This window comes from Bacillus sp. WC2503, assembly GCF_052682895.1.
The window spans coordinates 5,250,172-5,307,842 of the sequence record NZ_JBQYMD010000001.1; the positions used below are offsets into that span (position 1 = coordinate 5,250,172).

At 35.0% G+C, this 57,671-nt stretch carries 49 protein-coding genes (1 of these 49 running past the window's edge); 31 read left to right on the forward strand and 18 right to left on the reverse strand.

The annotated features are described in order from the left end of the window. Window positions 1-13 precede the first annotated feature (13 nt). The gene (locus ACUN26_RS27020; RefSeq protein WP_000238942.1) at window positions 14-685 is read right to left on the reverse strand and encodes a response regulator transcription factor; all 672 of its coding nucleotides are present in this window, start codon (window positions 683-685) and stop codon (window positions 14-16) included. A gap of 329 nt (window positions 686-1,014) precedes the next feature. On the opposite strand from ACUN26_RS27020, the gene ACUN26_RS27025 reads away from it, so the two are divergent. Continuing rightward, complete coding sequence (locus tag ACUN26_RS27025) at window positions 1,015-1,137, forward strand: hypothetical protein (RefSeq protein WP_001068390.1); 123 nt, start codon at window positions 1,015-1,017, stop codon at window positions 1,135-1,137. Window positions 1,138-1,592: 455 nt separating this feature from the next. Here the strand turns inward: ACUN26_RS27025 and ACUN26_RS27030 are convergent, their stop codons facing one another. Next, a complete protein-coding gene (locus ACUN26_RS27030) occupies window positions 1,593-2,099 on the reverse strand; it encodes a GNAT family N-acetyltransferase (protein ID WP_000405887.1) in 507 nt (168 codons plus the stop codon). A gap of 226 nt (window positions 2,100-2,325) precedes the next feature. Further along, window positions 2,326-3,132 carry a formate dehydrogenase accessory sulfurtransferase FdhD gene (fdhD, locus tag ACUN26_RS27035; RefSeq protein WP_000397290.1) on the reverse strand — a complete coding sequence of 269 codons (807 nt, stop codon included), beginning with the start codon at window positions 3,130-3,132 and terminating at the stop codon, window positions 2,326-2,328. Between the two features lie 301 nt (window positions 3,133-3,433). Here fdhD and fdhF point away from each other — a divergent pair, with 301 nt between their 5' ends. The 8 genes from fdhF (at window position 3,434) to ACUN26_RS27075 (ending at window position 15,647) form a co-directional block, all read left to right on the forward strand. Beyond that, window positions 3,434-6,370 carry a formate dehydrogenase subunit alpha gene (gene fdhF, locus ACUN26_RS27040; RefSeq protein WP_000840632.1) on the forward strand — a complete coding sequence of 979 codons (2,937 nt, stop codon included), beginning with the start codon at window positions 3,434-3,436 and terminating at the stop codon, window positions 6,368-6,370. Window positions 6,371-6,382: 12 nt separating this feature from the next. Beyond that, window positions 6,383-6,865: a DUF1641 domain-containing protein gene (locus ACUN26_RS27045; RefSeq protein ID WP_001040512.1), complete on the forward strand. Its 483-nt coding sequence runs from the start codon at window positions 6,383-6,385 to the stop codon at window positions 6,863-6,865. 155 nt (window positions 6,866-7,020) lie between these two features. Further along, the gene (locus ACUN26_RS27050; protein WP_001164746.1) at window positions 7,021-8,892 is read left to right on the forward strand and encodes a glycerophosphoryl diester phosphodiesterase membrane domain-containing protein; all 1,872 of its coding nucleotides are present in this window, start codon (window positions 7,021-7,023) and stop codon (window positions 8,890-8,892) included. Window positions 8,893-9,260: 368 nt separating this feature from the next. Next, a complete protein-coding gene (ald, locus tag ACUN26_RS27055) occupies window positions 9,261-10,394 on the forward strand; it encodes an alanine dehydrogenase (RefSeq protein WP_001219740.1) in 1,134 nt (377 codons plus the stop codon). Window positions 10,395-10,497: 103 nt separating this feature from the next. Further along, entirely contained in the window at window positions 10,498-11,913 is a 1,416-nt protein-coding gene (locus ACUN26_RS27060; protein WP_001284896.1) for an amino acid permease, read from the forward strand. A 129-nt stretch (window positions 11,914-12,042) separates the two neighbouring features. Continuing rightward, a complete protein-coding gene (locus ACUN26_RS27065) occupies window positions 12,043-12,591 on the forward strand; it encodes a class I SAM-dependent methyltransferase (RefSeq protein WP_000894487.1) in 549 nt (182 codons plus the stop codon). 291 nt (window positions 12,592-12,882) lie between these two features. After that, on the forward strand, window positions 12,883-13,260 hold the full coding sequence (locus ACUN26_RS27070) for an ArsR/SmtB family transcription factor (protein ID WP_000829682.1): 378 nt from the start codon (window positions 12,883-12,885) through the stop codon (window positions 13,258-13,260). Between the two features lie 20 nt (window positions 13,261-13,280). After that, complete coding sequence (locus tag ACUN26_RS27075; protein WP_000796581.1) at window positions 13,281-15,647, forward strand: heavy metal translocating P-type ATPase; 2,367 nt, start codon at window positions 13,281-13,283, stop codon at window positions 15,645-15,647. A gap of 202 nt (window positions 15,648-15,849) precedes the next feature. Here the strand turns inward: ACUN26_RS27075 and ACUN26_RS27080 are convergent, their stop codons facing one another. Continuing rightward, window positions 15,850-17,313, reverse strand: a complete 1,464-nt coding sequence (locus ACUN26_RS27080; RefSeq protein ID WP_001110357.1) for a nicotinate phosphoribosyltransferase — start codon at window positions 17,311-17,313, stop codon at window positions 15,850-15,852. A gap of 199 nt (window positions 17,314-17,512) precedes the next feature. Here ACUN26_RS27080 and ACUN26_RS27085 point away from each other — a divergent pair, with 199 nt between their 5' ends. The 3 genes from ACUN26_RS27085 to ACUN26_RS27095 all read left to right on the forward strand — a co-directional run bounded on the left by ACUN26_RS27085 (window position 17,513) and on the right by ACUN26_RS27095 (window position 20,781). Then, the gene (locus tag ACUN26_RS27085; protein ID WP_001187940.1) at window positions 17,513-18,772 is read left to right on the forward strand and encodes a helix-turn-helix transcriptional regulator; all 1,260 of its coding nucleotides are present in this window, start codon (window positions 17,513-17,515) and stop codon (window positions 18,770-18,772) included. Between the two features lie 14 nt (window positions 18,773-18,786). Next, window positions 18,787-18,915 (forward strand): NprX family peptide pheromone, encoded by a 129-nt coding sequence (locus ACUN26_RS27090; RefSeq protein WP_000733136.1) that lies wholly within the window; start codon window positions 18,787-18,789, stop codon window positions 18,913-18,915. Window positions 18,916-19,080: 165 nt separating this feature from the next. Further along, on the forward strand, window positions 19,081-20,781 hold the full coding sequence (locus tag ACUN26_RS27095) for a M4 family metallopeptidase (RefSeq protein WP_000730354.1): 1,701 nt from the start codon (window positions 19,081-19,083) through the stop codon (window positions 20,779-20,781). 63 nt (window positions 20,782-20,844) lie between these two features. On the opposite strand, the gene ACUN26_RS27100 is transcribed toward ACUN26_RS27095, so the two are convergent. Beyond that, window positions 20,845-21,393 (reverse strand): TVP38/TMEM64 family protein, encoded by a 549-nt coding sequence (locus ACUN26_RS27100; RefSeq protein ID WP_000852217.1) that lies wholly within the window; start codon window positions 21,391-21,393, stop codon window positions 20,845-20,847. A gap of 399 nt (window positions 21,394-21,792) precedes the next feature. On the opposite strand from ACUN26_RS27100, the gene ACUN26_RS27105 reads away from it, so the two are divergent. Both ACUN26_RS27105 and ACUN26_RS27110 read left to right on the forward strand, forming a co-directional pair. Continuing rightward, complete coding sequence (locus tag ACUN26_RS27105) at window positions 21,793-22,311, forward strand: RNase A-like domain-containing lipoprotein (protein ID WP_000822696.1); 519 nt, start codon at window positions 21,793-21,795, stop codon at window positions 22,309-22,311. Between the two features lie 15 nt (window positions 22,312-22,326). Further along, window positions 22,327-22,599: a hypothetical protein gene (locus ACUN26_RS27110; RefSeq protein WP_000288801.1), complete on the forward strand. Its 273-nt coding sequence runs from the start codon at window positions 22,327-22,329 to the stop codon at window positions 22,597-22,599. Window positions 22,600-22,653: 54 nt separating this feature from the next. On the opposite strand, the gene ACUN26_RS27115 is transcribed toward ACUN26_RS27110, so the two are convergent. The 3 genes from ACUN26_RS27115 to ACUN26_RS27125 form a co-directional block, all read right to left on the reverse strand. Beyond that, the gene (locus ACUN26_RS27115; protein ID WP_000777338.1) at window positions 22,654-23,916 is read right to left on the reverse strand and encodes a VanW family protein; all 1,263 of its coding nucleotides are present in this window, start codon (window positions 23,914-23,916) and stop codon (window positions 22,654-22,656) included. A gap of 234 nt (window positions 23,917-24,150) precedes the next feature. Beyond that, the gene (locus tag ACUN26_RS27120) at window positions 24,151-25,167 is read right to left on the reverse strand and encodes an LCP family protein (protein ID WP_002093839.1); all 1,017 of its coding nucleotides are present in this window, start codon (window positions 25,165-25,167) and stop codon (window positions 24,151-24,153) included. A gap of 330 nt (window positions 25,168-25,497) precedes the next feature. Further along, window positions 25,498-26,676 carry a NupC/NupG family nucleoside CNT transporter gene (locus ACUN26_RS27125; protein WP_000668851.1) on the reverse strand — a complete coding sequence of 393 codons (1,179 nt, stop codon included), beginning with the start codon at window positions 26,674-26,676 and terminating at the stop codon, window positions 25,498-25,500. A gap of 91 nt (window positions 26,677-26,767) precedes the next feature. Here ACUN26_RS27125 and gloA2 point away from each other — a divergent pair, with 91 nt between their 5' ends. The 3 genes from gloA2 (at window position 26,768) to aspA (ending at window position 30,168) form a co-directional block, all read left to right on the forward strand. Continuing rightward, the gene (gene gloA2 / locus ACUN26_RS27130; RefSeq protein ID WP_001017658.1) at window positions 26,768-27,154 is read left to right on the forward strand and encodes an SMU1112c/YaeR family gloxylase I-like metalloprotein; all 387 of its coding nucleotides are present in this window, start codon (window positions 26,768-26,770) and stop codon (window positions 27,152-27,154) included. 108 nt (window positions 27,155-27,262) lie between these two features. Next, a complete protein-coding gene (locus ACUN26_RS27135; RefSeq protein ID WP_000353290.1) occupies window positions 27,263-28,561 on the forward strand; it encodes a hemolysin family protein in 1,299 nt (432 codons plus the stop codon). 173 nt (window positions 28,562-28,734) lie between these two features. After that, window positions 28,735-30,168: an aspartate ammonia-lyase gene (gene aspA / locus ACUN26_RS27140; RefSeq protein WP_000562163.1), complete on the forward strand. Its 1,434-nt coding sequence runs from the start codon at window positions 28,735-28,737 to the stop codon at window positions 30,166-30,168. A 40-nt stretch (window positions 30,169-30,208) separates the two neighbouring features. Here the strand turns inward: aspA and ACUN26_RS27145 are convergent, their stop codons facing one another. Continuing rightward, window positions 30,209-31,828: an L-lactate permease gene (locus ACUN26_RS27145; RefSeq protein WP_000109129.1), complete on the reverse strand. Its 1,620-nt coding sequence runs from the start codon at window positions 31,826-31,828 to the stop codon at window positions 30,209-30,211. A gap of 810 nt (window positions 31,829-32,638) precedes the next feature. Between ACUN26_RS27145 and ACUN26_RS27150 the strand changes: the two genes are divergently transcribed. Together ACUN26_RS27150 and ACUN26_RS27155 are read left to right on the forward strand one after the other, a co-directional pair. Continuing rightward, entirely contained in the window at window positions 32,639-32,926 is a 288-nt protein-coding gene (locus ACUN26_RS27150) for an ArsR/SmtB family transcription factor (protein ID WP_000081428.1), read from the forward strand. Between the two features lie 191 nt (window positions 32,927-33,117). After that, window positions 33,118-33,297, forward strand: a complete 180-nt coding sequence (locus ACUN26_RS27155; protein ID WP_000383122.1) for an acid-soluble spore protein H — start codon at window positions 33,118-33,120, stop codon at window positions 33,295-33,297. Between the two features lie 37 nt (window positions 33,298-33,334). Here the strand turns inward: ACUN26_RS27155 and ACUN26_RS27160 are convergent, their stop codons facing one another. After that, window positions 33,335-34,684 carry a peptide MFS transporter gene (locus tag ACUN26_RS27160; RefSeq protein WP_000338301.1) on the reverse strand — a complete coding sequence of 450 codons (1,350 nt, stop codon included), beginning with the start codon at window positions 34,682-34,684 and terminating at the stop codon, window positions 33,335-33,337. 380 nt (window positions 34,685-35,064) lie between these two features. Continuing rightward, window positions 35,065-36,033 carry an ABC transporter substrate-binding protein gene (locus ACUN26_RS27165; protein ID WP_001010250.1) on the reverse strand — a complete coding sequence of 323 codons (969 nt, stop codon included), beginning with the start codon at window positions 36,031-36,033 and terminating at the stop codon, window positions 35,065-35,067. A 172-nt stretch (window positions 36,034-36,205) separates the two neighbouring features. Between ACUN26_RS27165 and ACUN26_RS27170 the strand changes: the two genes are divergently transcribed. The 3 genes from ACUN26_RS27170 to ACUN26_RS27180 are packed head-to-tail and all read left to right on the forward strand — an operon-like array spanning window position 36,206 to window position 39,099. Then, window positions 36,206-37,210 (forward strand): FecCD family ABC transporter permease, encoded by a 1,005-nt coding sequence (locus tag ACUN26_RS27170; protein ID WP_000925227.1) that lies wholly within the window; start codon window positions 36,206-36,208, stop codon window positions 37,208-37,210. Next, window positions 37,207-38,265, forward strand: a complete 1,059-nt coding sequence (locus ACUN26_RS27175) for a FecCD family ABC transporter permease (RefSeq protein WP_000760042.1) — start codon at window positions 37,207-37,209, stop codon at window positions 38,263-38,265. Before ACUN26_RS27170 ends, ACUN26_RS27175 begins: the two co-directional genes overlap by 4 nt. Window positions 38,266-38,277: 12 nt before the next feature. Then, on the forward strand, window positions 38,278-39,099 hold the full coding sequence (locus ACUN26_RS27180; RefSeq protein ID WP_001167946.1) for an ABC transporter ATP-binding protein: 822 nt from the start codon (window positions 38,278-38,280) through the stop codon (window positions 39,097-39,099). A gap of 31 nt (window positions 39,100-39,130) precedes the next feature. Here ACUN26_RS27180 and ACUN26_RS27185 read toward each other — a convergent pair whose 3' ends face one another. Beyond that, the gene (locus ACUN26_RS27185) at window positions 39,131-39,862 is read right to left on the reverse strand and encodes a class I SAM-dependent methyltransferase (RefSeq protein WP_000885937.1); all 732 of its coding nucleotides are present in this window, start codon (window positions 39,860-39,862) and stop codon (window positions 39,131-39,133) included. A gap of 213 nt (window positions 39,863-40,075) precedes the next feature. Between ACUN26_RS27185 and ACUN26_RS27190 the strand changes: the two genes are divergently transcribed. Genes ACUN26_RS27190 through ACUN26_RS27200 form a run of 3 tightly spaced genes read left to right on the forward strand, consistent with a single transcriptional unit; the run spans window position 40,076 to window position 42,758 of the window. Then, entirely contained in the window at window positions 40,076-41,266 is a 1,191-nt protein-coding gene (locus ACUN26_RS27190; protein ID WP_000095899.1) for a glycine C-acetyltransferase, read from the forward strand. Between the two features lie 44 nt (window positions 41,267-41,310). Beyond that, window positions 41,311-42,276 carry an L-threonine 3-dehydrogenase gene (locus ACUN26_RS27195; RefSeq protein WP_000723133.1) on the forward strand — a complete coding sequence of 322 codons (966 nt, stop codon included), beginning with the start codon at window positions 41,311-41,313 and terminating at the stop codon, window positions 42,274-42,276. Between the two features lie 59 nt (window positions 42,277-42,335). Beyond that, window positions 42,336-42,758 (forward strand): NUDIX hydrolase, encoded by a 423-nt coding sequence (locus ACUN26_RS27200; RefSeq protein WP_001189950.1) that lies wholly within the window; start codon window positions 42,336-42,338, stop codon window positions 42,756-42,758. A gap of 36 nt (window positions 42,759-42,794) precedes the next feature. On the opposite strand, the gene ACUN26_RS27205 is transcribed toward ACUN26_RS27200, so the two are convergent. The 3 genes from ACUN26_RS27205 to ACUN26_RS27215 all read right to left on the reverse strand — a co-directional run bounded on the left by ACUN26_RS27205 (window position 42,795) and on the right by ACUN26_RS27215 (window position 47,232). Continuing rightward, the gene (locus tag ACUN26_RS27205; RefSeq protein ID WP_001248838.1) at window positions 42,795-44,678 is read right to left on the reverse strand and encodes a vWA domain-containing protein; all 1,884 of its coding nucleotides are present in this window, start codon (window positions 44,676-44,678) and stop codon (window positions 42,795-42,797) included. 3 nt (window positions 44,679-44,681) lie between these two features. Then, a complete protein-coding gene (locus tag ACUN26_RS27210; RefSeq protein WP_000892990.1) occupies window positions 44,682-45,575 on the reverse strand; it encodes an ATP-binding protein in 894 nt (297 codons plus the stop codon). 127 nt (window positions 45,576-45,702) lie between these two features. After that, window positions 45,703-47,232: a cardiolipin synthase gene (locus ACUN26_RS27215; RefSeq protein ID WP_000743022.1), complete on the reverse strand. Its 1,530-nt coding sequence runs from the start codon at window positions 47,230-47,232 to the stop codon at window positions 45,703-45,705. Window positions 47,233-47,560: 328 nt separating this feature from the next. Here ACUN26_RS27215 and ACUN26_RS27220 point away from each other — a divergent pair, with 328 nt between their 5' ends. The 3 genes from ACUN26_RS27220 (at window position 47,561) to ACUN26_RS27230 (ending at window position 50,228) form a co-directional block, all read left to right on the forward strand. Beyond that, on the forward strand, window positions 47,561-47,701 hold the full coding sequence (locus ACUN26_RS27220) for a hypothetical protein (RefSeq protein ID WP_002037950.1): 141 nt from the start codon (window positions 47,561-47,563) through the stop codon (window positions 47,699-47,701). Then, window positions 47,701-48,048: a hypothetical protein gene (locus ACUN26_RS27225; protein ID WP_001106415.1), complete on the forward strand. Its 348-nt coding sequence runs from the start codon at window positions 47,701-47,703 to the stop codon at window positions 48,046-48,048. The genes ACUN26_RS27220 and ACUN26_RS27225 overlap by 1 nt, the downstream gene beginning before the upstream one ends. A 476-nt stretch (window positions 48,049-48,524) precedes the next feature. Beyond that, on the forward strand, window positions 48,525-50,228 hold the full coding sequence (locus ACUN26_RS27230; RefSeq protein ID WP_000893352.1) for a putative bifunctional diguanylate cyclase/phosphodiesterase: 1,704 nt from the start codon (window positions 48,525-48,527) through the stop codon (window positions 50,226-50,228). Window positions 50,229-50,259: 31 nt separating this feature from the next. Here the strand turns inward: ACUN26_RS27230 and ACUN26_RS27235 are convergent, their stop codons facing one another. After that, window positions 50,260-51,657: an amino acid permease gene (locus tag ACUN26_RS27235; protein WP_000448439.1), complete on the reverse strand. Its 1,398-nt coding sequence runs from the start codon at window positions 51,655-51,657 to the stop codon at window positions 50,260-50,262. 450 nt (window positions 51,658-52,107) lie between these two features. Between ACUN26_RS27235 and treR the strand changes: the two genes are divergently transcribed. The 3 genes from treR (at window position 52,108) to treC (ending at window position 56,061) form a co-directional block, all read left to right on the forward strand. After that, on the forward strand, window positions 52,108-52,818 hold the full coding sequence (gene treR / locus ACUN26_RS27240; RefSeq protein ID WP_000987223.1) for a trehalose operon repressor: 711 nt from the start codon (window positions 52,108-52,110) through the stop codon (window positions 52,816-52,818). Between the two features lie 140 nt (window positions 52,819-52,958). Then, window positions 52,959-54,386 carry a PTS system trehalose-specific EIIBC component gene (gene treP / locus ACUN26_RS27245; RefSeq protein WP_000513927.1) on the forward strand — a complete coding sequence of 476 codons (1,428 nt, stop codon included), beginning with the start codon at window positions 52,959-52,961 and terminating at the stop codon, window positions 54,384-54,386. A gap of 13 nt (window positions 54,387-54,399) precedes the next feature. Next, window positions 54,400-56,061, forward strand: a complete 1,662-nt coding sequence (gene treC / locus ACUN26_RS27250) for an alpha,alpha-phosphotrehalase (RefSeq protein ID WP_000656133.1) — start codon at window positions 54,400-54,402, stop codon at window positions 56,059-56,061. A 31-nt stretch (window positions 56,062-56,092) separates the two neighbouring features. Here the strand turns inward: treC and gerKC are convergent, their stop codons facing one another. Together gerKC and ACUN26_RS27260 are read right to left on the reverse strand one after the other, a co-directional pair. Continuing rightward, window positions 56,093-57,217, reverse strand: a complete 1,125-nt coding sequence (gerKC, locus tag ACUN26_RS27255) for a spore germination protein GerKC (RefSeq protein WP_000474023.1) — start codon at window positions 57,215-57,217, stop codon at window positions 56,093-56,095. Further along, on the reverse strand, window positions 57,198-57,671 hold the 3' end of the coding sequence (locus ACUN26_RS27260; RefSeq protein ID WP_000185800.1) for a GerAB/ArcD/ProY family transporter. The gene runs 633 nt beyond the window's last position; 474 of the gene's 1,107 nt are visible here — the last part of the coding sequence; the start codon falls outside the window, past its right edge; the stop codon is at window positions 57,198-57,200. Before ACUN26_RS27260 ends, gerKC begins: the two co-directional genes overlap by 20 nt.

Genomic DNA, 57,671 nt, shown 5'->3' on the forward strand with positions numbered 1-57,671 from the left:
CTGACCTAAATAATTATTCACTTTTCCATTTATATCCGACTTTATAAACGGTTTCTAAATAATCCTCGACTGGAAATCCTTTTTTACGTAATTTATCACGGATATTGCGAATATGCGAATCAATCGTTCTATATTCGATGTCTGTTTCATAGCCCCAAATTTTTTCGATTAAATCATCTCGGCTGTAAGCACGGTTTGTATTTTGTAAAAACAGTCCAAGTAATGAAAATTCGATAGGAGTTAGTGAGATTTTTTCGTCATACACTGTGACAGTATGTTTCGTTTTGTCCCACTCAATACCATTGAAGCTAACAAAGCCATCTTTCTTTGTCCGGCGTAATATAGCTTCAATTCGTGCGACTAATACATGCTCATCAAATGGTTTTGTGATATAGTCGTCTGCTCCCATAGTAAGGCCTTTAACCATATCGTAATTTTGATTACGAGCTGTTAGCATAATGATTGGAACGTTGGAAATTTGACGGATTTGATAGCAAGTATCCCATCCATCCATATTTGGCATCATAACATCTAATAAAATAATATCGAATTTTTTTTGCTGGATTAATTCCAGCGCTTCAAGGCCAGATTTAGCTTTCATACAAAAATAGCCGCGAGGGCTTAAGAAAAGATCTAGCAATCGTAACATACGTTCTTCATCGTCTACTAATAAAATTTTTACCATAATCTTGTGCACCCCAAACTATTCATTCTACTTGTATAGTTTACATGAAAATAATAAAAAACTCTTTTTATGTGATTGAATGGATGGCTGATTTTTTCGCTCAGGGCAATTGACATAAAAAATGCACTAGTTTTGCACAACTATTATTTATAATAGAAAACGTAGCGACACAAATACCCTATGTTGCGACATAACGTCATGTCATTTTATTTATAAAATGACAATTCCATTCTATTGTGTATGTGAGATAGAGAGGGTTTTCGTATTCACCTCGCATCGGATAAGAAAAATTTCCTATCTCACACTTTTTTTAAAAGGAGATAATACACATGAATCCAAAAGAAGAAATTTCAAAAAAAGAAAAGCAAGATCGTAATACGGTTGTAATGTGTGTTGCCGTATCTATGATTATTATTATAAGTTGCGTAAATAAAATTTTGGGGATTTTATAATATATAAAAGCTGATTACTTGTTAACAAGCAATCAGCTTTTTTTATTTTATCCGATTGGTGTGGAGTAATAACTAGTGGGGGAATGACTTCCTGGATTAAAGTTCTACTTTATCAAGAGGCATATTTTTATATAATAAACCAAGGTAAAATTGCTAATCCAGAAGTTACCATTGCTGTAGCACATATTAAAAAGATAGCTCGTTTTTTTTGTTTCATGTCACATTCTCCTCTACATATCAATTGAATGCTGTTCGTTCATTTTATATTTTTAGTATAATGAATGGAAAGGATTGGTACGATCGATAAAGGTGACATGAAGATTACATTGTTGTAATGAAAAAAGCATCTTTCTTAATAAGAAGATGCTTTGGGAAAACTATCCCGCTATTTGTGGATTAATAATCAGTGGGGATAGACACCCCCACCAATTAAAGTTTCACTTTATATTGAAGTATTAATCATTTAAGAATAAAACCATATGTTCTTCGTCCCAATATTGACCGTTGTGCTTTAATGAACGTTCTTGCACGCCGTAAGTTTGGAAACCTAATGACTCATATAGTTTTTTTGCGGCATCGTTACCAACTACAACATCGAGCATAAGTTGTTCTACATGTAATTTATCGGCATTTTCAATAATTGCTTTAATTAGAGCTCGTCCTGCCCCAAGGCCACGTGCTTTTGGGGAAACAAAAACGGAGCCGATTTTTGCTTTATGTTCTTGTTTAATGAATGGTTTTGTTTCTAAAGTAGCAATACCAATCAAATCGTTATCGTTGAAGACACCTAGAGTATACTTATCGGGATTGCTTAATCTTTTTGCCATAGCAGCTACAGGATTTTCATGTTTAAGAACATCTTCATAAGAAGAGCTAAAAGCTTCCGGGTTCTTCGTTAAACCTTCCATACAAACTTTTAAATATATTTCTGCGTCCTCTGTTGTTAATAAGCGAATTTCCATAGTTGTAACCTCCTTGGTGGATTTCAAATAAATCCATTACTTTTATAAGATTGAGTATGCGTTTTTTAGCAGTCTCTTTTAATTTGTAAAAGAATGAAAAGATATATGCTACAATGTTTTGATTTAATTGTGTAATGAAATTATATATTAACTTTATTAACTATTCAAGTCCTTAATATATTACATTTTTATAACTAAAATAACTCCTCGATCGAGGAGTTATTTTTTAAACATTCAATTGATAGCCATCAATTCGTTTTGGATGTGTGTAAATATTACAAGAGTCATTTCTAATAAATCCTACGACTGTAATGCCTAAGTCATGAGCAAGTTGCAAGGCTAGTTTTGTTGGAGCGGATTTGGATAGAACAATTTCACAGCCGATTTTTGAAACTTTGAGTAAAATTTCAGATGAAATACGTCCGCTAAATGCGATAATTTTTCCTTTAACAGATATATCATTACGTAAACAATAGCCGTATATTTTATCTAATGCGTTATGTCTTCCGATATCCATTCTTGATATAAGGATATTGTTTCGATCACATAGCGCAGTATTGTGAACACCGCCGGTTTGGCGAAATGTAGTGGAAGATTGTTGTAAGGCATTCATTAAGTAAAAGCATTCTTCAGGAGTAATTTTTACATGTATATCATGTAAATCTTTTGCTTTTGCGGCGTCGTTTACGAAAATAAAACCTTGTCTACCTTTTCCGCAGCAAGAAGTGATGTATCGTTTATTATATAAAGTTTGATAGAGTGGATTCACTTTTGATGATTTTACATGGACAATTCCGTTCGCTTTTTGAACCCATATTTCTTCAACATCTTTATAGGAAGAAATAATTCCTTCAGAAATTAAAAAACCAACTACCATATCTTCAATGTAATTTGGTGTGCATACAACTGTTACGTATTCTTCACCATTTAATTTAATAGTAATAGGAGATTCTGTAACAATCTCATCAACTTGTTTTGAAAATGAGCCAGATTGATAGCGTACAATCGTATATGTCTCTTGCGTAAACTCCATATTAAATTCCCCTTTTATATGTATTTTTCTCCCACATTTATCATAAAACATTGAAAAAATAAAAACACCTATTAGCAGGGAAATCACAGATTATTTTGGTTATTATTGTATATGTACGATATAATAGAACTGTAGAATAGTGACATTTTCAAGCTTTCGTAGTTATACCTTATAACATCAAGAATCGACTTCATAAGAAAAGGATTTCAGCAGAGCGTTTCAAAAATATGTACAGTAACTTGTTTTTTGAAAACGGATTCATAAACGTGTTGTACAGTTGGTTGTAAGGAGTGGGGAAACTATGGCAGAACAGACAGTCCGTGTAACCGTTGATGGTAAAGAATTTGCTGCATCAGGTGAAAAGACGATACTACAATTATTTAACGAGAGTAACTTGGAACATCCTCAAATTTGTCATGTACCAGAAGTAGATCCAATTCAAACTTGTGATACATGTATTGTAGAAGTAGATGGGAAGTTAATGCGTGCTTGTTCAACGCAAATAGAGAACGGTATGCATATTGAAAGACAGTCGCAGCGCGCAAAAGAGGCGCAGACTGAGGCGATGGATCGAATATTAGAGAACCATTTATTGTATTGTACTGTTTGTGATAACAATAATGGTAACTGTAAAGTGCATAATACAGTGCATATGATGGAAATTGAAGAACAGAAATACCCGTATGAACCGAAAGTAAGTGCGTGTGAAGTGGACATGTCACATCCGTTTTACCGGTATGATCCCAATCAATGTATTGCTTGTGGACAGTGTGTAGAAGTATGTCAAAACCTACAAGTCAATGAAACTATATCGATTGATTGGAATTTAGACCGCCCGCGTGTTATTTGGGACAATGGTGTAAGTATAAATGACTCGTCTTGTGTGAGTTGTGGGCAATGTGTAACAGTTTGTCCATGTAATGCGTTAATGGAAAAAACAATGCTAGGTGAAGCTGGGTTTATGACAGGATTAAAACCAGATGTGTTAGATCCGATGATTGATTTTGTAAAAGATGTAGAGCCAGGATATAGCAGTATTTTAGCAGTTTCAGAAGTGGAATCTGCGATGCGCAAGACGAAGGTTAAAAAGACGAAAACAGTTTGTACATTTTGCGGTGTAGGTTGCTCGTTTGAAGTGTGGACGAAAGACCGTCATATTTTAAAAGTACAACCTGTTTCAGATGCACCGGTTAATGGTATCTCTACATGTGTAAAAGGCAAATTTGGATGGGACTTTGTAAATAGTGAAGATCGCATTACAAAGCCATTAATTCGCCAAGGAGATATGTTTGTTGAAGCTTCTTGGGAAGAAGCTCTTGAAGTTGTTGCATCTAACATGCAGCATATTAAATCAGAATACGGCAGCGATGCATTTGGGTTTATTTCTTCTTCGAAAGTAACGAATGAAGAGAATTATCTTATGCAAAAACTAGCTCGTCAAATATATGGAACAAATAATGTAGATAACTGTTCCCGTTATTGTCAATCTCCAGCAACAGACGGCTTATTTAAAACTGTCGGTATGGGTGGGGATGCTGGAACAGTGAAAGATATCGCTGAAGCAGGTCTTGTTATTATCGTTGGTGCGAATCCGACAGAGGGACATCCTGTACTTGCGACGCGTGTGAAACGTGCTCATAAATTACACGAACAAAAATTAATTGTAGCAGACCTTCGTAAACATGAAATGGCTGAGCGTGCGGATATATTTGTTCATCCGAGTCAAGGAACTGATTATGTATGGCTTGCTGGTATTACGAAATATATTATCGATCAAGATTGGCATGATAAAAAGTTCTTAGCTGAAAATGTAAAGAACTTTGATGAATATAGCAAAATGTTAGAAAAGTATTCGCTTGATTACACAGAAGAAATTACGGGGATTTCTAAAGAGAACCTGAAAGAAATGGCTCGTATGGTATATGAAGCAGACGGTACTTGTGTACTTTGGGGAATGGGTGTAACTCAAAATACAGGTGGTAGTACAACTTCAGCTGCAATTTCAAATTTATTACTTGTTACGGGTAACTACCGTCGTCCTGGTGCAGGTGCATACCCATTAAGAGGACATAATAACGTACAAGGCGCTTGTGATATGGCGACCTTACCGAATTGGCTTCCAGGTTATCAAGCGGTATCTGATGATACGCTCCGTGCTAAATTTGAAAAAGCGTACGGTACGACGATTCCGAAAGAGCCAGGATTAAATAATATTGCAATGTTACTTGCGGCGGAAGAAGGAAAACTGCGCGGTATGTATGTTATGGGTGAAGAAATGGCTTTAGTAGATTCAAATGCGAACCATGTGCAACATATTTTAGAGAATTTAGATTTCCTTGTTGTTCAAGATATGTTCTTATCAAAAACAGCTCGTTTTGCTGATGTTATTTTACCGGCAGCACCGAGCTTAGAAAAAGAAGGGACGTTTACGAATACAGAACGTCGTATTCAAAGATTATATGAAGTATTGAAGCCGCTTGGTGATTCAAAACCAGACTGGTGGATTTTACAAAAAGTAGCTCGTGCACTAGGCGGAGATTGGAATTATGAAAACCCAAGTGAGATTATGGATGAAATAGCATCGCTTGCACCGTTATATTCTCAGGCAACATATGATCGTTTAGAAGGATGGAATAGTTTATGTTGGGGTAGCCATGATGGTAGCGATACACCGCTATTATATGTAGATGGATTTAACTTCCCAGATAAACTTGCTCGTTTATCATTAGATGAATGGGTACCACCAGTTGTGGCGCCGGATGAGTATGATTTACTATTAAATAATGGTCGTATGCTAGAGCATTTCCATGAAGGGAATATGACGAATAAGTCGGCTGGTATTTTATCTAAAGTATCTGAAGTATTCGTTGAAATTTCACCTGAACTTGCTAAAGAGCGTAATGTGAAAGATGGTGGTCTTGTAGAATTATCATCGCCGTTCGGAAAGATTAAAGTACAAGCACTTGTTACAGACCGTGTAACGGGAAATGAGTTATATTTACCAATGCATGCGACAGTAAATGAAGAGGCTATTAATATTTTAACAGGAACAGCGACAGACATTTATACGTGTACACCAGCTTATAAACAAACGATGGTGAAACTGCGCGTATTACGTGAAAAAGGAAATCGTCCATTACCATCTTCAAACCCGCGAGATAAAAAACGCCATCCACAAAATGGTGTTGAAATTCAGCAAAAGTGGCAAAGAAAACAATACGTATCACTTGTGGACTAGGGGGCGGAGATAGTGGCAAAAGAAATTACGTTAATTAAAAAGAAAGTTGTAACAGAAGAAGAGAAGAAACAGCAATTAGCAGAGGAACTGTTCACGGAGTTAGCGAATAACCGTGAAGCAGTCGAGGAAACGATGCAATTACTAGCGCAATTACAGAAAGCTGGTATTTTAGATGCGGCAATTAGTTTACTTGCTGCGAAAGAAGATGTTTCGAAAATTGCTGTTGAGCAATTAAATCGTGAACCAGTGAAAAATGCACTGAACAATATGATGGGGGCAGGAGAGGCTTTATCTTCAGTTGACCCAGAGGTAACAAAACAAATCACATCGAGTTTAGTTACTGGATTGCAATTTGCAACAGATGAATTAAATAGTGGTAAAAAAACAAAAGTGATGGATTTCTTTAAAGTATTAAAAGATCCAGATATCAATAGAGCAATTACATTCGGTTTTAGCTTTTTGAAAGCATTTGGGCAAGGATTAGAGAAAAAATAGAGTAGATGAAAAAGTGATGGGAAATAGCCATCACTTTTTTCATTGTATGTATAAGAGTGTTCATGTTAAGCGGAATATATTATTATTAAAAAGATGGATTAGAAATGGAAATGTGGAATCCATCTCAAATATCGTTTTAGAATGTGGAGGAATATATGCAACACCGTAAAAGACTATCTATACCAGGAGTAATGAGCCATTCCTTTCAAACAGTAAAATTTGCTTTTTGGAATGTATTAACCTTTCAACTTGCTTATAAATTGTTAGCAGCGATTGTGTTTGTTCCACTGTTTGGGATCATTTTTAATAAATTATTGTATTTTGGTGGTTACGCAAATGCGACAAATGATGAATTATTAGCATTTTTGAAAACACCATACGGCATTTTGGCAATCGTAATTTTATCCTTGTTAGCACTGTTTCTTATCTTTACGGAATTTGCGGTGCTTATTATTATTTCGTATTTCGCTCATAAAAGACAAAAGGTGAAATTACGCCCGATTTTATATAAAACCGTAACGTACTTACCTACGCTTTTCACATATTGCTTACCAGGATTTATTTTATATGCTGTCGTATTATTACCTCTTTTAAATATGGGATATGAAACGGCATTAATTCCGCAAATCCAAATTCCTAACTTTATTACAGGAGAACTGTTTAAAACGACGATGGGACAAGTAGGCTATTACACGTTCTTTGCCGTAGTTGCGTATTTGAACCTTCGCTGGATTTTCGTTCTACCTATTGTCGTTTTAGAACAAAAGCCGTTTCGCACAGCAGCGCGTAAAAGTGCAGCTTTAGTAAAAGAAAGCTTTTTTAAAGTACTATTCTTTTTAGTAGGATTTTTCATTTCAATAGGGATTGTTTATATTTTGTTTTTTGGAATATATTTATTGTGCCTATGGGGTGTGTATGAATTTACAAACCCGGAAGGAACATTTGCGTTATTAGCCGAATCAACGATTTCTGTATTCCTAACAAGTACATTGTATTTATTTAGCTTTATTGTGACACCATTTTATATTATGGCTATAACAAGATTGTACTTACAAAAGGTTCCGGTTGAAGATGTGTTATTAGAAGAAGGATTAGATTATTCGAAAACGAAAGCAGATAAATGTTTCTTTCAAAAACATCGCTGGAAATTTATTAGTGTATATATTGTAGGGATTATTACGGCCGGAATGGTCGTTGCCTTCATTGTAACGTTTATTTCAAATTCGTATAAAGAACCGATTATTATGGCGCACCGCGGATATATATCAAAAGGGGTAGAAAATACGAAAGAAGCTGTGCAAGGTGCTATTGATGCAAAAGCAGACTACGCTGAAATAGATGTATTACAAACGAAAGACGGTGAGCTAGCGGTTATACATGACTTGAAGTTAAAACGTCTTGCAAATGCCAATGTGCATGTGTCAGATTTAACGATGGATGAATTAAGACAGCTTACTCTTAGTCAAGATGGATTTTCAGGACAAATAAGTACACTTGATGAAATCATTAAGCTTGCAAAGGGGAAAATCAAACTCAATATTGAAGTGAAGCTTCATGGGGGCGAAAAAGACTTTGTAAATAAAGTATTAAAAGCGATTAAAGATAATGAATTTGAGAAGCAATGTGTAATTCAAACGTTACACTATCCACTCATTAAAGAGTTTAAGCGTGCAAATTCAGATATAAAAGTAGGATATATACTGTATGCAAGTAGAGCTAACTTAAAGAATGTAAAAGCTGACTTTTATGTAGCAGAAGAATACATGTTAAATAAGAAATTAGTAAAAGAAGCAAGGAAGTTAAATAAGCCAATTTACGTATGGACAGTAAATGATATGGAGAGTTTAAAGGCATATTATAAGTTAAACGTAGATGGTATCATTACCGATTATCCTGAAGATGCACGTGAAACAATTAAGGAGTTAAAAGAGCAAGAAGCGGAAGAAAGTGATCTGTTTGATAAAATTACTGAAACAACAGATGATTTGTTTTCAAAGTTATTTATAAGTTATCCAGCTGCTGGCTAAATGCCAGCAGCTGTTTTTTGTAAAAAGAATATATTTCTAAAATATTGTGTAAAGTAATAACTGTATATGTATACGTCTTCATTTGGAGTTTTTACATTGTTATATTATTGTCAAATAATAAATGATTACTGCTTATTTTGAAGGGATATAATAAAAATAGAGTAATAGATAATGAAATAGAACGAACTTCCTAATAGAATCAATGTTTTATATATTTACACTATTCTAAATATATAAACTTTAGAAAAATGATATGTTAGCGTTTTCATAACTTTTAAGTTATGCTAGAATAAGGACATAAGTTATTAATTATTACAAAAAGAAAAAAGACTTTCTTTTTTCTGTTAATTATAAGGGGGCATTTCATTATGCGTATTGGGGTACCAGCAGAAATTAAAAACAACGAAAACCGTGTGGCAATGACACCAGCTGGTGTTGTACATTTAATTCGTAACAATCACGAAGTATTTATTCAAAAGGGTGCAGGTTTAGGATCTGGTTTCACAGATGCTCAGTATGTTGAAGCTGGAGCAAAAATTGTTGATACAGCTGAAGAAGCTTGGAACATGGAAATGGTTATGAAAGTTAAGGAACCAATTGAAAGCGAATACAAACACTTCAGTGAAGGTTTAATCTTATTCACATACTTACACTTAGCTCCAGAACCAGAATTAACAAAAGCTTTAATCGAGAAGAAAGTAGTAGCTATTGCGTACGAAACAGTACAATTAGAAAACCGTTCATTACCATTACTTGCACCTATGAGTGAAGTAGCTGGTCGTATGGCTGCACAAATTGGTGCACAGTTCCTTGAGAAAAACAAAGGCGGTAAAGGTATCTTACTTGCAGGTGTTCCAGGGGTTAAACGTGGTAAAGTAACAATTATCGGTGGTGGACAAGCTGGTACAAATGCTGCTAAAATTGCAGTTGGACTAGGTGCGGATGTAACAATCATCGACTTAAGTGCAGAACGTCTTCGTCAATTAGATGACATTTTCGGAAACCAAGTAAAAACTTTAATGTCTAATCCTTACAATATTGCAGAAGCTGTAAAAGAGTCTGATCTTGTAATTGGTGCAGTATTAATCCCAGGTGCAAAAGCGCCAAAACTTGTAACAGAAGAAATGATTAAGTCAATGGAACCGGGTTCTGTTGTTGTAGATATCGCGATTGACCAAGGTGGTATTTTCGAAACAACTGACCGTATTACAACTCATGATAACCCAACTTACGAAAAACACGGTGTTGTTCATTATGCAGTTGCAAACATGCCAGGTGCGGTTCCACGTACATCAACTCTTGCATTAACAAACGTAACAGTACCATATGCAGTACAAATTGCTAACAAAGGCTACAAAGCTGCTTGCCTAGGCAACACTGCATTATTAAAAGGTATTAACACATTAGATGGCTATGTAACATTTGAAGCTGTTGCAGAAGCTCACGGTGTAGAGTACAAAGGTGCTAAAGAATTATTAGAAGCAGAAACAGTATCTTGCTAATAGAAGCATTATACAAAACAAAATCGAACAATATATAAAACAACATGATAAGAGCTAAGAGATAATACCTCTTAGCTCTTCTTGGCAAAAGGGGGCATTCATCGTGGCCAACCTATTTAAAAAGAAATCCGTTACGCAATTGTTAGGGGAAAGTAAAAGTAAAACTTTAACGAAAACGCTAGGGGCATTCGACCTAACAATGCTAGGAATTGGTGCGATAATTGGTACAGGAGTTCTAGTATTAACTGGATTAGTAGCAGCAAGAGATGCTGGTCCAGCAGTTATTTTTTCATTTATGATTGCAGCAATTGTTTGTGGATTTGCAGCTTTATGTTATGCGGAAGTTGCATCTACACTCCCTGTTTCAGGTAGTGTGTACACATATTCGTATGCAACAATTGGTGAGTTTGTTGCTCATTTAATGGGATGGACATTGTTATCCGTATATGTCGTAACGACTGCCGCAGTAGCTGGCGGATGGACGGGTTATTTCAATAATTTAGTGAGTGGATTGGGACTTGAAATCCCAAAAGCATTGCTAACGATTCCAGCGCAAGGTGGTATGGTAAACTTACCGGCAGTTATCGTTACGTTAGTGATAACTTGGTTATTATCACGAGGTACAAAAGAAAGTAAGCGTGTGAATAACATAATGGTATTAATTAAAATTGGTATTGTTGTTTTATTCATTGCAGTTGGTGTATTCTACGTGAAACCAGAAAACTGGATACCATTTGCACCTTACGGTTTAAGTGGAGTGTTCGCAGGGGGAGCAGCAGTATTCTTTGCTTTCTTAGGATTTGATGCATTAGCAACTTCTGCTGAAGAAGTAAAAAATCCGCAACGTGATCTACCAATTGGTATTATTGCCTCGTTAGTTATTTGTACAATCATTTATGTTGTAGTTTGTCTCGTTATGACAGGTATGGTTTCTTATAAGGAATTAGATGTACCTGAAGCTATGGCATATGTGTTAGAAGTTGTAGGACAAGATAAAGTGGCTGGTGTAATTGCTATTGGAGCTGTAATCGGTATTATGGCTGTAATTTTCGCTTACATTTATGCGACAACACGTGTATTCTTCGCAATGAGCCGTGACGGTTTATTACCAAAATCTTTTGCGAAAATTAACAAGAAGACTGAAGCGCCAACATTTTCAGTTTGGTTAACAGGAATTGGTAGTGCTTTAATTGCTGGATTTATCGATTTAAAAGAATTGTCGAATTTAGCGAATATTGGAGCGTTATTAACATTCGCCATGGTTGGTGTAACTGTTATCATTCTTCGTAAAACGCATCCGAAATTACAACGTGGATTTATGGTACCACTTGTACCGATCTTACCGATTATTTCAATTGCATGTTGTCTATTCTTAATGGTAAATTTACCATTAACAACATGGATATACTTCGGTATTTGGTTAGCAATTGGAGTAGTTGTATACTTTGTTTATTCGAAAAAACATAGTCATTTAAAAGACGATGGAAGTTCGCAGGATAATTTAGATCAAGCTAATTAAAGGGATATAAAATAGTAAGCCTTGTGCGTCTAGGGAGCGCACAAGGCTTTTTCTTTTGGATAAGGAAGGAAATAAATGTTAAATTGTCGAATTTTTATGTCGGAATATGAAAAAAGGGGAGGAAGAGGAATGCTAGAAACGAAAGTGGTTGTTGGAGCAGAGGAGTATAATAATAACCCTGGTTGGTTACATACGAATGAAGAAGAATTAAATTTATTGCGAAGAGAAACTTGGCTTGATAAATTTCAACCTAATTCTTTATCAGCAATTTTAGCGGAACATGTATGGGAGCATTTATCGTACGAAGAAGGAATCGAAGCTGCAAAAATTTGTTATGAGTTTTTAACGGAGGGTGGATATATTCGTTGTGCAGTGCCAGATGCATTTTTCCCAGATGAAGAATATCAGCAAGGTGTACAAGTAGGTGGACCAGGGCCATTAGATCATCCAGCAGCAAGTCATAAAATCGTTCATAACTATAAAACAATCACGTCCATGTTTGAATCGGCAGGTTTTCAAGTTAGGACTTTAGAATACTGTGATGAGAATGGTAAGTTTCATTATAATGATTGGAATGAGAAAGATGGTTTTATTTATCGCTCGAAACGTTTTGATCATAGAAATCAAGATGGTACATTAGAATTTGCTTCGTTAATTGTGGATGCAGTGAAACTTTAATCAGTGGGGGTTCTTTATCTCCTGCTGATTATTAGCCTTCAACAATCGGGCTTTTACGGGTAGCTAATGTAGGGGAAATAAGAGAAGGATGCACGATAGTTTTCGTGCATCCTTTTTGTATGAAGAGTATGATAGGTGCGGAGAATATTGATATGTATATGTTGAAATGTGAATGGAATTGTCAAAAAAATCTTTCGGATTTTATTGACACATATGAGTAGGCGCTCATATAATAAAAGTATAAGATATATGAACAGTTGTTCATATGTTCAATTAAAGAGGTGAGCTATAATGGCTGAAAATAAAGTAGAAACACCGCAGGAAACTTGTTCTCAAACGGTAATTCATGAGGAAGTCGTGAATCAAGTGAAGCAAACAATTCCGACTGATGAAAGTTTAAGTAAAGTAGCAGAACTATTTAAAGTATTAGGTGACCGTACGCGTACGAGAATATTACATGCATTATTTGAAGCTGAAATGTGCGTTTGTGATTTAGCTTATTTATTAGGAATGACACAATCGTCTATTTCACATCAGCTACGTGTGTTAAAGCAAGCGAAACTTGTAAAGAATCGTAAAGAAGGAAAGGTCGTTTATTATTCGTTAGCTGACCAGCACGTAATTCATATCTTCGAGCAAGCGTTTGAACACGTAAACGAGGAAGAATAAAAACGCGAGGAGGGAGAACGATGGCAGAAGCATTAGTGAAAAAGAAACTGATGTTAGAAGGTTTAGATTGTGCGAACTGTGCAATGAAAATTGAAAAAGGCGTTGGGAATATAGAAGGAGTAAATTCTTGCTCTGTAAACTTTGCAACAAAGACGATGGTTTTAGAAACAGCACAAAATAAAGAAAATGAAGTTGTGACAGAAGCAAAACAGCTTGTTACAAAGTTAGAACCACATATTAAAGTGCAAGAAGAGCAAAAAAATAAAGCTGCAAAAGAAGTTTTTATATTAGAAGGTTTAGATTGCGCGAACTGTGCAATGAAGATTGAAAATAAAGTTAAGGAAATGCCGACAGTTTCAGAAGCAACTGTTGATTTCGTATCAAAGAAATTACGAGTAGAAGTTGCGAATAAAAGAGAGTTAGAATCGACTGTAGAAGATATAAAGAATGTCGTTCAAAAGTTAGAACCAGATGTGAAAGTTGTTCGTGAAGAAAAGAGCGGCCATGACCACGGACATAGTCACGACCATGGTGAAGCAAATGTGAAAAAGATGATAGGGCGATTAGTAGTCGGTGGAATTTTGACAGGAATTGCTGCCTTAGCTGATTTACCACAAATGATAACAATTCCATTATTCGTCCTTGCGTATTTATTAATAGGTGGAGATATCGTTTGGAGAGCGGTAAGAAACATAACTCGCGGCCAAGTATTCGATGAAAACTTTTTAATGGCAATTGCAACTGTAGGAGCTTTTGCAATTCAACAATATTCAGAAGCTGTTGCGGTAATGCTATTTTATCAAGTAGGGGAACTATTCCAAAGTATTGCAGTAAATCGCTCTCGAAAATCAATTACTTCATTAATGGATATTCGCCCTGATTATGCGAATGTAAAGGTTGGAAATGAAACGAAACAAGTATCACCGGAAGATGTACAAATCGGCGATTATATTATCGTAAAACCGGGTGAGAAAGTACCATTAGACGGAAAAGTAGTCGAGGGAACATCAATGATGGATACTTCAGCACTTACAGGTGAATCTGTACCGCGTGAAGTAGAAGTTGGTAATGACGTATTAAGTGGTTTTGTAAACCAAAATGGTGTATTAACAATTGAAGTTACAAAAGAATTTGGTGAATCTACTGTATCAAAAATTTTAGATTTAGTTCAAAATGCAAGTAGTAAAAAAGCACCGACAGAAAACTTTATTACGAAATTTGCGCGCTACTATACTCCTGTTGTAGTTATTACAGCAGCGATCATGGCGTTTATTCCACCGCTTATTTTAGAAGGTGCTACATTCTCCGAGTGGATTTATAGAGCGTTAGTATTCTTAGTTATCTCTTGTCCATGTGCGTTAGTCGTATCCATTCCTCTTGGATTCTTTGGAGGTATCGGTGGTGCATCCAAAAGTGGGATTTTAGTAAAAGGAAGTAACTATTTAGAAGCATTGAATGATGTGAAATATATCGTCTTTGATAAAACAGGTACATTAACAAAAGGTGTCTTTAAAGTTACAAAAATGGAGCCAAGTGAAGGTACTACTAGTGAAGGACTGTTAGAGTATGCAGCGTTTGCAGAAGTATATTCAAATCATCCAATTGCACAATCTATTCGAAATGCATATGGAAAATCAATCGATGAAAATGCTATTGAAGACTATAGTGAAATTTCTGGTCATGGTACAGTTGTAAAAGTACAAGGAAAAGAAATTTTTGCAGGTAATGCTAAATTAATGAGAAAAGAAAATATTGAATTTAAGCAACCAGAAACAGTAGGTACATTAGTTCACGTTGCTGTAGATGGTAAATACGCAGGTTATATTGTTATCTCAGATGAGGTAAAAGAGGATTCAAAACAAGCGATTCAAAAGTTAAAAGAACTAGGTATCAAGAAGACAGTGATGTTAACTGGGGATGCAAAAGCAGTTGGTGAAGCTGTTGGAAAAGAATTAGGTTTAGATGAAGTTCACGCAGAACTACTACCACAACAAAAAGTAGAAGAGATTGAAAAAATTGATGCGGCTAAGCGTGGAAAAGAAAAAGTTGCTTTCGTTGGTGATGGTATTAACGACACGCCAGTATTAGCACGAGCGGACGTTGGTATTGCTATGGGTGGCTTAGGATCGGATGCAGCGATTGAAGCTGCAGATATCGTTATAATGACTGATGAACCTTCAAAAATTGCAACAGCTGTTAAAATTGCAAAACGCACAAGAAGTATTGTATGGCAAAATATTATATTTGCATTAGGTGTAAAAGGATTAGTTTTATTACTTGGTGCTTTTGGTATAGCGACAATGTGGGAAGCTGTTTTCTCAGATGTGGGTGTGACGTTAATTGCAGTATTAAATGCAATGCGTGTACTACGAGTGAAAGATTTATAAAAAGAGGGCGCAATTGCGTCCTCTTTTTTATCGGTTATTTTGTTGAAAGTGACTCAATAAAATAATATCAAATATTATTTTAGTTTTTAATAACGTAATATTAAATTTTACAAATAAAAAATATTCACCTTGTTATTTTAATATATTTTTTACAAATATTCATATAGTATTGAAAAAACAGAGAAGGAGGAAACTTCTCTGTTTATTTTTGTATGTTTTTTTCAACTTGTTCACGAACAGTTTGAATATAATTCATTTTATGATCCCAGCATTCTTGGCTTAAATCGACAGGATACTCTTCGGGGTTTAAAGTTCGCATGTATTCTTCCCAAAATAGAGCGAGACTCTGTTCGTTATACTTTTGAATATCTAATATACTTGGTAGTTCGTATGTTCTTTCACCGTTAACGAAAATGTCTTTATGCAGTTCACGTGCTTCAAAGTTTGTTACGAATTTACTTATGTATGTGTGAACAGGGTGGAACATTTTTAAGCGTTCTTCTTTTTCAGGCTCTTCAGAATCTAACGCAATATAATCGCCTTCAGCATGATTATTAACCCTGTTGACTATACGATAAATTCGTTTAAGCCCTGGAGTTGTAATCTTTTCAGGGTTAGATGAAATTTTAATCGTGTCATTTAATTTCCCGTCAGTATCTTCAATCGCAACTAGTTTGTAAACAGCCCCTAATGCTGGTTGCTCAAAGGATGTAATTAATTTTGTTCCAACACCCCATACATCAATTTTTGCTCCTTGAGATTTAAGGTGCATAATTGTGTATTCATCTAAATCGCTAGAAGCGATAATTTTTGTATTTGTAAACCCAGCTTCATCTAGTAATATTCTTGCTTTTTTAGACAAATAAGCCATATCACCACTATCAAGACGAATGCCATAGAAATCAATACGATCTCCAAATTCTTTTGCAACACGAATCGCATTTGGAACACCAGATTTTAATGTGTCATATGTATCGACGAGAAAAACACATTTTTTGTGAGTTTCAGCGTATTTTTTAAACGCGACATATTCATCGCGATACGCTTGAACGAAAGAGTGAGCATGTGTGCCGGCTACAGGTATCCCGAAGCGTTTTCCAGCACGAACGTTGCTTGTAGATGAGAAACCGCCAATAAAGGCAGCACGTGTTCCCCAAAGGGCAGCATCAAATTCATGAGCACGTCTTGTGCCAAACTCTAAAAGTTCATCGTTATTTGCAGCATGCTTCATACGAGCAGCTTTTGTTGCAATTAATGTTTGGTAATTCACAATGTTTAAAAGGGCAGTTTCAATAATTTGTGCTTCACCGAGTGGTGCATCAACACGTAATAAAGGCTCGTTATTGAATACAACTTCACCTTCTTGCATACTACGAATGACCCCAGTGAATTTCATATTTTGTAAATAATGAAGGAATTCTTCTTCAAATTGTAATTCTGCTAAATAAGCGATATCGCTCTCGGTAAAACTGAAATTTTCTATGTACTCTACAATTTTTTCAAGACCAGCAAAAACAGCGTAGCCATTCTCAAATGGAAGCTTTCGAAAATATAAATCAAAAACAGAACGGCGATTATGAATACCATCTTTCCAATATGTATAAGCCATGTTGATTTGATATAAATCTGTATGTAAGGCATAACTATCGTCTTTATAATAATTCATTGCGAAAACACCTCCGTAATTTGGTTATAGTATACCAATTTTACGACGTTCGTAGCAAAGAAGAGATATTGATGTGAAGTCAAGAGAGAAAAAAATGAAATAATGCATATTTTTTAGAAAATTAACATTTATCAATTTATATTTCTTTAAATTTTATGTATTATTAGAGTAATGGGGGTAATGAGAATGGAGGAGGACAATGCAACAAACATTAGAAAAAATAGGCAAACAAGTCTTTTATAAACGGCTACAGCAAAAAATGACACAAGAAGAATTATGTCAGGGCATTTGTTCTGTCTCATACTTAAGTAAGATCGAAAATGGAAAGATCGAAGCATCAGAAGAAATTCTACAATTGCTCTGCGCAAGATTAGAGATTGCTGTAACGGATTTAAGAGATGTAGAAGAAGATGTGAAGGGGAAGCTGGATGAATGGTTGAATGCACTAGTTCATTTGGATAAGCAACAAGTAGAACGCATATATGAAGAGTTGCAAGGTGAAATGAAGCATGTTTTGGATTTTGAAATTATAAATTATTATAAACTGCTGTATACACGTTATTTAATGATGAAGCGGGATCTCCCTGCTGTTGAAGAAGAATTGGACGGATTGAAGAAAGTGTATAAGAAATACTCGCCTTTTCAGAAGATGTTATATACGTATAATAAGGCATTATTATATTCTGTGCAGTACAAATATACGCAAGCGTTAGAGTATTTGTTAAAAACAGAATCGATGGCGAAAGAGTTAGGATATTATGAAACAGGAATATATTATAATTTAGCATTGACATATAGTCAGATGGAAATAGATCATATGACATTATACTTTGCTAATGTGGCATTAGAAGGTTTTAAAAGCGAATATAAATTTAGAAATATAATTAATTGTAAGTTTTTAATTGCGTTTAGTTATACTAGAAAAAAACAATATAATGAAGCTATGGAAATCTATAATCATATCATAAGAGAAGCAACTTCTTTTGCTGATAAAGATAATATTCTTTCTATTGCTTTAAATAATATTGGTTATCTGTACTACCGACAAAAAAATTATGCCAAGGCGAAAGAGTATTATATAGAATGCTTAAAATATAAAAAAGAAGAGGATATGAATTATATTGATGCCATGTATGAGCTCTCGTTGCAGTGTATTCAATTAGGAGAACTTGAGGAAGCGGCTGAATGGATTGAAAAAGGTATCCTTGCTGCAAGGAAAGATGAGAGATACAAAGGGATGTTATATTTATTGTTAAATTTAAGATATAAATATTTTGAAGAAAGAGACCTCTATAAAAAATTTCTAGAAACAGAAGTAGTTCCTTTCTTTAAAACAGAGGAAAATATAAAAGATTTAAAGAAAGTATACTTAGAACTAGCTGAATACTTAGAAGAATGCTCAGATTTTAAAGAAAGTAATCGCTATTATAAATTAGCAATTACTTTATTAGAAGAATAAAGAGGAGGGATAGTATGAAAAAGTTAATTGCAGGAACATTTGTGGTTATGGCAATTGCAGCTGTAGTATTGGATATTCAGTATGCTTGGAAGCCGGATACTCTAGGGCAAGAAGCTAAAACAGTTGAACAAATTAATTTATAAAAAAAACCCTTTCCTAACGGAAAGGGTTTTTTCAATATTTGTTCCTCAAAATTCTACAAAACTTGAGAAAATAATTATTTGAATTTTTAGTATATTAATAGTGGAAACATAATGCTAATATGAAACTACTCTTTTTCAAAAAAATTTTTATTAGGGGGAAGGTTCATGAAAAAGAAAAGTTTAGCGTTAGTGTTAGCGGCAGGAATGGCAGTTACTACATTTGGAGGGACAGGCTCTGCGTTTGCAGATTCAAAAAATGTGCTCTCTACGAAGAAGTACAATGAGACAGTGAAGTCGCCTGAGTTTATTTCTGGTGATCTAACTGGAGCAACTGGCAAGAAAGCGGAATCTGTTGTGTTTGATTATTTAAATGCAGCAAAAGGTGATTATAAGCTAGGGGAAAAGAGTGCGCAAGATTCTTTCAAAGTGAAACAAGTGAAAAAAGATGCTGTAACTGATTCAACAGTAGTACGTATGCAACAAGTTTACGAAGGAGTACCTGTATGGGGTTCTACTCAAGTAGCTCACGTAAGTAAAGATGGTTCTTTAAAAGTATTGTCTGGAACAGTTGCACCTGATTTAGACAAGAAAGAAAAGTTGAAAAATAAAAATAAGATTGAAGGCGCAAAAGCGATTGCAATCGCGCAGCAAGATTTAGGTGTAACACCGAAATATGAGGTAGAACCAAAAGCGGACTTATATGTATATCAAAACGGTGAAGAAACAACATATGCATACGTTGTAAATCTAAACTTCTTAGATCCAAGCCCAGGAAACTACTACTATTTCATTGAAGCAGACAGCGGCAAAGTGTTAAATAAATATAATAAACTTGATCATGTAACAAATGAAGATAAGTCACCAGTTAAGCAAGATGCTCCTAAACAGGAAGCAAAAGCTGCTGCAAAGCCAGTAACAGGAACGAATAAAGTGGGAACTGGTAAAGGTGTATTAGGAGATACGAAATCGCTTAATACAACGTTATCTGGGTCATCTTACTACTTGCAAGATAATACGCGCGGGGCAACAATTTTCACATATGATGCGAAAAACCGTTCAACATTACCGGGAACATTATGGGCAGATGCAGATAATGTTTTCAATGCAGCGTATGATGCAGCAGCAGTAGATGCTCATTTCTATGCTGGTAGAACATATGATTATTATAAAGCTACATTTAATAGAAACTCTATTAATGATGCAGGAGCACCATTAAAATCAACAGTTCATTACGGAAGTAAGTATAATAATGCATTCTGGAACGGTTCACAAATGGTATACGGAGATGGTGATGGTGTAACATTCACTTCATTATCTGGTGGAATTGATGTAATTGGTCACGAATTAACGCATGCTGTTACGGAAAATAGCTCGGATTTAATTTATCAAAATGAATCAGGAGCGCTAAATGAAGCAATTTCTGATATCTTTGGTACTTTAGTAGAATACTATGATAATCGTAATCCAGATTGGGAAATTGGTGAAGATATTTACACGCCTGGTAAAGCAGGAGATGCACTTCGCTCTATGAGTGATCCAGCGAAATATGGTGACCCAGACCATTATTCTAAGCGTTACACTGGTACTAGTGATAACGGTGGGGTTCATACGAACAGTGGTATTATTAACAAGCAAGCTTATTTATTAGCAAATGGCGGTACGCATTCTGGTGTAACTGTAACTGGTATTGGTAAAGATAAATTAGGTGCGATTTACTACCGTGCAAATACACAGTATTTCACGCAATCTACTACATTTAGTCAAGCTCGTGCTGGTGCAGTACAAGCTGCAGCGGATTTATATGGTGCTAGCTCTGCAGAAGTAAATGCAGTGAAGCAATCATTTAGTGCTGTTGGTGTAAACTAAGGATTTAAGGGATAGATATTAATAAAATACTTCAAAAATAAAGAAGGAGCATAGGCTCCTTCTTTATTTTTTTCTCCATTTTTTCCACAAATAGAACAATCCAATGCAACCTGCGATTGTTACAATCCACTTCGCTTCATTTGTTCCGTTCATAACATGATATGCCGAATATACTTCAATCAATAAGGCCGGTATTTTACCTATTGTACTGGCAATACTGAAGGAGAGTAATGACATTTTCCCTAGAGCTGCAAATAAAGTCACGATAATTGATGGGATGAAAGGTATAAATCGAAACGATAGAACGAGTAGAAAGGCCTCTCTACCTTCTACATAAAGAAGACGCTCTACCTTTGGATACTTATTTACTTTATCGTGAGTGAACTTTTGAAGGCCTATGCGATAAATATAAAACGAGATAATAGCGCCTAATGCTTCGCCTGCGATCGAAATGAGTGTGCCATTTGTAACGCCAAATAGCTGTATATTAATGGCGGTTAAAAAGATGCTAGGGATAAAACCTAAAAGACTGATGATGATATTGATTAAGATACTAAGTGGAATTGCGATTGAATAGTATTCTGTTAGGAAATTTTGAATCGTTTCTGCCATATTATAAAATCCTTTATCTTTTTTTGCATTACACCATATTTCGAATGGATAGGCAAGGAGAAATTTACATAATGTAGAAAACGTTGACAGAACGGCATTTGTATACGGTATATAGGTATTGGGTATACAAAAAAGGGGGTATATTTTAATTTGTTGAAAAACACTACATAAACCTTGTTTTTAAAGGGTTTATGTAGTGTTTTAAATGGTATTTTAATTCGGGAAATAATTAGAAAATCACAGGGGTATATTTTAAAGTAGGTGAAAAATAGTGGTTTGATGAAGATAGAGTGGTAAACATAGCAAAATAGCTGAAGGGTTTAAAAAATGTATGTGTTTTTTCGTTGTGAAATTGACTTTTAGTGAAGTTACGATAATAATCATGGAAGAGGTGATATGATGAAACGAATAAGTAGTCTTTTCTTCAGTAGTTTACTGGCATTGATGCTGATCTTAAGTGGATGTGCAGGAAAAGAACAAAAAACTGAGAAACAAACAGGGAATCAAGGTACGTCAGTAGAAAAAATTAGTGATAATATTTTAGATGAAATGGAAGGGCCGCCTAAAAATGGTCATACGATTGAAAGGCATGTAGGTAAATCAGAAGAGGATTTGAAGAATCGTTTGAAGACAGATAAAGTATCAGCGGCAAGTACATATTATGATAAAGAAACAGCGACGAAAGCTGTAAAAGATAGTTTGAAGCAACATGATAAAGAAATTCAAGATTGGTTAAAAAATTCTAAAGAGGCTCGTCTCGTATTAAATACAACTCATTCATTCCCGGTCGGGAAAACGGTAATAAAGAAAAATATGAATGTAAAAGATAAGTTAGTAAAAACTGTTACTGTTTTAGCGAGAGATAAGTCAGGAGATTTAGGATATAAGATTATTACTTCTTATCCATCTGACAAATAAGAAGGGGGAGTACATATGTATACGACATTACAATACTTTCTTAAATCATACTGTACGTTAAGTATTCATGAGGATGAAATAGTAAGCGTGATGGCAGAGTTTATAGAGCAAGAAGATGAAGAAATTGTTTTGAAATTACGCGATGAATTAGTATATATGAAGAACAAGAACGCGTGGGAAGAAGCGTGCGTACTGGCTGCGAAGCAAGGGAATCGTATATGGTCTTTAGAAGAAACGAAGGATCATCTTGAAACTTTTTTACTATTACTGCAAAAGAAAAAGGCGTGAGTAGATCACGCCTTTTTCTTTATGCTTTTTGAAATTTGTCCGTTTGATAGTATCTCATTGTTTTGGGGCACTTTTATATACGCTTTTTGAAATTTGTCCATTTGATAGTACTTCGCCGTTTTGTGTTACTTTTTTATACGTAACCGCTGTTATTTTATCATTAGTTCTACTAATTACTTGAGAAGAAACTTCAACATTTTTACCAGTATTTGTACCGAAAATGCGTGTAGTAATACTCCCTCCATTTGAAAATGCTTGAATATAAATATGATTACCTGTATTGTTTTTAAATTTTAAATCCGGACCATAGTCTGCCACTGCTGCATCTTGCCCAAGTGGTAAATAATTTACGGGCATAGAATGATTACTTCGAGAAACAATTCCTAAATCTGCCCTTAAAGCTGCGCTATATAAAGTACTACTGACTTGGCAAACGCCTCCGCCTGCACTTTGTATAACTTTACCTTGTGAATATACTGCGGCAGATTTATAACCATGTGCAGCATCAGTTACACCAACACGGCCATTAAAACTAAACGTTTCATCAGGTGCTACAATAACTCCACTTAAAGTATTAGCTGATTTATTTACGTTAAAGGATTGATTACCATTACGGCCAGCCATTGGAGTAGAGTACTCAGCAATGACTTCTTTAATTCCCATTTTCTGTATATCTTCTGTAGAACGTTCTGGTTTTATTAATGTAACCGGTAATGTAACATCTGATTTACCAGTAGTAATAGCTTCGTTTGTTAAATCGCGTAGTTTGCCTTTATCAATTTTTTCTCCGTTTTGACTTTGGCTAACATTTACAGTAGAGCCTTCAATACTTAATTCTGCATTAACAGGATTTTTTAATGTTTCATTATATTTATCTTTTATAAAGGTTTCATAAGCTGTTGTATTTAATTGTGGTGTTAATTTATAGTCACGTTTTAATTCATCGTTTTCAGCTTGCTTCCGCATTTTGTAACGACTCATTACGTTTCCTTCTTGTTCTTTAAAGATTTTGTTTACAATATCTTTCTCTTTATAATTTATACCTAAATCTTTCCATATGTAAGTTTGTTTATCATCTTGGAATATGTAGGTAAGAGATTTTTGATCTAATTCATTTATTTTTTGATTAATAATTGCTTGAATATCTGCTTTATTTTTTCCAGCAAGAGAAATACCTTCAAACGTAGTATTTGGTAATGCGGTGTTATTTAATTGATTATTTAATTTGGATACATATTGATATCCACCAATACCGCCTACACAAAGTAATATGCCCCCTGCAATTGCAGAACCGATCAGTATTTTACTTAGCTTCATTTATTTCCCCCCAGAAATTTGTGTATAAATATATGTATTACATTTTTTGTATAAAAATGATGAAAATAACAGTATGTAAGTTCTAGTATACTATTATTTCCACTGTGTGTGTAATGTTTTTATAAAAAATGTTACACTGTTGTAATAATTGTCTCTTTTTGTCACAATATGCATGAAAAATTTGTTGAAAATTATAATAAAAAGGCTGTCTAGAAAAATCTAGCAGCCTTTTTATTATAATTTTTTATGCTCATTTTTATTCGTAACACCGAGATGTTCTTGAAGTGTTGTCGATATATTATTGACGCTTTTTTCGTTTGGAACGTAATAATAAATACCATCTATATATTTATCTGTACCTTCCACTTGAAATTTGTCCATTTTTAAACTTGAATCCATTGAATTTTTTGCAATTGTCATCATATCATCAAAAGTTAAATTTGTTTTTAAATCATTATCGACAGCATCTAGTAGGCCACCGATTTTATTAATGGAATTAAGAGATAGTGCTTTTTCGGCAATAGCTTCTAAAACAAGTTGTTGTCGTTGACCACGCATATAATCGCTATCGATGTGACGAGTTCTAGCTAGTGCAAGTGCCTCTTCTCCGTTTAAATGTTGACGTCCTTTTTTAAGATGAATTGCATTTGCTTCGTCTTTACTATTTTGTTCTGTAAACTCAACAGGAACATCGACAGTAATACCGCCAAGGGAATCAACGATTTTGATAAAGGATTTAAAGTTAAATTTTACGTAGTAGTCAACAGGAACGTCTAAAAAGTTCTCTACTGTATCAATCGTGCTGTCTACACCGCCGAATACGTGTGCATGTGTAATTTTATCGTATTTATCACGTGACTTAATGTAGACGCGTGAGTCACGTGGAATGCTTACAAGTTTAACGGATTTATCGTTTTTATTAATTGTTGCAAGTAATAGCGCATCCGTACGAGTTGCTTTTCCATAATTTTTTTCTCTAATATCACTTTCATCAACACCCATAATAAGTACGGAAATGTTATCAGTCATAGGTTTAACTGCTTTTTCACGTTTGTTGGATTTATCTCCTCGACCTAGTTCAGAATAAGCGTTATTTAAAATGGATTTTGCTTTACTGTATATATGGAAGGAGTAACCTCCTGCTCCAAGTGCTACAATTAGTAATGGAATAAGAAGGAACCAAAGTAGGCGTTTTTTCTTTGAGCGTCCTGTTTTGGCTCGCATATTGTTGTTTGTGTCGGATTTCATCATTTTTTCTCCTTTAAAACTATCAAAGTGTATACATCTAGGTGTATTAAAACACATAAAAAATATTTTACGCTAAATAAAAGCGATTGTACATGTATAAAAAATAGATGTCTTGATTATTTATCCCGCATTAACGGGCAGTAAAACTCCCACCTCAAAGTCCAGCGAATGCAAGGAAGTTAGGTGGGAGTTAACTGCCCGTAAAAGCCCGATTGGTGAAGGCTAATACTCAGAGGGGGATAGTCCCCTCTGAGTAAAGTTTCACTTTATAAGACACCTATTCGTTATTGTATACAAAAGATAGGGATAAGAAAATGATAAAATTTTACCTAATTACAACATAATACTTACGATAATTGCAGATAAAATACTAACGAGAGTAGCTCCATATAGTAATTTAAGCCCAAACCTTGCCACAACATTTCCTTGGTCTTCGTTTAACCCTTTTACTGCACCGGAAATAATTCCAATAGAAGAAAAGTTGGCAAAAGAAACGAGGAAAACAGAAATGATACCAACTGTACGGGGAGAAAGGCTATTGGAAATTTTACTAAGATCCATCATTGCTACAAATTCATTCGTTACAAGCTTCGTTGCCATAATGCTACCAGCTGCGACAATTTCAGAACTTGGTACACCGATAAGAAATGCAATAGGTGCAAATACGTAGCCGATTAATTGCTGAAAAGTGATGCCGAATATAATGAGGAATAGGTCATTAATGCAGCTAATCAATGCTACGAATCCGATGAGCATGGCGCCAACGACAATGGCTACTCGGAAACCATCAAGAATATATTCGCCAAGCATTTCAAAGAAACTTTGCTTTTCACCTTTTATTTCCAAAATATCTTCTTCATCTTTAACGTCGTAAGGGTTAATGATGAGTATGATAATAAAGCCGCTAAATAAATTGAGAACGAGTGCGGTTACTACATATTTAGGTTCAATCATCGTCATATAGGCACCTACGATAGACATAGATACTGTTGACATGGCTGATGCACAAAGTGTATAAAGACGGTGTTTTGGAATTTGTGCTAATTGCTTTTTTACCGTAATAAACACTTCTGATTGGCCGACAATAGCGGAAGCGATGGCATTGTAAGATTCTAATTTCCCAAGACCATTTATCTTGCTAAGAAAGAAACCAATCCAATGAATAAAAAATGGTAGTATTTTGAAATGTTGTAATATACCAATTAAGACGGAAATAAAGACAATCGGTAATAATACAGTAAGGAAAAATGACATCTCACCTTTATTTGCAAGACCGCCAAACACAAAGTTTATACCATCAGCAGCATACTCGAGTAGCTTTGTGAAAAGGCTGGAAATGAACCGAATAAGTATGAGACCAATTTCTGTATTTAATAATAAATAGGTTAAAATTAACTGTATAATAAGCATGATGAAAATAGGTTTGAATTTAATGTGTTTCTTATTATTGCTAGCAATATAAGCAAGGAAGAAAACGACGATAAGTCCGACAAAAAAAGTGATAAATTTCATAGTAAGCCCCCTAAAAGAGATGTTCTGCTATATATGTTTTTCATTTCAAGGGAGAATATGCATCTTTGGTAAAGAAAGGAATAGAGAAATCATGAATATATGTAAAGTGCATCACGTTGCAATTATTTGTTCGAATTATGAAGTGTCAAAGGATTTTTATACTATAATATTAGGTTTTAAAGTGATAAATGAAGTATATAGAAAGGAACGCGATTCTTATAAGTTGGATTTATGTGTAGGAGAAGAGTATCAAATAGAATTATTTTCATTTCCAAGTCCGCCTGAGCGCCCAAGTTTTCCAGAAGCAACTGGTCTTAGACATTTAGCATTTGCAGTTATAAATATAGAAGAAGCTGTGACGCATTTAAATCAATGTGGTGTTGAGACGGAATCGATACGTATTGATGAAATAACGGGGAAGAAATTCGTCTTTTTCCAAGATCCTGACGGTTTACCTTTAGAATTATATGAGGTTTAAAAATTGGTGAATTTTATATAGGGTTGCTTTCTAATAATTGAAGAAACTAAAGTGAAACTTCTTTTTAAAAGGAGGTGTAACTTTAGCTAAGAAAGCTAAAGGGCATATGTGGATATTTTAAAATTATTGATGGTAGCCATTCTTATTGCATTAACAGCTTTTTTTGTGGCTGTTGAGTTTGCAATTATTAAGGTGCGTAGCAGTCGCATTGATCAACTCGTTACTGAAAAACGACGAGGTGCATTGGCTGCTAAAAAAGTAACTGCAAATTTAGATGAGTATTTATCAGCATGTCAGTTAGGTATTACGATTACTGCGTTAGGGCTCGGGTGGTTAGGAGAGCCAACTATAAAACATTTACTCGAGCCATTGTTCTTAAAGTTACAATTATCTCCTGCCATTGCTAGTACAATTTCATTTATTATTGCCTTTGCAGTGATTACATTTTTACATGTTGTTATTGGGGAACTTGCCCCAAAAACATTAGCTATACAAAGGTCAGAGCAAGTTAGCTTATTATTATCAAAGCCACTTATTTATTTTTACCGAGTTATGTATCCGTTTATTTGGGCTTTAAATGGTTCAGCAAGGCTTGTAACAGGTTTATTTGGATTACATCCAGCTTCTGAACATGAAGTAGCTCATTCAGAAGAAGAATTAAGGTTAATCTTATCGGAGAGCTATGAGAGCGGAGAGATTAATCAAAGGGAATTTAAATACGTAAATAATATTTTTGAATTCGATAATAGAGTAGCAAAGGAAATTATGGTACCTCGTACGGAAGTTGTAGGATTATATGAGGACGAGCCGTTTGAAACACATATTACAGTAATTGCGCAAGAAAAATATACGAGATATCCTGTATTTGGTGAAGATAAAGATGAGATTATCGGAATGGTTAATGTAAAAGATTTATTTATTCGTTATATGGATGGTAATCGAGAGGAAGAGTGCTCGATTACACCATATACAAGGCCAGTTATTGAAGTATTAGAAAATATCCCAATTCATGATTTGCTATTACAAATGCAAAGAAGGCGAATTCCGTTAGCTGTATTATATGATGAATATGGTGGTACAGCAGGCATTGTCACGCTAGAAGATATTTTAGAAGAAATTGTTGGAGAAATTCGAGATGAATACGATGAAGATGAACACCCGCCTATCGAACACATAAGCGAAGGATGTAAAATTGTAGAGGGAAAAGTGCTTATTAGTGAAGTAAATGATTTATTTGGCATACATTTGGTTGCTGATGATGTAGATACAATTGGTGGTTGGATCATGGTACAAAAACAAGTCGTTGCTGAAGGGGATGTTATTGAGAAACATGGTTTTTATTTTAAAGTCCTTGAAAAGGATATGCATCAAATTAAACGAGTTGAGATAAAGAAAGTAGAAGAATGATTTTCTATAAACTTTAATAAAAAGGATATATAGAAAATTAAATGTTTGCGCTTTCAAAAAAGGTGCTATATAGTGAAGGTGGATACTGAAAAATTCTTCTGAATAATACTCGTATTTTGAGATGGCGGATTTTTTAGATAAGGATTTAGAATGAAAAAGTATAGGTGATGCAAATGATAGCAACGAAGGATATACGTATAGAAAAAGATTTTTTAGGTGAAAAGGAAGTACCAAGTGTAGCTTATTATGGTGTACAAACATTACGTGCCGTAGAAAACTTTCCAATTACAGGATATCGCATTCATCCGTCACTCATTACGGCAATGGCAATTGTGAAAAAGGCGGCGGCACTTGCGAATATGGATACCGGTTATTTAGCTAAAGATATTGGGCAAGAAATTGCGGAAGCAGCACAAGAAATTGTTGATGGAAAGTTCCATGATCAATTTATTGTGGATCCAATTCAAGGCGGTGCTGGAACTTCCATTAATATGAATACAAATGAAGTAATTGCGAATAGAGCATTAGAACGTATGGGATACGAAAAAGGTGAGTATGCGAAAATTAGCCCAAACACGCATGTGAACATGGCTCAGTCAACAAATGATGCGTTTCCAACGGGAATTCATATTGCAACTCTTATGATGTTAGAAGAGCTTCTTATTACAATGGAAGAACTTCATGCTGCTTTCCGTACAAAGGCAAAAGAGTTCGATCACGTCATTAAAATGGGACGTACACATTTACAAGATGCAGTGCCAATTCGCCTTGGACAAGAATTTGAAGCGTATAGCCGCGTGCTTGCGCGTGATATAAAAAGAATTAAACAGTCTCGTCAACATTTATATGAAGTGAATATGGGGGCGACAGCTGTTGGTACGGGATTAAATGCAAATCCTACGTACATTGAACATGTGGTAAAACATTTACGAACATTTAGCGGATTCCCACTTGTCGGCGCAGAGCATTTAGTTGATGCAACGCAAAACACAGACGCATACACAGAAGTATCTGCAGCATTAAAAGTATGTATGATGAATATGTCTAAAATTGCAAACGATCTTCGTATTATGGCGTCTGGGCCACGTGTCGGATTAGCAGAGATTCAATTGCCTGCACGCCAACCAGGTTCATCTATTATGCCAGGTAAAGTAAATCCAGTTATGGCAGAAGTAATTAATCAAGTTGCTTTCCAAGTAATTGGTAATGATCATACAATTTGCTTGGCTTCAGAAGCAGGACAATTAGAATTAAACGTAATGGAGCCTGTGCTTGTATTTAATTTAATTCAATCTATTAGTATTATGAATAACGGATTCCGTGTATTCCGAGAATACTGTATTAAAGGAATTACAGCAAATGAAGAATTGCTGAAGCAATATGTTGAGAAAAGTGTTGGAATTATTACAGCAGTTAACCCTCACATTGGTTATGAAGCAGCATCTCGCATTGCTCGCGAAGCGATTGAAACAGGGAAATCTGTTAGGGAGTTATGCTTAGAACATGGTGTACTGACAGAAGAAGAATTGGATATTATTTTAGATCCATTCGAAATGACGCATCCTGAAATTGCTGGTGCTTCTTTATTAAAGAATAAGAAGATGTAATGTGAAAAAACACCGATCTATTTGGATCGGTGTTTTATTTTTAAAAGATATTAAATACAGCATTTAATTGAAGTAAGCTAATAATAGCTAAGAAGATTAAACTATATTTCATCACTGTTTTAAATAGAGCAGATTCTTTACCAACTAGTCCAACTGCCGCACAAGCAACTGCTATGGATTGTGGTGAAACCATTTTTGCTATTGTGCCACCAACTACGTTTAATGAAACGAGAGTAGATGGGACGATGTTTAATTGATCGGCAGTTACTGCTTGAAGTGGTGCGAATAGTGAACCACTAGATACTACTGAACCAGTAATGAATACGCCAATCCATCCTAAGATTGGAGAAAGAATAGGGAATACATTTCCAGTAGAAGAGAATGCAAGTCCAAGTGTAGATGACATACCAGAGTAGTTCTCTACGTAAGCTAAAGCGATAACGCTACAAATTGTATATACTGGAACCTTTAATTCTTTTATTGTTTCAATCATTAATTCTTTAATCATTTTGCCGTTTACACGGTAGACGATAAGTGAAACGATAATTGCTAATACAATCGCAGTAGTTGTAGAAGAGAATACATCTAGTTTGAAAATCGCTGCGAAAGGTATATCAGCTTTTGTGATTGGTGCAGTTTTTATAACTTGATTATGAAGACCAGGGAATTGAATGTTAAATACTAAGTTTGCTAATGGACCATCCGGAGCAAATAAAGCTTTAATTGGTTTTAAATTAAAGATTGTTACAAATGCAGTTAAGAATACGAATGGAGACCAAGCATATAAAATTTGATTGAATGTATGAGATTCTTTTTCTTCTTGTTTTTCTTCTTTAGCAGAAGATTTTGGTTGCCAAACACGTAAGAATAATGCAAGAGCGACCATACTTATGACTGCTGCGAAAATATTAGTAAGTTCAGCGCCTAAGAAGTAAGTTACAACGAACTGAGTAATTGCGAAAGAAACACCACTTACAAGAATACCTTGCCAAGTTTCTTTAATGCCTTTAAATCCATCTACCATTGAAACAAGTAAGAACGGTAAAACAATGCTAATGAATGGCAAAATGTAAACTGCTTGACGACCCACAGTTAATGCATCTATTCCAGTTAATTGTGCAGGTACTGTAACTGGAATACCCATAGCCCCCATAGCACCACCAGCGATATTAGCTACTAAGCAAATGCCCGCTGCTTTTAATGGATTAAAGCCCATACCTACAAGTAATGCAGCTGTAATAGCAACCGGAACACCGAAACCAGCTGCGCCTTCTAAGAAAGCGCCGAAAGAATAAGCGATTAATAATACTTGTAAACGTTGATCATTTGTAATACTTGAAATGCTATCACGAATGACATTGAATTGTTCTGTTTTAACAGTTAATTTGTAAAGGAAGATAGCTGCGATAACGATAGTACAAATTGGATAAAATCCAGATAAAACACCAAATCCGGCAGATGCTACTGCTGCAGTTGTAGGCATTTTATAAACAAATATAGCAAGAATAATAGCAACAATTACACTGTAAAGCCCAGCCATGTAACCTTTCATTTTGAATCCCACTAAACAAATAATGAAGCAAAAAATTGGAAGTGCTGCGATTAGTGCAGATAACCAAATGTTGTTTAATGGGTCATAAATTTGTGTCCAAGTACTCATAATAATGACAACTCCTATCTATTATATGTGAAGAAATTCACATTGTTTGTGAAATAATTCACAATCAACTTACATGCTTAGTATATTCTCCTTCAACACTATTGTCAACGTAAAAAAGTATAATTATTCCATAATAGTGTTAAAAGAAAGCTTTGTTCATAAAGTAGACAAAAAGCGCACTTAAATGTATTTGAGTGCGCTTTTTAAAGTGAAACTTTATTCAGTGAGTATTTTGTTCATATGTCATTGTCCCAATAGGTGTATAGTAGATGCCGTCTTTTGTATCGAATATAAAGTTTGATATATTGCACTTATCTGTCCTGTTTGATCTAGTTGGGGAAGGAGTGGTTTATTTCATTATGAGGTTTTGAATAACATTCCAGCCAAATGTAATATGAATAAAAAATAAGAAGCAAATTCTTAATACTAGAGCATCTCTTTTTACTGAAAATTCCTTTTAGTGTAACAAAGAGGTTAAGTATACTCCAACTACTTTACGGAAGTTTATCAATTATAGACGGTATTTTACAATATCATTACTTTGCGTTTCAATGAGGTGAAAATATAACAAAAAGCCTGATAAAACAACGTTTGCAAGCAAAGTATTTGTAGCCCTTTGTTTTGCTTTTTCGTTATATCATATAGTATAATATTCAAAATCAGTAAGGATTTTTTCCTGAATTCTATGCTGATAAAGGTGGAAAAAATTTTCAGCGTTATAGGTTGATAAAGTTATGTCGTAACAGGAAATATAAGAACAGATATATAAATAAATAAAAAGAAAATAAAAACGAAAATGAGGGGAACTTTATGAGCCAAAATCAATTCGAATGTCGTATTTCAGAAGAAGATGTACAAATGTTAAGAGCGTTAGCGCATCCGTTGCGTCTACGCCTAGTAATGGAACTAATGCAACGTGGAACGTGTAATGTAACACAACTACAGGAAGTATTAGAAATTCCGCAATCAACGGTTTCACAACATTTAACGAAGTTAAAGCAAAATAAGGTAGTGCGCTTTGAGAGACGAGGATTAGAAGTGTATTATCAAATCCATAATGATAAAGTAAGTGCAGTAGTAAAAACATTATTTTCTTAAAATTTGAATATTATGGAAAAAGACGTGTGGAATATACGTCTTTTTTTATTTGTCAGAAAGGTAGCGAGAGAGTAAATATTAACAAGTGAGGAAGAAATGACTATCAATCAACATGCTGCCTTACGGAATATATTCTAAAAGGAAAAGAAAAAATAGAAAGGAGTGTAGTAAGCAAAAGGAGGGATAGTAGTATGGATGTGCAACGTGTGAAACAAATCTTATCTTCTTCAAGTAAAATTGACGTTACATATGAGGGCGTACCAGTATGGATTGAGAGCTGTGATGAGCAGAAGGGGAGTGCCCAAGTGTATGACGTATCTAATCCTGGTGAGAGCGTTCATGTGGACGTGACGGCTTTAGAGGAGAAATAATAAAAAAGACGCTTCTAATTTTAGAAGCGTCTTTTTGTTATTCCATCATATGTGCAATTTTCTTAGAGAACATAAGAAGTACTAATCCTAGTACGATTACGATAACACCGATGCTTGCAAATACTTCTAAATATCCTAAAGATTGAGTGAAAGCAGCTAATTGTCCTGCTAATAAGTTTGCAAAGCCAGTACCAGCTAACCATACACCCATTAATAATGATGCTAATTTAACAGGAGCGATTGCACTTACCATAGATAATCCAATTGGTGATAAGAATAGTTCACCGATTGTGTGGAACATGTAAGTGAATACAATGAATAGTAAGTTTGCTTTCATTGTAATGTTACCTTCATCGCTACCAGTTTTTAGAACAGCTAAAGTTAAAACTAAGTACCCGACTCCTAGTAAAATCATACCAAAAGCCATTTTTGTAGGGATTTTTAAATCACCATTTTTTGTTTTTGAAAGTTTAATCCATAATGCAGAAACTGGTAATGCTAATAAGATAATGAATAATGGGTTTACAGATTGGAACCAAGGTGTTGGAATTGTAAATCCACCAATTGTACGATCTACGAACTTATCTGTGTAAAGTGTTAAAGAACTACCAGCTTGTTCAAATCCTGCCCAGAAGAATACAACGAAACAAGTTAAAATTAAAATTGCAACAGTACGTTTTTTCTCTTGTGGTGTTAAAGGTTTTTTCTCAACAGCTTTTGCATTGTGTTCTTTAGATTTTTTCCCCACAACTGTTGTTCCAGCTGATCCTAAGTAACGAGGTGCTAATAAGTTAAATGCAATCTGCCCAATAATCATACCGATACAAGCTGTTAAGAAACCGTATCTGTAATCTGCGAAGTAACCGCAAATGAATGGAGCGATAAGAGCTCCTAAGTTGATTCCCATGTAGAAGATAGTGAAGGCACTATCACGACGAGAATCGTTGTCGCTATATAATTGACCTAATAAAGTCGAAATATTTGGTTTGAAGAATCCGTTACCGATAACTAATAATCCTAATCCTAAAAATAGTCCAGTTTTCGTATTCATTGAAAATAGTACGAAGTTACCAATCGCCATAATGATACCGCCAATAGTAATGGCGTGTCGTTTCGTAATGAAATGGTCAGTTAACCAGCCACCAATAATAGGTGTGAAATATACAAGCATTGTGAAAATACCGTAAATTTGAACTGCAACTGCTTTATCAAAGCCTAAACCGCCGCTTACTAAGCTCGTTGTTAAATAAAGAACTAATAAGCCACGCATTCCGTAATAACTAAATCTTTCCCATGCTTCTGTAAAGAACAACAAGTATAACCCTGGTGGATGTTTTTTTGGTGATTGTTGCTCTCCAGCTTTGTCTAATTTTAAAGCTGCATCCATTTTTGTTTCCCCCTAATCCTGTATAACGGATATTTATGTAATCATTTTAATTTACAAAATATTTAGAAGTCAATAGAATTATATGGAAATAGAAAGAAAATTTCTGAAAAAGTTCTATTTTCTTCAACCGTTATTGTATTTTGCCCTGAAAACTCGATAATAAGCGTTTTCAAATGTAGTAATTGAATTCTAAACGAATTTAAAATAGTGATTAATCAGAAAATTTAGATTAAAATATTTATTCTGATATAGAGAAAATATATTCTATTTACTTTTATAATATAACATATTGGGAATAAAAATACAAAATGAAATAATGTGACACTTCAGTGAAATGAAAAAACCAGCTCCATAAAAGAGGGGAGCTGGTTAGAATAAATTTATTTAACGAAGCGTTTTTCAATGTCGTCTAGTAGCAAGTTAGCAGCCATTACACCGCCAGCTGTATTCCAAATAACATCGTCAACTTTGTATGCTTTTCCGTTCTTTACTGCATTTAAGTTTTTAAATAGAGGATCGTTTATATATTCTTTTTCTAGTTCAGAACCTTTTTTCTCATTGCCTTTATCGAATGTGAAGTAGAATAATACATCGCCATCCATTGCCGAAATACGTTCTTTAGATACGTTACGCTCTGCAAAATCATCTTTATTTTGATCACCAGGACGTTTAAATCCAAGTTCTTTTAAAATAACACCAGAGAATGTATCACCGTGATAAATACGAACATCACCAGGCATAAAGCGTACCATAGAAATTTCTTGATTTACTTTATCACCAAGTTTGCCTTTTAAATCTTTCATACGTGTTTCGTAATCAGCTAAAACCTTTTGGCCTTCTTTTTCTTTATTTAATGCTTTTGCATAAAATTTGAAGTTATCTTTCCATTCACCACGTAATGTTTCTGAGAACACAGTAGGTGCAATTGCTTTTAGTTGTTCGTACACTTTTTCGTGGCGCATTTTGTTACCAATAATTAAGTCTGGTTTTAAAGAAGCAATTGTTTCAACGTTAACTTGTCCTTCATCACCAACAACTTTTACATCTTTCATTTTATCCTTAATATGTGGATACCATGGGTCACCAGTCCAAGACTTTACAGCACCAACTGGTTTCACACCTAATTCAAGTAAAGCTTCAGTTCCTTCATTTGTTAAGATAACTACACGTTTTGGATTAGCGGGAACTTCTGTTTTACCCATTGCATGTTCTACAGTAACCACTTCTTTTTTATTATCTTCTTTTGTAGATTCTTCTTTGTTATTTGATTTTCCACAAGCACTTAAAAGCATTGAAAATGCTAGTAAAAATACAAATAATGTAAACGATTTCTTCCGCATGAAATTCATTATGTACCCCCTACATGTTGAGAATATTTTTCAATAGCAAGCATGATATTAAGCCTTTATCTTTTGATTGTCAATACATATGGATGAAAATAATTCTCATTTCCGTTGACAATGAGAATTAAGTTGAAATACACTAACAACGTATCATTATACATTGAAGGGGAAACGCTGCATGTTATTAAAAACAAATCGAGCAAAATGGATTGGATTATTTGTTGGAATCATTGCAGTCGTTATTTGTATTTGGGGAAGTATTATTTTTGGATATACAAATACGAGTTGGAAACTAGCATTGGATGCTTTTTTCCATTTTAATGGTTCCAATGAACATATTATTATTCAAAATGTACGTCTGCCTAGGGCGTTAATTGCAGCTAGTGTTGGTGCTAGTTTAGCCATTGCAGGCTGTCTTATGCAAACTTTAACTAAGAATCCACTTGCTTCACCAGATTTTATTGGATTAAATTCAGGCGCTGCGTTCTTCATAGTTGTAGCAATTGTTATCTTTTCTGTGACGTCATTATCGGCTTTTACGTGGATTGCCTTTTTAGGAGCGGCAATTGCAGCTGTACTTGTATTTGCTTCTAGTTCTTTAGGAAAAGAAGGGACGACTCCTCTTAAGTTAACATTAGCAGGTGTCGCGATAAGTGCTTTATTTTCATCATTAACACAAGGGTTGCTTGTTTTAAATGAAAAGGCAATGGAAGAAGTATTGTTTTGGCTTGCCGGATCTGTACAAGGAAGAAAAATAGAAATTTTACTATCTGTATTCCCGTATTTATTAGTAGGATGGATTGCATCTCTTATGATGGCAGGAAAAGTAAATACATTGATGATGGGAGAAGATGTTGCAAAAGGTCTCGGACAACGAACAATTTTAATGAAATCATTCGTACTACTCATTATTGTATTGTTGTCGGGTGGTTCAGTTGCGGTTGCTGGCCCAATAGGATTTATAGGAATTGTAACTCCGCATTTTGCCAGATTTCTTGTTGGAGTTGACCACAGATGGAGAGTGCCATATAGCGGATTGTTAGGTGCAATACTATTAATCTTAGCGGATATAGCCGCAAGATATGTCATTATGCCACAAGAAGTACCAGTAGGGGTTATGACAGCATTTATCGGGGCCCCATTCTTTATTTATATTGCACGTAAGAGAGGGCTTAGCAAATGAAGAAGTATATCCCGTTTCGTATAGGAAAAGATGGATTCTCGTTTTTAATGTATAAACGAGCTAGTCTCGTCTTGGTGAGTTTATTAGTAATTTTAATAGGATTATTTTTTGCAAGTGCAGGTATGGGAGATATGAAGGTTGCTCCTTATGACGTATGGCAAGCGATTACTGGAAATGGCGATGCGATGTCAAATATGGTTGTAAATAAGTTTCGTATGCCGCGTATTTTAATTGCGATCCTTGTAGGAATTGCACTTGCTGTAGCAGGTTGTATTTTACAAGGGCTCGTTAGAAATCCGCTTGCTTCCCCTGATATCATTGGAATTACAGGTGGTGCAAGCGTAGCAGTTGTACTCTTTTTAGCTATATTTAGTGATAAAAACAATGCGCTAACAGTAAGCATTCATTATATGCCGCTCGCAGCTTTTGCTGGAGCGACGATTGTAGCGCTTTTTGTATATTTATTTGCATGGAAAAATGATGGCTTATCACCGATTAGTCTTGTTTTAATTGGTGTTGGATTTTGGGCGTTAACGAAAGCGGCAACAACGTTATTTATGTTATTAGCACCAATTTATCAAGCGAGCCAAGCAAATGTATGGATTACAGGTACTGTTTACGGCTCTTCATGGCAAAATGTGATGGTACTTGCGCCTTGGGTTCTCATTTTAACGGTAATATCCTTTATCGCTGCTAGACATTTAAATGCACAAGAGCTAGGGGATGATATAGCGGTAGGACTTGGTGTTCCTTTAACGAAGTCGCGTGTATTTATGTTATTACTTAGTACAGCTTTAATTGGTGGGGCGGTTGCCTTTGCCGGAGGGATTGGGTTTGTTGGTTTAATGGCACCTCATATTTCGCGAAGATTAGTTGGTTCTTTATACGGTGCATTACTCCCAGTTGCAGCTATTGTCGGTGCAATTTTAGTACTCGCTGCGGATTTAATTGGGCGCACAATTTTCACACCACTTGAAATTCCAGCAGGGGTATTTACATCAGCAATTGGTGCACCTTATTTTATTTATTTACTTTATAAAAGTCGGAATTCATAAAGGGAGATGAATATGCAAAAAGCATTGGAGACAAAACGTTTGACGCTGTCCTATGGTGAAACAATTATTATCGATGAGTTGGATTTAGAAATTCCAAAAGGTGAAATTACAATCTTCATCGGTTCTAACGGTTGTGGAAAATCAACTTTATTACGTTCACTAGCTAGATTATTAAAGCCAACAAATGGTGATATTTTGTTAGATAATCAAGCGTTACAAAGTATGCAAACGAAGCAAATTGCTCGTCAAATGGCAATCTTACCGCAAGGACCCCAAGCACCAGAAGGGCTTACAGTATTGCAACTTGTAAAGCAAGGACGTTATCCATATCAAACTTGGTTAAAGCAATGGTCAGAAAAAGACGAGGAAATGGTACAGAAGGCACTTGCAGCAACAGGTATGACAGAATTTGCTGAGCGAGATGTGCATGCTCTTTCAGGTGGGCAACGTCAACGTGCTTGGATTGCAATGACGCTTGCACAAGATACAGACATTATTTTACTGGATGAGCCAACTACATATTTAGATATGACTCACCAAATTGAAGTGCTAGATTTATTATTCGAATTAAATGAAACAGAGCAACGAACAATTGTTATGGTATTACACGATTTGAATTTGGCATGCCGTTATGCAGACAACATTGTAGCTATTCAAGATAAACGAATATATGCACAAGGTAAACCAGAAGAAGTTATTGACCAGAAGTTAGTTCGGGATGTATTCCGTATGGAGTGTCAAATCAGTACGGATCCGTTGTTTGGAACACCACTATGTATCCCGCACGGAAGAGGAAGACGATTAGTTAAAGAAGTTGCTCAAGCAATGAGATAACGAAAAAAGACGATGGGGATTCATCGTCTTTTTATTTTTTGCAAGAAAATAATAGAAAGAGGGGAATTCGTAAACGTCGTTCATATTCCTCTTCACTTTGAAAATAGGTTTGATTTGGTGTAGCTTCTTTTAGATTTATAATGGTAAATCCGGCTTGCTGTAATAATGTGAAATACTCTTCCGTTGTACGATGATATTTAATAACTTCTTGGTCAATCCATGGTTCAACCCGTTTGCCTAGTTTAAAATAATCATCGACGAACCAGCTCGTTCTTTTACCACTCGTTTGCAAGCTTTCAAATGAAGAGGTAATAACAGGATGTTGAACGCTAAAGATGAAGGTTCCATTTGTTTTTAAAGTTTTGTACACATTTTGAAAAATGATATGAAGATGTTCAATATAATGTAAAGCGAGTCTAGATGTGACTAAATCAAAAGTGGATGGGGAGTATGTATAATCTTTGAGGTTTATCAAATGAACAGATCCATTTTTATTTTCTAGTTGTTTTTTAGCTTTTTCATACATAAGCTGAGAGCCTTCAATGCCAGTGTAAGAGTGGCATCCGTTTTCTAATAATTCCTCGCCAAACTTAGCATCGCCACAACCTAAATCGAGAATTTGTTTTCCTTTTACATCACCAATGAGTTGAAAGAATGCTGGCTTTTCAATGGATTCATTGGGGCTATTTTCGCGGTATCTTCGTTTCATATATTGCTCAAAAAACGCTTCGTTATTATATACATCAGATTCTGTAAATGCCATGTTTGAAGCCTCCCTAAATATTTTTTTAATTCTATCAAATATGGAATGTAAATGATAGATTTCTTGTAATGAATCATATATAATTAAAATTTGTAAGCGGTTTCTTTAAACTATTTTTCTATAATAAATTCTGAAAACGTGTTAAGCTAGTAGAGGGATTATTAGAACTATTAAGACAATAATCCGCTTACATGAACGATGGGAGGCTTCACGATGTCTAGTAAAACACTTGCGAAATTTTTAGAAGAAAATTTAGAGGATTTAAAATCAAAGGGGCTTTATAACGTAATTGATCCGCTTGAAAGTCCAAATGGACCGATTATTACAATTGGCGGCAAAGAATATATTAACTTATCTTCAAACAACTATCTTGGATTAGCGACTGATAATCGCTTACAAGAAGCAGCGATTGGTGCAATTCATAAGTACGGTGTTGGAGCAGGAGCTGTTCGTACAATTAACGGTACTTTAGATTTGCATATTAAATTAGAAGAAACAATTGCAAAGTTTAAACATACAGAAGCAGCAATTGCTTATCAATCAGGATTTAATTGTAATATGGCAGCGATTTCAGCTGTTATGGATAAAAATGATGCGATTCTTTCAGATGAATTAAATCATGCATCTATTATTGATGGTAGTCGTCTATCAAGAGCGAAAATCATCGTTTATAAACATTCTGATATGGAAGATTTACGCCAAAAAGCAATCGCGGCGAAAGAATCAGGTCTTTACAATAAATTAATGGTTATTACAGACGGTGTTTTCTCAATGGATGGAGATATTGCAAAATTACCAGAAATTGTTGAGATTGCAGAAGAGCTAGATTTAATGACATATGTAGATGATGCACATGGTTCAGGGGTACTTGGAAAAGGTGCAGGTACTGTGAAGCACTTCGGTCTTTCTGATAGAGTTGATTTCCAAATTGGTACATTATCAAAAGCAATTGGGGTAATTGGTGGATATGTAGCAGGGAAACAAAACTTAATTGATTGGTTAAAAGTTCGTTCACGTCCATTCTTATTCTCTACAGCATTAACACCAGCTGATGCAGCAGCTTGCATGAGATCAATTGAAATCTTAATGGAAAGCACAGAGTTACACGATCGTTTATGGGAAAATGGTCGCTATTTAAAACAAGGGTTAAAAGAACTTGGCTTTAACATCGGAGAAAGTGAAACGCCAATTACACCTTGTATTATTGGTGATGAAGTATTAACACAAGAATTTAGTAGACGTCTAAATGAAGAAGGCGTATACGCAAAATCTATCGTGTTCCCAACTGTAGCTAAAGGAACAGGACGCGTTCGTAATATGCCTACAGCAGCTCATACGAAGGAAATGCTAGATGAAGCAATTCTTAAATATGAAAAAGTAGGGAAAGAAATGGGCATCATTTAAGTAACGACATCTTTTGAATAGCTTGCAAATGAGGAGTGGGGAAAATGAAAAAAATTCTAGTAACCGGTTCTTTAGGGCAAATTGGTTCTGAACTAGTAATGAAACTTCGTGATGTATACGGCGCATCAAACGTTATTGCAACAGATATTCGTGAAACAGATAGTGAAGTAGTAACGTCTGGTCCATTTGAAACGTTAGATGTAACAGATGGGCAAAAACTACATGATATTGCAAAGCGTAATGAAGTAGATACAATTATTCATTTAGCAGCTTTACTTTCAGCAACAGCAGAAAAAAATCCGTTATTTGCTTGGAATTTAAATATGGGTGGACTTGTAAATGCATTAGAAGCAGCTCGTGAATTAAACTGTAAGTTTTTCACGCCAAGTTCTATCGGTGCATTCGGTCCATCAACGCCGAAAGATAATACGCCACAAGATACAATTCAGCGTCCTACTACGATGTATGGGGTAAACAAAGTAGCAGGAGAACTACTATGTGATTATTATCATCAAAAGTTTGGCGTTGATACGCGCGGTGTACGTTTCCCAGGCTTAATTTCTTACGTAGCTCCTCCAGGAGGCGGAACAACTGACTATGCAGTTGAAATTTATTATGAGGCGATTAAAAAAGGTGCATACACCTCATACATTGCTGAAGGAACGTACATGGATATGATGTATATGCCAGATGCTTTACAAGCGATCATTTCATTAATGGAAGCTGATTCAAGTAAGCTAGTGCATAGAAATGCGTTCAACATTACAGCAATGAGCTTCGAGCCAGAGCAAATTGCAGCATCAATTCGTAAACACATTCCGACGTTTACAATGGATTACGCAGTAGATCCAGCTCGTCAAACAATCGCTGATAGCTGGCCAAACTCTATTGATGCAACAGCAGCAATGAAAGAGTGGGGCTTTAAAGCAGAATACGATTTAGACAAAATGACAACGGACATGTTGGCTAAGTTAAAAAAAAAGCTCACAGCTGAGTTAGTGATGAATTAATAGGAAGGGTCGATTCTTAGGAATCGGCTCTTCATTCTTTTTGAGAGGGGGAAAATAACATGCAAAGAGTTGATGTCGTATATGCACTAATACATGACGAAGAAACAGATAAAATATTAATGGTACATAATGTAGAACAAAACGTTTGGTCATTGCCAGGCGGGGCTGTTGAAAAGGGTGAAACGTTAGAGGAAGCTCTAGTAAGGGAAGTAAAAGAAGAGACAGGTTTAACTGCTATGGCAGGTGGACTTGTTGCAATCAATGAAAAATTCTTTGAAGAATCCGGGAATCATGCACTACTTTTTACATTTCGAGCGAAAGTACTAACGGGCGAGCTACATGCAGAAGATGAGGGAGAAATTTCTGCGATAGAGTGGGTGGAGCGAACAATCGCAAATGAACGATTCCCATTCTACGATGGAGGATTCGAGTCATTGTTAGAAGTAGCCATTCCATACAAGTTTCAACTAGAAACAAAGTAATTGAACGAAAAAAAGGAGCCAAAAGGCTCCTTTTTTCTATTCAATCGTCTTCAGTAATAGCTTTTTCAGTAGTGGTTTAATCTTCAATCTTAAATCTTCAGCATGATTTGCAACTAAGAAGTGATGATTATAAATGTTTTTCATTAATTGATAAGTCGCTTCTTTCGCTTCGCCTTCTTCGATGAAGATACCGATTACTTCCATACCACTTTTACGAGCGAGTTTCACAGCTTCATGCGTATCTAAAATTCCGTCTTGTTGATAGTCTAGGGCAGAAGGTTCACCGTCTGTGAAGACTAATAGAAATTTATGTTTTTCTGGTCTTTTCGCAAGCTTTTCAGAAACGATACGAATAATATATCCGTCGCGGTTATCTTCTTCTTCACGAAGTTGCATAATTTCTGGACCAACGTTTGGTAACGTTGAGTTTTTGTAATTTACAACCTCATGGATAACGTTCGGTTTATCTTCAGGTTTAGCACTAGAAGCATCTTCCCAAAATCCGCTAATAGCGTGCGGGATCTTTAAAGATTTCAACGCTTCATGGAATAAGACAACACTCTTCTTCGTTTCTTCCATTTTGTTATACATAGAACCAGAACAATCCACTAATAGTTGGAATGCAACGTCGAGCTCTTGCGATTCTTGTCCTTTTTTATAAAACATGCGCGGCTGCTTTTCAGTATAAATACGAAGGAATTTCTTCCGAAGTCTTCCGTAGTATTTATCACTATTTGCATTCGTTTTATTTTCAATCGTTTTTTCGATAATTTTCTTTAATTCTTTTACATCTTTATTAACGACTGATTTGATAGCTTGGTAATCTTTTTTCTCGTCAGGATTTGATTTGCGAGCTTCTTTAAATGTATGAGAGGCACCTACATTATACTTACCATATGCACCCTCGCTTTGGCTAGAAGCGTGTGAAGCTCTTGCTTCTTCTGTATCAGCACCATCAAAGTTGGATTGTGTACTTTTTTGAGAAGTACCTTGTACAGAACCAAGTGCTTGATCGCCATCTTCTGATTCACGAGCAGTATCACCCATCATGTTTGTTTTTGTTCCGCTTTCTAATTCAAAGCGTAAAAAGTTCTCGTTTTCGTTATTTTTATTTTCACGATGCCATGTGGAGAAGCTTTCATCCATTTTGTTTTTATTGTCATCGTCATCTATGAGCTGCGTATCATCATTTGCTAAATCTTCAACGCGGCAGTTCTTTTCATCTGCAATGACAGATAAATAAAGCGGAGCATGTCCGAAATAATTGTTAAGCATATCATTTTCAAGAAGCTCCTCTAAGCGGTAGCGAATTTTCTCAACGATATACATAATATCTTCGGTATTATGGGCTTGGAATGTCTCATGCAAAATTACTTCAATTTGCTCGAAATATTCATTAGTAAACATTTCATATTTATCGCTCGTTAATGAAAGGTAACATAGACAAAATAGACGATCACCGTGATAGTTACGAACGCGGTTTATTTCATTTTGTGAGCCGAAGTAATTGCGGTACATTTCTTTTCGGCGTTTAAAAATATGTTTCGTGCCAGGTCGTAAGTTTTTTACGATTTCCTCGACACGTAAATCTTCTAATAGAACAAATAATTGTGTTAAGAACTTCTTTAGGGGCGATTCTTGTAATTCAATCGCGTAAGAACGAATTAAAGCCATGTCCGAGTAATGTTTATTACCAAGTGCTTTTAAGAACACTTCGCTTTTTAATCCGATTACTGTATCTTCTTCTTTTCGATCATCCCAAAAGTGACTAATGACAACCTTTTTTTCAATTTCGTCGTAGTATGCTTTATAGCCATATTCAAGATAGGCATCGTCTTCTTTTAGAAGGGCATACATTAAGTTTTCCATTTGTAGAAACAGCGACGCATCAATTTTTTTGTCACTAAAAATTTGTCTCATGAATTATCCCTCAAAGAAATAACTTTCTGCTAATTCACGGACAGTCATTTGTTCTGTTTCATCATTTAATTTCGCAATAATGCTTCGCTCAATAGCGCGCATAACAGGAATATATACACCTAAATCGCATGCGTCGATAATACCACGAATACTTGCTGCTTCTTCACTTACACGCCCATCACGAGCTAAAGGCATAAGGTCGCTTGCAAATGCAACGAACTTTTCAATTGTTGCAACATCATTTAATTTTGATTCAGATAGTAATAGTTCTTTTAATGTGTCACCTTGAATATAAGGAACTTCAATAATAACAAAACGGTTTTTTAATGCTTCGTTTAGTTCACTTGTCCCAACGTAACCTTCGTTAATCGCAGCAATTACGCGATATTCGTCATCACCGTATACAACTTCTTGTGTAAATGGGTTTGTAATCATTTTACGGTAATCTAGTGCACCGTGAAGAAGTGGTAACGTTTCAGGTTTTGCCATATTGATTTCATCAATATATAGGAAGTGACCGTTCTTCATTGCTTTCATAAGAGGACCGTTAACGAACGTAACTTCAGATGCTCCGTCTTTCGTTTGTAATGTGTTGTATCCTAAAATACCTTCCACATCTAAATCGACAGAACAGTTAATGCTATGCATTGGTTTTTGGAATAAAGAAGAAAGAGTTTCCGCTAGTACCGTTTTACCACTACCAGTTGGTCCTTTTAATAGAATATTTTTGCCAAGAAGAAGTGCCGTAATAGCATCTTCGATAATGCTGTTATCAGATGCTTTATATATTTTAGTACCGATTAAATGAGCATTTTCACCAGCTTCTTGTTTATTCTTTTCATGAATTGTAGAAAGCTGCTGTTTTAAATCAGAATGTATATGAAATTGTTCTAACATGTATTTCCCACCTAACATTATTTTCATAAAGTAATACATCTTATGATAACTTGTTTTAATATGGTATGCAAAGAAAAGGAGAAGGGGGAAATATAAAAGAAAAAGCAATCAATATCACATTGATTGCTTATAGTAAAGGAGAAATCAGTCGCATAAAGGACTCTAATATTCTTTTTTTGATACTTCTTTTTTGGAATGAGTTCCATTTAATTTCAGTAGAGTGTTTAAAGTCTTCTTCAAAATCGCGTTTAATATCATGAACGGTTTCTGATTCATAGAGTACGCTAATAATTTCATAATTTAATTCAAAGCTACGTACATCCATATTTGCTGTTCCGATTGTTGCAATTTTATCGTCAACGAGTACAATCTTTGCGTGCATAAATCCATCTTTATAACTGTAAATAGAAGCACCGGCTTTTAAAAGTGGAGTGAAATAGGATTGAGATGCTTGATCGCTAATAATACTATCACTCTTACCAGGATATAAAATGCGTACATCTATGCCAGATATTGCACTTAAGCGTAATAATGTTAAAGTTTCTTGATCCGGAATAAAGTATGGTGTAGCGATCCAAATAGATTTTTTGGCTGAGCCCATAACAGCTAGTAATGTATTACGAATACTTTTATCATCTGAGCTTGGTCCACTTGCTACGATTTGCACCGCACCTGTTGCATCCAGAATTTCTTTTCCTGGGAAGTATTGTCTATTCATAAATTGATCCCAAGAATAAGTATTCAATCCACTAGACGCATAAAGCCAATCTTCTAGAAAGATGGCTTGTAATTTATACAATGCTTTTCCTTCTATTTTTAAATGACTATCACGCCAAACAGGGAATTTTTTTGAGCGACCAAGATATTCATCACCTACGTTAAGCCCTCCGGTAAAACCAATTTCTCCATCTACAATGACGATTTTACGATGATTACGATAATTAACTGTCTCCAGTAACCAAGCTGAAAAAATAGGGTCAAATTCGACAATTTCAATTCCAGCTTTTTTCATAGGTTGTAAAAATCGTCGTCTTAACGTATTACTTCCGAGTCCATCATAAAGGAAGCGTACAATAACACCCTCGTTTGCCTTTTGTATTAAAGCATCTCGTACTTTTGTACCAATCTCATCAGATTTATAAATATAGTATTGAATATGTATGTGATGTTTTGCATTCTCGATTGCTTGCAAAATTTCTGAAAAGGTTTGATCGCCGTTTGTTAAAAGTTTTGTCGTTGTTCTATCTGCGGCAGGCCCGCCTCCAAATTTTTGTACGACTTCTGTTAAATGTATGGAACGTTCATGTAATGGGACTGTGAGTGATAATTCTAGTCGTCTTCCTTCTAATATTTCGCGGAATAATTTTCTTTGTTCTTCTGAACGATGGAGATGTTTTTTTCTTCTCCAACGGCTACGCCCGAAAATAGAGTATAAAAGTACACCTACAACGGGAAGAAGTGCTAATACTAAAAACCAAGCTAAAGTACTTTGGGGAGATCTATTTTCTATAAAAATAACGAATGAAATTCCTACGATTGTGATGGACCATAGAGCACCGACAAACGTATATAACGAAATAACCGATGTATTTAATAGGAAAAGAACGATAGATACGATTGTAAATATTAATAATAATTGAACGATAGGTTTCTTCATTTCTATATAATTCCTCTAATCTTTCTTAAATATAGACTTCTTAAATAGAAGATATAATCTGACATCCTTATTATAAAGTGTTTTGTTTTTTTTACAAAATATAGACATTTGTCCTATACTTTCCGCATTTGTCCTACATACAGTATATTGTTACGTTGTTATCCCGTTATTTGCTGGGTAGTAAAAATCCCATCTCAAAATTCGATGAGTGCAAGGAAGTTAGGCGGGAAATGATTGTCCATAAATGCCCGATTGATTTGGGCTAATAATCAGTGGGGGAGGGACAAAGCCCGCGCCGATTAAAATTTCACTTTATATAGCAAAAGGGATGAATAAAATGTATGGTCGTCCAATTGGAGGATTTGGTTATCCATATTACTCGAATTATGCTTATTATCCAGATTACCAACAAGATCCGTATTATTCATACAATATTAAAGTGAGGAAATTGAAAGGGAGAGGTGAATAATGAATTATATAGAAAATAACGGAGTGTATTATCGCAATCATAATGGAGGACACCATCATAATGGAGGACACCATCATAATGGAGGACATAATCATCATGGAGGACACAACCATTATGATCATCACCATCATCATCACGGTGGTGGATGGGGCTGGGGTGGAGGCGGCTCATGGGGAGGCGGAGTTTTCCCAGGAAGTTTTGCGGGAGGTATGTTAGGTGGGCTTACAGCAGGTGCATTAACGGGTGCAGCAAGTGGAGGTTATTATCCAGCACCGTACCCAGTAACATATCCAGCACCATATCCAGTTCCATACCCAGGTTATCAGCAAATACCATATCAGTATTAAACAAAAAAGAGGTTATCCTCTTTTTTGTTTAATACTATATTTATTTATGAAATACTTCCAAAATAAAGGTAAAAATATGTTAATATTTTATTATTGTAATTCAAAAACATATATACCAATTTAAACTTTTATATTATTATTCGTGAATAGTTATATAGTATGTTCTAATGTCTATTTTGCTATTAAAAAGCATAGAGGTTAGACGCGAGTGGAATGAGTAGGAACAAGGGTTGCATAGAGCAAGTTAAAGGAATGCGGTATAATAAGGCAAGCTAATTAGGGAGATGAGAAGCTACTAATTATAATTGGAACGGTATTATATTGCTTTTTTTTACAAATAATATTATGTTATTTTAATCGGCATAATTCAAAATGTGATGTATGTAAAGGGTTATTATTAGAAAATGAAATATCTCTATTTCTATGAAAAGAAACAAGTTGTGTTTTAGTTAGATAGGAAGCAAGGAGAGATGCGCATGCTAGAACAAAGAGGTCATGCATTATATGACTCTTCATTGCGAGATTTAAAGTTAGCATTAGATGAGTCTTCAATTGTTGCAATTACAGACCGAAAAGGTCTTATTACATATGTAAATGATAAGTTTTGTGAAATCTCCAAATATAAAAGAGAAGAGTTAATAGGAAAAGATCATCGTATTTTAAATTCAGGATATCATCCGAAAACTTTTTTTCAAAACTTATGGAAGCGTATTTTGAATGGGAAAGTATGGAGAGGTGAAATCCAAAATCAAGCAAAAGATGGTACATATTATTGGGTTAAAACCACAATTGTTCCATTTTTAAACGAGAAAGGAGAGCCGTATCAATTTATCGCGATCCGAAATGACATTAGTAGTAGAAAAGAAGCAGAACAGAGATTACGATTGAGTGAAAGCCGTTATAGGGAACTTGCATATCATGATGCTTTAACGAGTTTACCGAACCGATTACAGCTAATAACGACTGTTAATGAACTGATTGCAGGGAAAAAGGAATTTGGCATAATATACTTTGACTTAGATCGTTTTAAATTAGTAAATGATACGTTAGGTCATATGATAGGAGATTTACTTTTAAGCGAAGTTGCTTCACGGTTGCATTATGTGTTAGGAGAGAAAGATGTTCTGGCTAGGCTAGGTGGCGACGAATTTGTGCTGTTAACAAATGAACATACACAAGATGAGATGCGGCAGTTAGCGACATCGGTATTGTCATGTTTTCAGGCACCATTTATGCTTGAAGGTCATGAAGTATACATTTCAGCTAGTCTAGGACTTTGTTCATATCCACAAGATGGACAAGACGTGGAAACACTATTGAAAAATTCGGATTTAGCTATGTATAGTGCGAAAGAACAGGGAAGAAATGCGGCGTGTTTCTTTACAGATGAGTTACGTGCAAAAATAAATCGTAGAATGAAAATCGAGTTTGCTTTGCAAAAGGCAATTCGTGATGAAGAATTAGATGTAGTATTACAACCTATCATTGATTTGAAAACGAAGAAATATACTGGCATTGAGGCTTTAGTGCGCTGTATGACAGAAGAAGGGCCTATTTCACCAAGCGAATTTATTCCAGTAGCTGAAGAATCTGGACTTATTATAAAATTAGGAGATTGGGTATTAGAAAAATCGTGTCGCCTGTTTAAAACATTACCGGATTACCAAGAAGGATTAAGGTTATCTGTGAATTTATCCATACAACAATTAATGCAGAAGCGTTTTATTTTGTCTGTACGTAGCATCTTAAGGAGAACTGGTTTTCCTCCGAATCGTTTAATTTTAGAAATAACGGAAAGTATTGCTGTTCGCCATTTTGATTATATTATCGCTACATTACAAGAATTAAGAAGTATGGGCGTATTAATTGCTTTAGACGATTTTGGAACTGGCTATTCCTCATTGTATTATTTAAAACAATTGCCACTTGATATCGTAAAAATTGATCGTAATTTTATTCGTGAATTTCATTATGATCATGCACAGCCAGAAAGAACGATTGTAAAATCTGTTATTGAAATTGCCCATAGTTTAAATTTAGCAGTAGTTGCTGAAGGGGTAGAAACGGTAGAACAAGAAAGTTTATTACAATCCATGGGCTGTGACTATGTACAAGGATTTTATTATGCAAAACCTTTATCCGTAGGAGAGTTAAAAGAAAAGTTAATTACGGATTTTTAATAGAAAAGAGAAGCTAAAAGCTTCTCTTTTTTTAATTCGTTTTTTGTGAGTTTTTCATTAATACGGGATAAAGAATAAGACCTAATATAAACAATCCAATTCCTAAGAAAAACGTTTTTAAATCAGCAGTTCCCGTTTTGATAACCCAAATAGAGTATACAAATGCTAATGTAGTAATAACCCCGTCTTTTATTCGAGATCCTGGCATTATATCATATGTTTCTCCTGTAATAACCAATTTAAATTGGTACAGAGTAGAAACAAGGTATGGAATTAAATAAGCTAATGTTGCTACAACGATAGCGAAATTATATGCTTCTGAAACAGTGCCAGAAATCGTTGAGAATAAGAAGATTTGTGTCATCACATTTGTAATAAATAATGATTTTGAAGGACTACCCTTTTTATTTGTTTTACTGAAAAACTTAGGGAAAAGTCCATTTTTGGCAGCCTGGTAAGGTACTTCTGAACTAACAACAATCCAGCCAACAGTAGATCCAAATAAAGATACAAGTGCTAGTAACGCCATTATATATGCGCCTTTATTGCCGATTGCTAAATTTAATGCGTCTACTAATGGTTTTTGAGACTCTTTTAAAGCTTCTTGCGAGAGAGCTCCCATTGTAAGTAAAGTAATTGACATGTAAATAATAAGAGCAATAATTAGGCCGAAAATTGTAGCTTTTTTTACATCACGCTGTGATTTTGCGCGGTTAGAAAGCATAACTGCTGATTCGATGCCGATAAACGCCCAAAGTGTTGCAATAGCAGCTGAATTGATTTGTCCACCTAACGAGATGGATTGTCCAGCTTCATTCATAAATGTTTGACCGTCTCCGAAATTAGAGGCGTTGAAAATGAATAATGTAATCACAATAAACATTGTAAATCCGATAATTTTTGCAATGGTAGCAAGAAGATTCATATTTCCAGCTCGATCAATATTTTGAGAAAGAATATATTGAATTCCCCATAACATAAGGCTACATACTAGAAAAGTTAACCCTTTTCCTAGTTCTAGTGAAAATCCATTTATTGAAAAGAGAATTTGCTTACTTTGTAAAACTGGAAAAAATGTTGATAAATATCCAGCAAAGGAAATAATAACAGATGCTGTTGCTGCCCAGTTCGCAGCCCAATATCCCCACGCCATACTATACCCTGCAACTTTACCTGCTTTTTTTGAAGGAAACATCGCTTGAGCGTAACTTTGTGGTCCTGCTTTTAATTCTGGTTTTCGAATTGCTAAATTTCCAAATACGAGTGCAATCATAAATACGCCAAGTCCTGTAATACTCCATGCGAGTGTAGAACCCATTGGACCTGATACTTGTGCTAAATTTGCTGGGAGCATAAATACGCCACCGCCAACCATATTCCCGATAACAAAAGCTGTTAAAACCCATAATCCCCATTTTTTCGTTTCCATTTTTGTTAACTCCTTTGTAGTAAGATTTGCTTAAACATCATTTTTTACTAGCTTTTTGGCAATAAAAAAAGAGCCATGTAGATAAAAAATACCTACATGGCTCTTCGCCAAAGCGTAGGTACAACGGGAATAACCCTTGTACCTACGCGTAAATTTTCCGCTAGGTTTCAAGGGTTACGTATGATGATGATGTTTTTGTGCAAATGTAACTACAATTGTTGTATAAGTAAGCATAGTTCTTTGCTCCCTTTCTCCTCTGATTTTGAAGTTAGTATACTACATGTTTTTTTGAATGAAAAGAAAAATATAAAAACTTTTATAAAAATACGTTTTAGAGATTAAATATTTACCTATATTTTTCTTGTACTGGAAAATAAGTGAGAGATTGGCAGAAGAGTGTAGCATGGTATAATACATATAGAATTAGAAGGTGACAAGGGGCTATTGTAGATGATGAGTAAGTATGAGCAAATTTATATAGAAATCAGTAAGTCTATTGATAATAAGCACTTAAAAGAGGGATGCAAAATCCCATCAGAAACAGAATTAATGAAGCAGTATGAGGCAAGCCGAGGTACTGTAAGAAAAGCAGTAGATTTATTGCAAGAGCGTGGATATGTGCAAAAAATTCATGGAAAAGGTGTTTTTGTATTAAAGCGAAAAAATATTGAGTTTAACTTCGGTGGCATTGTAAGTTTTCAAGAAGAAAATGAGCGTCTAGGACGTCATTGTATTACAGAAGTCGTGGAAATGGAGAAAGAAGAAGCGACAAAAGAGGTTGCAAAATTATTAAACGTGAAAGAAAAAACAAAAATAGATCATATTAAACGTGTACGAAATATTGATGGAGAAAAAGTAATTTTAGATATAAATCATTTTGTATCTGAGTTTATTCCAGGATTAACGAGAGAAATTGCAATGGCATCAATTTATAAATACATTGAGAAAGAATTAGGGCTACATATTAGTTATTCGCAGAGGGTAATTGAAGTGCAGCCGTGTACAGATGATGACCGAAAGTATTTAGATTTAAATGGCACAGATTATGTTGTCGTTGTGAAAAACTTTACTCATTTATATGATGGGAGTCAGTTCGAATATACGGAATCACGTCACCGCTTAGATATTTTTCACTTTTCGGATGTGGCGCGAAGAAAGTAAAGAGGTGAAACGAAATAACGTTTCATCTTTTTTTTTATAAAAAAAACATCAACTCATATATACGAGTGTTGACTAACTTATATATACGAGTTAATATGTAAGTGTAAACGGTATCAAAAAAAGAAAAGAGGGACGGGAATATGGGGAAAGACTATCGTAAAACAGCAGAGGAAGTGTTGCAGTACATTGGTGGGAAAGACAATATTGAACAAGCTGCGCACTGTGTAACGAGGCTCCGTATCGCTTTAAAAGATGAAAGTAAAATAGATAATGATAAATTACAGTCTGTTTCATTAGTAAAGGGAGCGTTTCATAATGCTGGGATATTTCAAATTGTAATTGGTCCAGGGGATGTAGATCGTGTTTACGCTGAATTGATAACGCTTGCAGGTATGAAGGAAGCGACAGTGGCTGACGTGAAAGATTCTGGAAATCAAAAGTTAAATCCAGCTCAAAAGTTTGTAAAAGTATTTTCAGATGTATTTATGCCGATATTACCAGCAATCGTAACAGCTGGTTTACTAATGGGGATTAACAATTTATTAGGGGCAAAGGACTTATTTTTTGATGGTAAAAATTTATTAGATGTTTATCCGAATTTAGGTGGGCTTTGGGATTTAATTAATATGATGGCCAATACAGCATTCGTATTCTTACCAGCACTTGTCGGTTGGTCAGCAACGAAGCGTTTTGGTGGTAGTCCAATACTAGGTATTGTTATGGGCTTAATGCTTGTGCATCCGGCCTTATTAAACGCCTGGGATTATGGAAAAGCAGCGTCTGGTTTAGAGGGTCAAAAGATTGAGTACTTCAATATTTTAGGATTGTTCCAAATTGAAAAGGTAGGATATCAAGGTCAAATTTTACCGGTGTTAGTAGCAGCATTTGTATTGAGTAAAGTAGAGATTTTCTTAAAGAAACATGTACCAAATGCAATTCAATTATTAGTTGTACCAATTACAACAATCGTTGTAACAGGTGTATTAGCATTAGGAATTATCGGTCCAGTTACACGTCATATCGGAGATTTATTAACAGCTGGATTAGTAGGCGTATATGAAACAGTACCAGTAGTTGGAGCAGTATTATTTGGAGCATTGTATGCACCACTTGTAATTACAGGTATGCATCATATGTTTATTGCTATTGATCTACAATTAATTGCACAACACGGCGGTACATTTATTTGGCCGATGATCGCTCTTTCTAACATTGCGCAAGGTAGTGCGGCACTTGCAATGTTCTGGATTTCTAAAAATCAAAATGATAAAAGTATGGCATCGACATCAGCAATTTCCGCGTACTTCGGTATTACAGAGCCAGCGATGTTTGGTGTGAATTTACGAAATAAGTTTCCGTTTTATGCAGCAATTATAGGATCTGCTGTGGCAGCGATATTCATTACATTAAATGGTGTATTAGCACCTGCTATCGGAATTGGCGGATTGCCAGCATTTATTTCGATCATTCCGAAATCGATTCCAATGTTTATTGTAGGAATGATTATCGCAGTTGTAATCCCATTTACGTTAACATGGTTATTTGCGAAAAGAGTTAAACAGAAGTAGGAGGAAGTTAAACATGAAGGATTGGCATAAAAGTGTAGTCTATCAAATTTATCCGAAGAGCTTTAATAGTTATTACAATAAAGAAACCGGTGATATAAAAGGGGTTACAGAGAAACTAGATTATTTAAAAAAACTCGGAGTGGATTATATTTGGTTAACACCGATATACCAATCACCACAAAATGATAATGGGTACGATGTAAGTGATTATTATAGCATTGATCCATCTTACGGAACGATGGAAGAGTTTGAAGAGCTTCTAGAAAAAGCGAAAGAACGTGACATTGAAATTATGCTTGATATCGTTGTAAACCATAGTTCGACGGAGCATAAGTGGTTTAAGGAAGCAAAAGAAGATAAAAATAGTCCATATCGCAATTATTACATTTGGCGTGATGAAAAAAATAATTGGCAGTCTAAGTTTGGAGGATCCGCTTGGAAGTACGATGAAAAGACTAAGCAATATTTTTTACATTTATTTGATGAGACACAAGCAGATTTAAATTGGGAAAATGAAAAGCTTCGTGAAGAAGTGTACGATATGATGCGCTTTTGGCTTGATAAAGGGGTAACAGGATTCCGCCTTGATGTTATTAACTTAATTTCAAAAGACCAACGTTTCTTAAGCGATGACGGAAGTACCGCGACAAGTGATGGACGTAAATATTATACGGATGGTCCGCGTGTTCATGAATATTTACAAGAGATGAATAGAAATGTATTTGAAGGGAAAGAGGTAATTACAGTTGGAGAAATGTCATCGACGACAATTGATAATTGTATTAAATACTCAAACCCTGAGCGCAATGAACTGAGTATGACGTTTAGTTTTCATCATTTGAAAGTAGATTATCCGAATGGTGATAAGTGGACGAAAGCTGATTTTGATTTTATTAAATTAAAAGAAATTATGTCTAACTGGCAAATTGAAATGCAAAAGGGCGGGGGATGGAATGCATTATTCTGGTGTAACCATGACCAGCCTCGCATCGTGTCACGCTTCGGGGATGATGGGAAGTACCGAAATGAATCTGCGAAAATGTTAGCGACAGCTATGCACATGCTGCAAGGAACACCTTATATTTATCAAGGGGAAGAAATCGGTATGACGAATCCTAAATTCGAGTCCATCGAGCAATATCGTGATGTGGAATCGTTAAATATATATGATATAAAGCAGGAAGAAGGCTTATTAAAAGAAGAGATTATAGGGATTTTAAAACAAAAATCTCGTGACAATTCTCGTACTCCGATGCAGTGGAATGAAGAGGTGAATAGTGGTTTTACAACAAGTACCCCTTGGATTTCAGTAGCTGAAACCTTTAAAGAAATAAACGTAGAGAAAGCATTACAAGATGAGGAGTCTGTATTTTATCATTATAAAAAGTTAATTGAACTTAGAAAAACTTACGATGTTATTACAGAAGGAGAATATGCTATTTTAGATGAAAATCACCCTAAGATTTGGGCATATACACGTACTGTAAATAATGAAGTATTACTTATTATTAATAACTTCTATGGAGAAGAAATAACGTATTCTGTACCAGCCCATGTTCAATTAGATGGAATGAAACAAGAAGTACTACTGTCGAATTATAAAGATTCCAGCAAGGATATTACAAAACTTAACTTAAGACCATATGAATCAATTATATATCGATATACGAAATAAAAGGTTGTATGCCCACGCGGCATACAACCTTTTATTTTAAGACACCACTATACAAAATATTTACGTCTACTTCTGGTTTGAATTTTACTTTTGCATAATCTTTATTCCAATTTTTTTTCTTCCATAAGTCAGGATGATATGCAATAAGATGTCTTCCAATACCGAAAGCATCACAATTTGCTTTTTGTAGTTTGTTTGTTATTTTTTTCGCTTCTTTCGTAAGTTGTTTCGATAAGTCTTTATTTAGTTTTTTTCGTTCTCCCATTTTATAAATATTATCTCTTGGGGCTTCAAGTGCTATTACTTTTAGTTGGAGCTTAATGTGAGCATAAACATTTCCTTTTTTATCTGTTGTTATTTTTAAGTCTCGTTTTAACTTTCGATTGCTAATTTCCATTGTTAAATAATCAGATGTTTTCTCTGATTCATCGCTAGTAAGTTTTTGGGTTATACGGGCACTTGTTCCCATTTTTCCGGTTAATAATACGAATAAAACAGATTGTTTCAAAGGTAAATGCCCAGTTAATTTATCATTGTTAAATAAAGCTAACCCGTTTGTAATTACTTCTTTTCCTTTTATTTTTATAGAAGGGAGGGTAAAGTCTTTACCGGGATCTAACATTTTTGTAGCAGCTGTTTCTAAAGTTTCTTTTGGAAATACACTCATATCTTCTAAGCTTTTCACTTTTTTCTTTAGAAAATCTCCAATTAGTAAATTTCCTACTTTCTTTTTTTCTAGTATCTCGGATGTTTCACCCTCTACTGCAATAAGTTTTACTAAAGCAGTTGGGTTTGTTGGGTCCCGAAAGCTGACATCTAAATAGGGTAGTATACCCTTTTTTAGAATTTTGGTTCCTAGCGATTGAACACCATATTTGAAGTAGCGAATATTACCAGTCACATTTTTTTTTAGGGCATCGCTTGTATCCCGTATGTTATACCCGTTTGCTGAATGTATTTCATTCTCGAATGAAGATTGCTCTCCGCTTGAACTTTTTACGAGTTCAAGCGTTTGCTGTAGTTTATTCTCTTCCGTAATATCATATCCAATACTATAAGCTAATCTCGCTTCTCTTAATGGTTCTTGATCCCAACAGCCAGAAAGGAATGAACTAGTACATAATATAAAAAATAATTTAACTCTTTTTTTGAACATACTGTTCTCCTTTCTTCTTTCTTATTACTGAATAAAGTAGAAATAAAAGAGGGAGGACAACGATGAAAATATAGGTGAACTTATCAGTGAAAGTTGCAATTACTTTTAATTCTTCAGGTGTATCTATGAATAAGGCTACACTAAATGCAATAACTCCAACGATTGGAACAGCTTGTTTATGATTAGCAAGATTGAATATATGTCCAATTCCGATAGAAGCGGCGCAATAATAACTAGCAATAGAAGCTACAACTGTTATCATCCAAATTGGTATGAATAGTAAATCAGTTCGGTCTATAATCCCGATATGTAAAGAGCGCAATAAGTAAGCAACTGGTTCTGGAATAAGCTCAACTTGCTTTGGACTAAATACGATAAAGCAAATCCAAACAGTAAAAGTATAAAAGAGAGTCACAAATCCATTAGCGATAGAAATTGCCTTTAGTTTTGCCAC

Excerpts from the sequence above, each read along its gene's own strand:
- ACUN26_RS27020 (WP_000238942.1), bottom strand. The coding sequence starts at position 685 with ATGGTAAAAATTTTATTAGTAGACGATGAAGAACGTATGTTACGATTG.
- ACUN26_RS27025 (WP_001068390.1), top strand. The coding sequence starts at position 1,015 with ATGAATCCAAAAGAAGAAATTTCAAAAAAAGAAAAGCAAGATCGTAAT.
- ACUN26_RS27030 (WP_000405887.1), bottom strand. The coding sequence starts at position 2,099 with ATGGAAATTCGCTTATTAACAACAGAGGACGCAGAAATATATTTAAAA.
- fdhD (WP_000397290.1), bottom strand. The coding sequence starts at position 3,132 with ATGGAGTTTACGCAAGAGACATATACGATTGTACGCTATCAATCTGGC.
- fdhF (WP_000840632.1), top strand. The coding sequence starts at position 3,434 with ATGGCAGAACAGACAGTCCGTGTAACCGTTGATGGTAAAGAATTTGCT.
- ACUN26_RS27050 (WP_001164746.1), top strand. The coding sequence starts at position 7,021 with ATGCAACACCGTAAAAGACTATCTATACCAGGAGTAATGAGCCATTCC.
- ald (WP_001219740.1), top strand. The coding sequence starts at position 9,261 with ATGCGTATTGGGGTACCAGCAGAAATTAAAAACAACGAAAACCGTGTG.
- ACUN26_RS27065 (WP_000894487.1), top strand. The coding sequence starts at position 12,043 with ATGCTAGAAACGAAAGTGGTTGTTGGAGCAGAGGAGTATAATAATAAC.
- ACUN26_RS27070 (WP_000829682.1), top strand. The coding sequence starts at position 12,883 with ATGGCTGAAAATAAAGTAGAAACACCGCAGGAAACTTGTTCTCAAACG.
- ACUN26_RS27075 (WP_000796581.1), top strand. The coding sequence starts at position 13,281 with ATGGCAGAAGCATTAGTGAAAAAGAAACTGATGTTAGAAGGTTTAGAT.
- ACUN26_RS27080 (WP_001110357.1), bottom strand. The coding sequence starts at position 17,313 with ATGAATTATTATAAAGACGATAGTTATGCCTTACATACAGATTTATAT.
- ACUN26_RS27085 (WP_001187940.1), top strand. The coding sequence starts at position 17,513 with ATGCAACAAACATTAGAAAAAATAGGCAAACAAGTCTTTTATAAACGG.
- ACUN26_RS27090 (WP_000733136.1), top strand. The coding sequence starts at position 18,787 with ATGAAAAAGTTAATTGCAGGAACATTTGTGGTTATGGCAATTGCAGCT.
- ACUN26_RS27095 (WP_000730354.1), top strand. The coding sequence starts at position 19,081 with ATGAAAAAGAAAAGTTTAGCGTTAGTGTTAGCGGCAGGAATGGCAGTT.
- ACUN26_RS27100 (WP_000852217.1), bottom strand. The coding sequence starts at position 21,393 with ATGGCAGAAACGATTCAAAATTTCCTAACAGAATACTATTCAATCGCA.
- ACUN26_RS27105 (WP_000822696.1), top strand. The coding sequence starts at position 21,793 with ATGAAACGAATAAGTAGTCTTTTCTTCAGTAGTTTACTGGCATTGATG.
- ACUN26_RS27110 (WP_000288801.1), top strand. The coding sequence starts at position 22,327 with ATGTATACGACATTACAATACTTTCTTAAATCATACTGTACGTTAAGT.
- ACUN26_RS27115 (WP_000777338.1), bottom strand. The coding sequence starts at position 23,916 with ATGAAGCTAAGTAAAATACTGATCGGTTCTGCAATTGCAGGGGGCATA.
- ACUN26_RS27120 (WP_002093839.1), bottom strand. The coding sequence starts at position 25,167 with ATGATGAAATCCGACACAAACAACAATATGCGAGCCAAAACAGGACGC.
- ACUN26_RS27125 (WP_000668851.1), bottom strand. The coding sequence starts at position 26,676 with ATGAAATTTATCACTTTTTTTGTCGGACTTATCGTCGTTTTCTTCCTT.
- gloA2 (WP_001017658.1), top strand. The coding sequence starts at position 26,768 with ATGAATATATGTAAAGTGCATCACGTTGCAATTATTTGTTCGAATTAT.
- aspA (WP_000562163.1), top strand. The coding sequence starts at position 28,735 with ATGATAGCAACGAAGGATATACGTATAGAAAAAGATTTTTTAGGTGAA.
- ACUN26_RS27145 (WP_000109129.1), bottom strand. The coding sequence starts at position 31,828 with ATGAGTACTTGGACACAAATTTATGACCCATTAAACAACATTTGGTTA.
- ACUN26_RS27150 (WP_000081428.1), top strand. The coding sequence starts at position 32,639 with ATGAGCCAAAATCAATTCGAATGTCGTATTTCAGAAGAAGATGTACAA.
- ACUN26_RS27155 (WP_000383122.1), top strand. The coding sequence starts at position 33,118 with ATGGATGTGCAACGTGTGAAACAAATCTTATCTTCTTCAAGTAAAATT.
- ACUN26_RS27160 (WP_000338301.1), bottom strand. The coding sequence starts at position 34,684 with ATGGATGCAGCTTTAAAATTAGACAAAGCTGGAGAGCAACAATCACCA.
- ACUN26_RS27165 (WP_001010250.1), bottom strand. The coding sequence starts at position 36,033 with ATGAATTTCATGCGGAAGAAATCGTTTACATTATTTGTATTTTTACTA.
- ACUN26_RS27170 (WP_000925227.1), top strand. The coding sequence starts at position 36,206 with ATGTTATTAAAAACAAATCGAGCAAAATGGATTGGATTATTTGTTGGA.
- ACUN26_RS27175 (WP_000760042.1), top strand. The coding sequence starts at position 37,207 with ATGAAGAAGTATATCCCGTTTCGTATAGGAAAAGATGGATTCTCGTTT.
- ACUN26_RS27180 (WP_001167946.1), top strand. The coding sequence starts at position 38,278 with ATGCAAAAAGCATTGGAGACAAAACGTTTGACGCTGTCCTATGGTGAA.
- ACUN26_RS27185 (WP_000885937.1), bottom strand. The coding sequence starts at position 39,862 with ATGGCATTTACAGAATCTGATGTATATAATAACGAAGCGTTTTTTGAG.
- ACUN26_RS27190 (WP_000095899.1), top strand. The coding sequence starts at position 40,076 with ATGTCTAGTAAAACACTTGCGAAATTTTTAGAAGAAAATTTAGAGGAT.
- ACUN26_RS27195 (WP_000723133.1), top strand. The coding sequence starts at position 41,311 with ATGAAAAAAATTCTAGTAACCGGTTCTTTAGGGCAAATTGGTTCTGAA.
- ACUN26_RS27200 (WP_001189950.1), top strand. The coding sequence starts at position 42,336 with ATGCAAAGAGTTGATGTCGTATATGCACTAATACATGACGAAGAAACA.
- ACUN26_RS27205 (WP_001248838.1), bottom strand. The coding sequence starts at position 44,678 with ATGAGACAAATTTTTAGTGACAAAAAAATTGATGCGTCGCTGTTTCTA.
- ACUN26_RS27210 (WP_000892990.1), bottom strand. The coding sequence starts at position 45,575 with ATGTTAGAACAATTTCATATACATTCTGATTTAAAACAGCAGCTTTCT.
- ACUN26_RS27215 (WP_000743022.1), bottom strand. The coding sequence starts at position 47,232 with ATGAAGAAACCTATCGTTCAATTATTATTAATATTTACAATCGTATCT.
- ACUN26_RS27220 (WP_002037950.1), top strand. The coding sequence starts at position 47,561 with ATGAATAAAATGTATGGTCGTCCAATTGGAGGATTTGGTTATCCATAT.
- ACUN26_RS27225 (WP_001106415.1), top strand. The coding sequence starts at position 47,701 with ATGAATTATATAGAAAATAACGGAGTGTATTATCGCAATCATAATGGA.
- ACUN26_RS27230 (WP_000893352.1), top strand. The coding sequence starts at position 48,525 with ATGCTAGAACAAAGAGGTCATGCATTATATGACTCTTCATTGCGAGAT.
- ACUN26_RS27235 (WP_000448439.1), bottom strand. The coding sequence starts at position 51,657 with ATGGAAACGAAAAAATGGGGATTATGGGTTTTAACAGCTTTTGTTATC.
- treR (WP_000987223.1), top strand. The coding sequence starts at position 52,108 with ATGATGAGTAAGTATGAGCAAATTTATATAGAAATCAGTAAGTCTATT.
- treP (WP_000513927.1), top strand. The coding sequence starts at position 52,959 with ATGGGGAAAGACTATCGTAAAACAGCAGAGGAAGTGTTGCAGTACATT.
- treC (WP_000656133.1), top strand. The coding sequence starts at position 54,400 with ATGAAGGATTGGCATAAAAGTGTAGTCTATCAAATTTATCCGAAGAGC.
- gerKC (WP_000474023.1), bottom strand. The coding sequence starts at position 57,217 with ATGTTCAAAAAAAGAGTTAAATTATTTTTTATATTATGTACTAGTTCA.